55 protein-coding genes and 3 pseudogenes (1 of these 58 only partly in view) are annotated in these 55,380 nt (G+C 70.0%); 28 read left to right on the forward strand and 30 right to left on the reverse strand.

Annotated elements, in window-relative coordinates; all coding sequences use genetic code 11:
- Together IG08_RS0103475 and IG08_RS59925 are read left to right on the forward strand one after the other, a co-directional pair.
- Positions 1–1,077, forward strand: the 3' portion of a protein-coding gene (locus IG08_RS0103475) for a sensor histidine kinase (RefSeq protein ID WP_030596093.1). 378 nt of this gene lie to the left of the window's left edge; the window shows 1,077 of its 1,455 coding nt (coding positions 379–1,455); its start codon lies off the left edge, out of view; it ends in the stop codon at positions 1,075–1,077.
- A gap of 411 nt (positions 1,078–1,488) precedes the next feature.
- The gene (locus IG08_RS59925; protein WP_158812179.1) at positions 1,489–1,899 is read left to right on the forward strand and encodes a hypothetical protein; all 411 of its coding nucleotides are present in this window, start codon (positions 1,489–1,491) and stop codon (positions 1,897–1,899) included.
- A 298-nt stretch (positions 1,900–2,197) separates the two neighbouring features.
- Here IG08_RS59925 and IG08_RS0103480 read toward each other — a convergent pair whose 3' ends face one another.
- Entirely contained in the window at positions 2,198–2,404 is a 207-nt protein-coding gene (locus tag IG08_RS0103480; RefSeq protein ID WP_030596096.1) for a DUF397 domain-containing protein, read from the reverse strand.
- Positions 2,401–3,234 carry a helix-turn-helix domain-containing protein gene (locus IG08_RS0103485; RefSeq protein ID WP_030596097.1) on the reverse strand — a complete coding sequence of 278 codons (834 nt, stop codon included), beginning with the start codon at positions 3,232–3,234 and terminating at the stop codon, positions 2,401–2,403. Before IG08_RS0103485 ends, IG08_RS0103480 begins: the two co-directional genes overlap by 4 nt.
- Before the next feature lie 183 nt (positions 3,235–3,417).
- Here IG08_RS0103485 and IG08_RS61120 point away from each other — a divergent pair, with 183 nt between their 5' ends.
- From IG08_RS61120 to IG08_RS0103505, 4 genes are all read left to right on the forward strand, one after another.
- Entirely contained in the window at positions 3,418–3,723 is a 306-nt protein-coding gene (locus IG08_RS61120; RefSeq protein ID WP_106980866.1) for a hypothetical protein, read from the forward strand.
- Positions 3,720–4,031, forward strand: coding sequence for a hypothetical protein (locus tag IG08_RS0103495; protein ID WP_052424466.1), 312 nt, complete (start codon positions 3,720–3,722; stop codon positions 4,029–4,031). Before IG08_RS61120 ends, IG08_RS0103495 begins: the two co-directional genes overlap by 4 nt.
- 113 nt (positions 4,032–4,144) lie before the next feature.
- A complete protein-coding gene (locus IG08_RS0103500) occupies positions 4,145–4,471 on the forward strand; it encodes a DUF6247 family protein (RefSeq protein WP_030596101.1) in 327 nt (108 codons plus the stop codon).
- Positions 4,468–4,707: a hypothetical protein gene (locus IG08_RS0103505; protein WP_030596102.1), complete on the forward strand. Its 240-nt coding sequence runs from the start codon at positions 4,468–4,470 to the stop codon at positions 4,705–4,707. Before IG08_RS0103500 ends, IG08_RS0103505 begins: the two co-directional genes overlap by 4 nt.
- Positions 4,708–4,791: 84 nt before the next feature.
- On the opposite strand, the gene IG08_RS59930 is transcribed toward IG08_RS0103505, so the two are convergent.
- The 7 genes from IG08_RS59930 to IG08_RS0103540 all read right to left on the reverse strand — a co-directional run bounded on the left by IG08_RS59930 (position 4,792) and on the right by IG08_RS0103540 (position 11,631).
- Positions 4,792–5,796, reverse strand: a complete 1,005-nt coding sequence (locus IG08_RS59930; protein ID WP_030596103.1) for a hypothetical protein — start codon at positions 5,794–5,796, stop codon at positions 4,792–4,794.
- A gap of 56 nt (positions 5,797–5,852) precedes the next feature.
- Entirely contained in the window at positions 5,853–6,362 is a 510-nt protein-coding gene (locus tag IG08_RS0103515) for a SigE family RNA polymerase sigma factor (RefSeq protein WP_030596104.1), read from the reverse strand.
- 148 nt (positions 6,363–6,510) lie between these two features.
- The gene (locus IG08_RS0103520) at positions 6,511–7,788 is read right to left on the reverse strand and encodes an ABC transporter permease (RefSeq protein ID WP_030596107.1); all 1,278 of its coding nucleotides are present in this window, start codon (positions 7,786–7,788) and stop codon (positions 6,511–6,513) included.
- Positions 7,785–8,600, reverse strand: coding sequence for an ABC transporter ATP-binding protein (locus tag IG08_RS0103525; protein WP_078655425.1), 816 nt, complete (start codon positions 8,598–8,600; stop codon positions 7,785–7,787). The genes IG08_RS0103520 and IG08_RS0103525 overlap by 4 nt, the downstream gene beginning before the upstream one ends.
- Complete coding sequence (locus IG08_RS0103530) at positions 8,597–10,051, reverse strand: permuted SH3 domain-containing protein (RefSeq protein ID WP_234342797.1); 1,455 nt, start codon at positions 10,049–10,051, stop codon at positions 8,597–8,599. The genes IG08_RS0103525 and IG08_RS0103530 overlap by 4 nt, the downstream gene beginning before the upstream one ends.
- Before the next feature lie 56 nt (positions 10,052–10,107).
- A complete protein-coding gene (locus IG08_RS0103535; RefSeq protein WP_030596113.1) occupies positions 10,108–11,073 on the reverse strand; it encodes a hypothetical protein in 966 nt (321 codons plus the stop codon).
- A gap of 159 nt (positions 11,074–11,232) precedes the next feature.
- The gene (locus tag IG08_RS0103540) at positions 11,233–11,631 is read right to left on the reverse strand and encodes a hypothetical protein (RefSeq protein WP_030596115.1); all 399 of its coding nucleotides are present in this window, start codon (positions 11,629–11,631) and stop codon (positions 11,233–11,235) included.
- A gap of 430 nt (positions 11,632–12,061) precedes the next feature.
- Here IG08_RS0103540 and IG08_RS0103545 point away from each other — a divergent pair, with 430 nt between their 5' ends.
- Positions 12,062–14,131: a pectinesterase family protein gene (locus IG08_RS0103545; RefSeq protein ID WP_030596118.1), complete on the forward strand. Its 2,070-nt coding sequence runs from the start codon at positions 12,062–12,064 to the stop codon at positions 14,129–14,131.
- A gap of 51 nt (positions 14,132–14,182) precedes the next feature.
- On the opposite strand, the gene IG08_RS0103550 is transcribed toward IG08_RS0103545, so the two are convergent.
- Together IG08_RS0103550 and IG08_RS0103555 are read right to left on the reverse strand one after the other, a co-directional pair.
- Positions 14,183–14,581: a PIN domain-containing protein gene (locus tag IG08_RS0103550; protein ID WP_030596120.1), complete on the reverse strand. Its 399-nt coding sequence runs from the start codon at positions 14,579–14,581 to the stop codon at positions 14,183–14,185.
- Entirely contained in the window at positions 14,578–14,865 is a 288-nt protein-coding gene (locus IG08_RS0103555; protein ID WP_030596122.1) for a hypothetical protein, read from the reverse strand. The genes IG08_RS0103550 and IG08_RS0103555 overlap by 4 nt, the downstream gene beginning before the upstream one ends.
- Positions 14,866–14,995: 130 nt before the next feature.
- On the opposite strand from IG08_RS0103555, the gene IG08_RS0103560 reads away from it, so the two are divergent.
- Positions 14,996–15,691 carry a response regulator transcription factor gene (locus tag IG08_RS0103560; protein ID WP_030596125.1) on the forward strand — a complete coding sequence of 232 codons (696 nt, stop codon included), beginning with the start codon at positions 14,996–14,998 and terminating at the stop codon, positions 15,689–15,691.
- A gap of 3 nt (positions 15,692–15,694) precedes the next feature.
- Here IG08_RS0103560 and IG08_RS0103565 read toward each other — a convergent pair whose 3' ends face one another.
- Positions 15,695–17,473, reverse strand: a complete 1,779-nt coding sequence (locus IG08_RS0103565) for an ABC transporter ATP-binding protein (RefSeq protein ID WP_030596126.1) — start codon at positions 17,471–17,473, stop codon at positions 15,695–15,697.
- Positions 17,474–17,573: 100 nt separating this feature from the next.
- Positions 17,574–17,699: a hypothetical protein gene (locus IG08_RS62400; RefSeq protein WP_261723810.1), complete on the reverse strand. Its 126-nt coding sequence runs from the start codon at positions 17,697–17,699 to the stop codon at positions 17,574–17,576.
- 506 nt (positions 17,700–18,205) lie between these two features.
- Here IG08_RS62400 and IG08_RS0103580 point away from each other — a divergent pair.
- A complete protein-coding gene (locus IG08_RS0103580) occupies positions 18,206–18,634 on the forward strand; it encodes a hypothetical protein (protein ID WP_030596128.1) in 429 nt (142 codons plus the stop codon).
- Between the two features lie 54 nt (positions 18,635–18,688).
- Here IG08_RS0103580 and IG08_RS0103585 read toward each other — a convergent pair whose 3' ends face one another.
- Positions 18,689–21,502 (reverse strand): nSTAND1 domain-containing NTPase, encoded by a 2,814-nt coding sequence (locus IG08_RS0103585; RefSeq protein ID WP_052424467.1) that lies wholly within the window; start codon positions 21,500–21,502, stop codon positions 18,689–18,691.
- 143 nt (positions 21,503–21,645) lie between these two features.
- Between IG08_RS0103585 and IG08_RS59935 the strand changes: the two genes are divergently transcribed.
- Positions 21,646–22,029: a hypothetical protein gene (locus tag IG08_RS59935; protein ID WP_158812180.1), complete on the forward strand. Its 384-nt coding sequence runs from the start codon at positions 21,646–21,648 to the stop codon at positions 22,027–22,029.
- 10 nt (positions 22,030–22,039) lie between these two features.
- Here the strand turns inward: IG08_RS59935 and IG08_RS0103595 are convergent, their stop codons facing one another.
- Together IG08_RS0103595 and IG08_RS0103600 are read right to left on the reverse strand one after the other, a co-directional pair.
- Positions 22,040–23,233: an LmeA family phospholipid-binding protein gene (locus IG08_RS0103595; protein WP_030596136.1), complete on the reverse strand. Its 1,194-nt coding sequence runs from the start codon at positions 23,231–23,233 to the stop codon at positions 22,040–22,042.
- Between the two features lie 106 nt (positions 23,234–23,339).
- On the reverse strand, positions 23,340–25,151 hold the full coding sequence (locus IG08_RS0103600; RefSeq protein ID WP_030596138.1) for a bifunctional metallophosphatase/5'-nucleotidase: 1,812 nt from the start codon (positions 25,149–25,151) through the stop codon (positions 23,340–23,342).
- Between the two features lie 155 nt (positions 25,152–25,306).
- On the opposite strand from IG08_RS0103600, the gene mshD reads away from it, so the two are divergent.
- On the forward strand, positions 25,307–26,233 hold the full coding sequence (gene mshD / locus IG08_RS0103605; RefSeq protein ID WP_030596140.1) for a mycothiol synthase: 927 nt from the start codon (positions 25,307–25,309) through the stop codon (positions 26,231–26,233).
- A gap of 177 nt (positions 26,234–26,410) precedes the next feature.
- On the opposite strand, the pseudogene IG08_RS56365 reads toward mshD, so the two are convergent.
- The 3 genes and pseudogenes from IG08_RS56365 to IG08_RS0103620 form a co-directional block, all read right to left on the reverse strand.
- A pseudogene (locus IG08_RS56365) lies at positions 26,411–27,094 on the reverse strand (LLM class flavin-dependent oxidoreductase); the annotation flags it as partial.
- A gap of 186 nt (positions 27,095–27,280) precedes the next feature.
- Positions 27,281–27,472, reverse strand: a pseudogene (locus IG08_RS58780) (LLM class flavin-dependent oxidoreductase); the annotation flags it as partial.
- Positions 27,469–28,500, reverse strand: a complete 1,032-nt coding sequence (locus tag IG08_RS0103620) for an aldo/keto reductase (RefSeq protein WP_030596147.1) — start codon at positions 28,498–28,500, stop codon at positions 27,469–27,471. The pseudogene IG08_RS58780 and the gene IG08_RS0103620, both read right to left, overlap by 4 nt.
- Positions 28,501–28,645: 145 nt before the next feature.
- On the opposite strand from IG08_RS0103620, the gene IG08_RS0103625 reads away from it, so the two are divergent.
- The gene (locus IG08_RS0103625; RefSeq protein WP_030596149.1) at positions 28,646–29,230 is read left to right on the forward strand and encodes a TetR/AcrR family transcriptional regulator; all 585 of its coding nucleotides are present in this window, start codon (positions 28,646–28,648) and stop codon (positions 29,228–29,230) included.
- Between the two features lie 10 nt (positions 29,231–29,240).
- Positions 29,241–29,885 carry a class I SAM-dependent methyltransferase gene (locus IG08_RS0103630; RefSeq protein WP_030596152.1) on the forward strand — a complete coding sequence of 215 codons (645 nt, stop codon included), beginning with the start codon at positions 29,241–29,243 and terminating at the stop codon, positions 29,883–29,885.
- On the opposite strand, the gene IG08_RS0103635 is transcribed toward IG08_RS0103630, so the two are convergent.
- A complete protein-coding gene (locus IG08_RS0103635) occupies positions 29,869–30,510 on the reverse strand; it encodes an ABC transporter (protein ID WP_234342798.1) in 642 nt (213 codons plus the stop codon). The two genes, IG08_RS0103630 and IG08_RS0103635, sit on opposite strands and share 17 nt — an antisense overlap.
- A 277-nt stretch (positions 30,511–30,787) precedes the next feature.
- Positions 30,788–31,015: pseudogene (tnpA, locus tag IG08_RS0103640) on the reverse strand (IS200/IS605 family transposase); the annotation flags it as partial.
- A gap of 75 nt (positions 31,016–31,090) precedes the next feature.
- Here tnpA and IG08_RS0103645 point away from each other — a divergent pair.
- Complete coding sequence (locus IG08_RS0103645) at positions 31,091–32,398, forward strand: RNA-guided endonuclease InsQ/TnpB family protein (protein WP_030596156.1); 1,308 nt, start codon at positions 31,091–31,093, stop codon at positions 32,396–32,398.
- A 34-nt stretch (positions 32,399–32,432) separates the two neighbouring features.
- Here IG08_RS0103645 and IG08_RS0103650 read toward each other — a convergent pair whose 3' ends face one another.
- Genes IG08_RS0103650 through IG08_RS0103665 form a run of 4 tightly spaced genes read right to left on the reverse strand, consistent with a single transcriptional unit; the run spans position 32,433 to position 36,188 of the window.
- The gene (locus tag IG08_RS0103650; protein WP_078655436.1) at positions 32,433–33,950 is read right to left on the reverse strand and encodes an ABC transporter permease; all 1,518 of its coding nucleotides are present in this window, start codon (positions 33,948–33,950) and stop codon (positions 32,433–32,435) included.
- An 8-nt stretch (positions 33,951–33,958) separates the two neighbouring features.
- Positions 33,959–34,822 carry an ABC transporter ATP-binding protein gene (locus IG08_RS0103655; RefSeq protein ID WP_030596166.1) on the reverse strand — a complete coding sequence of 288 codons (864 nt, stop codon included), beginning with the start codon at positions 34,820–34,822 and terminating at the stop codon, positions 33,959–33,961.
- A complete protein-coding gene (locus IG08_RS0103660; protein WP_030596168.1) occupies positions 34,819–35,649 on the reverse strand; it encodes a cupin domain-containing protein in 831 nt (276 codons plus the stop codon). The genes IG08_RS0103655 and IG08_RS0103660 overlap by 4 nt, the downstream gene beginning before the upstream one ends.
- Positions 35,646–36,188: an RNA polymerase sigma factor gene (locus IG08_RS0103665; protein ID WP_030596169.1), complete on the reverse strand. Its 543-nt coding sequence runs from the start codon at positions 36,186–36,188 to the stop codon at positions 35,646–35,648. The genes IG08_RS0103660 and IG08_RS0103665 overlap by 4 nt, the downstream gene beginning before the upstream one ends.
- 111 nt (positions 36,189–36,299) lie before the next feature.
- Between IG08_RS0103665 and IG08_RS0103670 the strand changes: the two genes are divergently transcribed.
- The 12 genes from IG08_RS0103670 to pstB all read left to right on the forward strand — a co-directional run bounded on the left by IG08_RS0103670 (position 36,300) and on the right by pstB (position 48,686).
- Complete coding sequence (locus IG08_RS0103670; RefSeq protein ID WP_030596170.1) at positions 36,300–36,701, forward strand: GntR family transcriptional regulator; 402 nt, start codon at positions 36,300–36,302, stop codon at positions 36,699–36,701.
- A complete protein-coding gene (locus tag IG08_RS0103675) occupies positions 36,698–37,591 on the forward strand; it encodes an ABC transporter ATP-binding protein (protein ID WP_030596172.1) in 894 nt (297 codons plus the stop codon). The genes IG08_RS0103670 and IG08_RS0103675 overlap by 4 nt, the downstream gene beginning before the upstream one ends.
- Entirely contained in the window at positions 37,588–38,586 is a 999-nt protein-coding gene (locus tag IG08_RS0103680; protein WP_052424469.1) for an ABC transporter permease, read from the forward strand. Before IG08_RS0103675 ends, IG08_RS0103680 begins: the two co-directional genes overlap by 4 nt.
- Entirely contained in the window at positions 38,583–39,515 is a 933-nt protein-coding gene (locus IG08_RS60575; RefSeq protein WP_030596177.1) for an ABC transporter permease subunit, read from the forward strand. Before IG08_RS0103680 ends, IG08_RS60575 begins: the two co-directional genes overlap by 4 nt.
- On the forward strand, positions 39,512–40,348 hold the full coding sequence (locus tag IG08_RS0103690; RefSeq protein ID WP_043453050.1) for a hypothetical protein: 837 nt from the start codon (positions 39,512–39,514) through the stop codon (positions 40,346–40,348). The genes IG08_RS60575 and IG08_RS0103690 overlap by 4 nt, the downstream gene beginning before the upstream one ends.
- A 280-nt stretch (positions 40,349–40,628) precedes the next feature.
- Positions 40,629–42,857: an RNA degradosome polyphosphate kinase gene (locus IG08_RS0103695; RefSeq protein WP_030596179.1), complete on the forward strand. Its 2,229-nt coding sequence runs from the start codon at positions 40,629–40,631 to the stop codon at positions 42,855–42,857.
- The gene (locus IG08_RS0103700; protein WP_030596181.1) at positions 42,838–43,881 is read left to right on the forward strand and encodes a CHAD domain-containing protein; all 1,044 of its coding nucleotides are present in this window, start codon (positions 42,838–42,840) and stop codon (positions 43,879–43,881) included. Before IG08_RS0103695 ends, IG08_RS0103700 begins: the two co-directional genes overlap by 20 nt.
- Before the next feature lie 23 nt (positions 43,882–43,904).
- Positions 43,905–44,339, forward strand: coding sequence for an NUDIX hydrolase (locus tag IG08_RS0103705; protein WP_030596182.1), 435 nt, complete (start codon positions 43,905–43,907; stop codon positions 44,337–44,339).
- A 233-nt stretch (positions 44,340–44,572) separates the two neighbouring features.
- Positions 44,573–45,694 (forward strand): phosphate ABC transporter substrate-binding protein PstS, encoded by a 1,122-nt coding sequence (pstS, locus tag IG08_RS0103710; protein WP_030596184.1) that lies wholly within the window; start codon positions 44,573–44,575, stop codon positions 45,692–45,694.
- Between the two features lie 112 nt (positions 45,695–45,806).
- Positions 45,807–46,811, forward strand: a complete 1,005-nt coding sequence (gene pstC / locus IG08_RS0103715; RefSeq protein ID WP_030596186.1) for a phosphate ABC transporter permease subunit PstC — start codon at positions 45,807–45,809, stop codon at positions 46,809–46,811.
- Complete coding sequence (pstA, locus tag IG08_RS0103720; RefSeq protein WP_030596189.1) at positions 46,808–47,869, forward strand: phosphate ABC transporter permease PstA; 1,062 nt, start codon at positions 46,808–46,810, stop codon at positions 47,867–47,869. Before pstC ends, pstA begins: the two co-directional genes overlap by 4 nt.
- A 40-nt stretch (positions 47,870–47,909) precedes the next feature.
- Positions 47,910–48,686 (forward strand): phosphate ABC transporter ATP-binding protein PstB, encoded by a 777-nt coding sequence (gene pstB / locus IG08_RS0103725; protein WP_030596191.1) that lies wholly within the window; start codon positions 47,910–47,912, stop codon positions 48,684–48,686.
- Between the two features lie 424 nt (positions 48,687–49,110).
- Here pstB and IG08_RS0103730 read toward each other — a convergent pair whose 3' ends face one another.
- The gene (locus IG08_RS0103730; protein ID WP_030596193.1) at positions 49,111–50,109 is read right to left on the reverse strand and encodes an inorganic phosphate transporter; all 999 of its coding nucleotides are present in this window, start codon (positions 50,107–50,109) and stop codon (positions 49,111–49,113) included.
- 7 nt (positions 50,110–50,116) lie between these two features.
- Complete coding sequence (locus IG08_RS0103735) at positions 50,117–50,737, reverse strand: DUF47 domain-containing protein (protein WP_030043659.1); 621 nt, start codon at positions 50,735–50,737, stop codon at positions 50,117–50,119.
- Positions 50,738–50,943: 206 nt separating this feature from the next.
- Here IG08_RS0103735 and IG08_RS0103740 point away from each other — a divergent pair, with 206 nt between their 5' ends.
- Positions 50,944–51,288 carry a metal-sensitive transcriptional regulator gene (locus tag IG08_RS0103740; protein ID WP_030596196.1) on the forward strand — a complete coding sequence of 115 codons (345 nt, stop codon included), beginning with the start codon at positions 50,944–50,946 and terminating at the stop codon, positions 51,286–51,288.
- Between the two features lie 39 nt (positions 51,289–51,327).
- Here the strand turns inward: IG08_RS0103740 and IG08_RS0103745 are convergent, their stop codons facing one another.
- Complete coding sequence (locus IG08_RS0103745; protein WP_030596200.1) at positions 51,328–51,507, reverse strand: hypothetical protein; 180 nt, start codon at positions 51,505–51,507, stop codon at positions 51,328–51,330.
- A 95-nt stretch (positions 51,508–51,602) separates the two neighbouring features.
- On the reverse strand, positions 51,603–52,439 hold the full coding sequence (locus tag IG08_RS0103750; protein ID WP_030596202.1) for an SCO4651 family lipoprotein: 837 nt from the start codon (positions 52,437–52,439) through the stop codon (positions 51,603–51,605).
- Positions 52,440–52,905: 466 nt separating this feature from the next.
- On the opposite strand from IG08_RS0103750, the gene IG08_RS0103755 reads away from it, so the two are divergent.
- Positions 52,906–54,465 (forward strand): FAD-binding oxidoreductase, encoded by a 1,560-nt coding sequence (locus IG08_RS0103755; RefSeq protein WP_030596204.1) that lies wholly within the window; start codon positions 52,906–52,908, stop codon positions 54,463–54,465.
- A gap of 108 nt (positions 54,466–54,573) precedes the next feature.
- Here the strand turns inward: IG08_RS0103755 and IG08_RS0103760 are convergent, their stop codons facing one another.
- A complete protein-coding gene (locus IG08_RS0103760) occupies positions 54,574–55,281 on the reverse strand; it encodes a phosphatase PAP2 family protein (protein WP_030596212.1) in 708 nt (235 codons plus the stop codon).
- Positions 55,282–55,380 lie beyond the last annotated feature (99 nt).

The following is a 55,380-nucleotide window of genomic DNA, read 5'->3' on the forward strand; positions in this document are numbered from 1 at the left end:
GTCTACTTCCGCAACGGCACCGATGAGGACGGCAACGAGGTGCGGGTGATGACCCGCCCCCTGGGCGCCACCGAAACCATTGCCGGGGAGGAAGGCCCCAAGATCGGGATCGTAGTCGCCGTCCCCCTGAGCAGCACCCAGAGCACCCTCAACGACCTCGCCCTCATTCTGCTCCTGGTCTCCGGAGTCGGAGTCATCGGCGCCGGAGCCGCCGGCCTGGCGGTCGCCCGAGCCGGCCTGCGTCCCGTCGATAAGCTCACCGAGGCCGTCGAACACGTCGCCCGTACCGAGGACTTGAGCATCCGTATCCCGGTCGAAGACGCTGATGACGAGGTCGCCCGTCTCTCCCGCTCCTTCAACTCGATGACGACCTCCCTGGCCAACTCCCGCGAGCTGCAGCAGCAGCTCATCGCGGACGCGGGTCATGAACTCCGTACGCCCCTCACGTCACTGCGCACCAACATCGAGCTCCTCACCCGCAGCGAGGAGACCGGCCGCCCCATCCCCGAGGCCGACCGCAAGGCACTCCTCGCCTCGGTGAAGGCGCAGATGACCGAACTGGCCGCCCTGATCGGCGACTTGCAGGAGCTGTCCCGCTCGGAGGGCCAGCGCGGCGAACGCGTCCAGGTCGTGGCGCTGGAGGACACGGTCGAGTCGGCCCTGCGCCGGGCCCGGCTGCGGGGCCCGGAGCTGACGATCAACGCCGACCTCCAGCCCTGGTACGTACGGGCGGAACCGTCGGCGCTGGAGCGCGCAGTGGTCAACATCCTGGACAACGCGGTGAAGTTCAGCCCCGAGGGCGGCACGATCGAGGTGCAGCTGAACCAAGGCGTCCTGACGGTCCGCGACCACGGCCCTGGCATCCCCGCCGAGGAACTCCCCCACGTCTTCGACCGCTTCTGGCGCTCCCCTTCGGCGCGCGCTCTGCCAGGCTCGGGCCTCGGCCTGTCCATCGTGGCCCGCACGGTCCAGCAGGCAGGCGGCGAGGTAACCCTGGGCCACGCGGAGGGTGGTGGCACCATAGCGACCGTACGATTGCCGGGCGCGCCAACCCCGCCACCCGAGCCTCAGCCGTAAATCTCTTGTTGGGGGGCAACATTTCCGTTCCCCGCAGAGACCCGACTGCGACTCCTGCACGGTATGGAGTATCCGCATGGGCGCTCCCCGGAACAGGGGTTAAGAATCCTTTCGACCGGGTTGGCTAACCGTTTGGCCGTCTCCATATTCAGCCGTTTTTCCGAAATGCCCGGCGCCCAGCCCAGTGTTCCCAGCCATCAGCCCTCACAAACAACACTCTTTGAAGGCCAATAGACCGTCACATCCTGGTCGCGAATCCGCCCGACACTAACCGAGTAATCAAGAGTTCAATTCGGGCAAATAGCCGAAAATTACACAGGCTACCCAAACGAAGAGTGGTGACACAATAGAGCATCACGTGTACGGTGTGGAGGATTACTGATCGCCGGAACCCGACCCTGGGGGGGGGACATGAAGGCCATTGGTCGAATTCTTGCGCTGGTTGCAACGCTGGCATCCTGCGCGCTGACGTCCACGACAGCGCATGCAAGCGAATCAGCCACCCAAGCCGACTGCTACACGACCTACAACATTTACGACCCCACCAAAGTGGGCTATATGGATTGGAATGCCGATCCGAACTCTTGCTACAGCAACGGTGACGCATTCAGAGTCTGCGACACCAAAGCAGACGGTTGGGGCGTCGCAGTAACAACGATAGACGCCGGAATCCGGGAAGCCACAACTGCGGGACACAGTTCACCGTATTGTTCCCCGTGGGTAACGGGGAACATCACGGAAGGCAAAGAGATCGAATTCAACGCCTACCTGGTGAAAGGGTCATCGAGCGTACACCTTGGCAGCATTACGGTGACCGCTTAGTCCACTCTTGCCTGAGTCTCCTCCTGTGACCGTGAAAGACCTCGATGTCGGCAGGAAGTGGCATGCGGAACAGACTGGGCACCCCGCCATCGGCCGGTCACAAGAGATGCTGAGTGCCTCCACGGTGATCGTGCCAACATAGACAGACCCGTTCGTCAGAACACCTGACGCCACATCTCAGACGCTAGAGGGTGACCCTTAGATTCCCGGTCACCCTCTCTGCGTATGTAGATGCGAACTGATTACACGTGGTCGCACTACCCTCCAGTTCACTTGTGATCTTCTCGTCCCTCATGGGTCACCACAGCTTTCCCTTGACCTCCGACAAGAATGACGCCCACGAAGTCGCGCCGAAGACGAGCACCTTGCCTTCTGGGACCTTGCTGTCGCGGACGGGGATAAGGTCGGCGTAGTCGTCAGAGACCTCGACACAGTTCGTACCACCCCCGTCGCTGTAGCTCGACTTGCGCCACACAGCGGTGGTGAGGTCGGGGGTTCGGTTCATGATCTGCACTCCTCCAGAAGGCGCTTGATGAACGCCGTCGACTCCACCGGAGTCAGAGCCGCGTCCCTAACGAGATCGTAGGACAAGCGGAAGGACAGAACCTTGTCCGGATCCTCGATCAGTTCCCCGAAACCGTTGCCCTCCACGTAGGCAACGGGGTCGCCGACTCGCTGCCAGAGGAGCCAGAGGTGGCTGTCCATGAGGTCGTGCACGCCAGCCGCGTAAGGCAGAACCTGGAGCGCGACATTCGGAAGCTCAGCCGCTTCCACCAGGTGTGACAGCTGGTCCTTCCACACCTTCGCGTCGGGAACCGGGCGCCGCAGCGCCCCCTCGTCCAGGATCACGCGGACGCTCGGCGCCGGTTCGCGGTACAGCAGCTCTTGCCGTCCCATGCGCAAGGCAACCTGCTCCTCGACTTCCTCGCCGTTGCCAGCCGTTGTCTGAGCTCCAGACAACCCTGACAACACCGCGCGGGCATAGTCCTCGGTCTGCAACAGGCCCGGCACTCGCAGCTGGAACATCCACATGACCCTCGCCGTCGCCTCCAGCTCCATGAAGGCTTTGTACTTGTCCTTGATGACCTCCTTGCGCGCGTCGCGCCACAGGCGAACCAGCAGGTCACCCGATCCGTGATATCTGTCCAGGTCCTCCATGACCGCCCGTTTGGAGAGCCGTTCCCCCGTCTCTAGGCGGTACAGGTAGCTCTTGTCGTACGACGTCTCCTCGGCCAGCTGCCCCAGCGACTTCTCGGCCTTCTCCCGCAGGAACCGCAGCGTCCGTCCGAGTGCCGCACGCTTCGACTCGCCTTCTGCAACCGGGTGTTCGGTCATGTCACCCCTCCCCGTTGTCTGGCGCCCAGACAACGCCAGCCCTCTTCCGCAGCGTACGTCCAGGCGGTGACGATCGAGACACGAACGGTAATCGCCGCTCGTCAGACTCACGCCCACGACAAACCCCCGCAGCCGATGGAGCTCGGCCCGGGGGCGTGGCCGACGCTTCGAAGGAGCGCCGACATGAGGGAACGTATCGCGGGATTCTGCGAGTTACTACTGCTCGCACTCGTACGGGCACTGCTGCCCGCCCGGGGCCGACACCGAGCCACCCTGCCCCAACCCCTTGCCCAGAAACACCTGTTGCCCCCTGCTCCCGACGCACAGCCCTTCGAGCGCGACACCGTGCTCGTGCGGCCTTACCTCCTCACCCTGGAAGAGCGCCATGAGCGGAAACTCCAACGGCAGCGGCGCCGAGCCCTGTGGCTCGCCGTGCACGGCATCGACGTAGGACCGCGCCGCATCCACGGGATGGAGGTCTCCGCGTGAGCTCCACCGACGAACGACCCACCACCGGCGGCCTCCGCCTGCTGCCCTGGACCACCCCCGAGGGCAAAACCTGTTACCTCAGCTCCGACAGCGGGGACGGCATGCTGTCTCTGCTGGCCGACGACGTGGAGGCTGCTCAACTGGACTCCGGGAGTCAGGTGTTGACGGGAGCCAGGGCCGTACTCGCCGACCCCAAGGCGGGCGAGCGAGCGGTGCGTTTCGCGCTCACCAGGGCGACGGAGTGCTTGGAGGACGTCCTCCGTGTCGCAGTGAGCCGGGGCGAACGCATCCCCGGAGGCGAACTGTGAACATCGGGCTCATCCCACCATTGGCCTCGTCCTCCAGCACTCGACCCCCACGACGCTCTACCGTGGACCTCCGGTCACCCCGCATCACCGCTGCCGGAGAAAAGGAGCCGATCATGGCTCATGAGGTGGATCCCCAGTCCTGCGAGAGAACTCCCGAGGCGATCCGAGCGGCCCTGCAGCGGCGCCCCGACTGGCTGCAGGCCTTCGAGCAGGACTGGCTCAGCGCGGCGGCGGACTTCGACCAGGCGGCGCTCGACGCCGTGACCGACAAGTGGTTCCCCTTCGCGTGCGCGTGCGCAACCCCCGGCTATCTGGACGAAGTGGAGCAGACAGTCAAGCGCGTGACCGAGGGCGACACCGACGGCATGGTGTTCCGCGACGCGGACGGGAAGGCGTACGACGCCGACAACCGGCCCATCGACGCGGGCAGGTACGGGTGAGCGCCTATGCGATCAGGTATGCCGACCGCGCCGCTCAGCGCAAAGCCGCACTGAGCGCGCCTCAACGGGCATCCCTGGAGGGCCTGGAGAAGCGGATCAGCCTCAATCCCTTCGGCGCACCCGCGATCAGCAACCGGGACAACAGCTGGTCGGCGGCCTTCAGCGGCGGCTTCATCACCTACGTCGTGTCCAACCGGCACGTCGTGATCAACGTCGTCGACCTGGTCGCGATCTGACCGCTCGACGCCCCCACCGGCATTCCCTGCCGTACCGGCACCAGAACCGGCCGGGAGCACGATCCTGGTCCCGGCCCACTCTCCCTAAGCGATGCTCTTCGCCCCGTCGTTCACCGCGGGGTCCACCCAGGGCTGCCAGTCCGCGTTCTCGGCGATCGCGGCGAGCTGGGCCAGGGTCAGCGGCGGGGCGGCGATGTCCGCCGGGCCGCGCTTGCCGTCCGTGCTGTTGGCGGTGACGAGCACGATGCGCGTGCCGTCCTTGCGGAGCAGGTCGGCGGTGCGGCGGGTCAGGGTGCCGGTCCTCTCCTCGTAGCTGATCAGCACGGAGCCGTCGGCGAGGTTGCGGGCCGAGCAGGAGGACAGGTTGGCCCCGGCCGCCGCCCGGTCGGCGCAGGAGTAGAAGGTCTTGAGCTCCGCCTCGGTCGCGGGCCGCACCTTCTTCTCCGTCCCGGTCTTGTCCGACGCCGACCCGGTGGCCTCCTTCGCCGCCGCGGACTTGTCCGGTGCCGTCTGGCCGCTCTTGTCCTGCTCCGCGGAGCCCTCGGCCGCCGCCCGGGCCGCGTCCTTGCTCAGCGCGTCGAACGCGGTGAGCTGGAAGTTGCCCTGGAGGCTGACCGTCGTCTCCGCCTTCCCGCCGCTCGTGAGCAGCCGGCCGCCGGCGCTGACCGTGTCGGCGCCTTCCTTGCTCTCCCACCACTGGTAACCGCTGGTCGCCGGCTTGCCCGGCAGCAGGTCCCGCAGGGTGCCCACGGTCGCCTTGCCGGTGACGGCGACCTTGCCGTCCGGTGCCGACGTCCCGCCCGCCGTGAGCGAGAAGTCCGGGATGGTGACGGTGGCCTGGTTCTTCGTGCCCCCGGTCGAGTTGCCCGGGAGCATCCCCGTGAGGACCACCGCGCCGGTCACCCCGGTCGCGACGGTGAACACGGCCGCGCTCCACAGCGTCTGCCTGCGCCGCTTCAGCCGTCGGCCCCGGGCGAGCCCGCCGCTGACCAGGTCCGGTGCCGGCACGTCGGCGTACGCGTCCAGCATGCGTCCCAGCCGGGGGCCGAACTCCTGCTCGTCCCGCTCCATCTGTCCTGTGTGCTCCATGAGTTCTCCAGCCCTTCCCCACCGAAGGTGGTGCCGCGGCGATGATGTGGTGCCGGTCAGCGACCGGCGAGTACGTCGTGCTCGCCGCCCAGCGACGTCCGCAGACTCGTCAGCGCCCGCATGCTCCTGATGCGGACGTTCCCGGCGCTCATGCCGAGTTCCTTCGCGGTCTGCGCGACGCTTCGGTCCTCCCAGTAGCGCAGCACCACCACGGCCCGGTCCTGCGCCGACAACCGCGCCAGCGCCTGGGTCAGCGCCAGCCGCAGGGCCGGGTCGTGGTGGGCGGCCGGCTGCTCCGGCAGCTCGCCCACGGGCTTCTCGTACGTCCGATGCAGCCGGACATGCGAGAGGTACGTGCGCATCAGGATGGTGCGCACGTAGGCGTGCGGGCTGTCGGCCTTGCGGACCCGTCTCCAGGAGACGAACACCTTGCCCAGAGTCGTCTGGACCAGGTCCTCCGCGAGGTGCCAGTCGCCGCAGACCAGCAGGGCGGCACGGAAGAGACGGGGACTCACGGCCTGCATGAACTCCTCGATCTCTTCCGACCGTTGTGCTGATCTGGCCATGTGGGTTCCCCTCCCAGTAACGCGTCTGCGCTCACATGCCTTTGACGCCTCGGGCCGTGGGTTCTGTTACGCCTGTGCCGAAGAAAGTGGGGACAAAAAAGCAGACTCCCCGAAAACGGGGAGTCTGCTCGGTCGTTCACGGATTCCGTTATCTGCGCAACGCCTCCGCCGGCTGGATCCGGGACGCCCGCCAGGCCGGGTAGAGGCCGGCGACCAGCCCGGTGAGCAGCCCGATGGCCGGGGCCGCGGCGACCGTCGTGGGATGCACGACCGGCGTCCAGTCCCGTGCGACGGCGACCCCCACGACGGTGAGGGTGCCGAGACTGGTGCCGATCAGTCCGCCGAGGGCGCCCAGCGAGCCGGACTCGGCGAGGAACTGGATGGTGATGTGCCCGCCCCGGGCACCGAGCGCCCGTCTGAGCCCGATCTCCCCGGTGCGCTCCAGCACGGCGACCAGCGTGGTGTTGGCGATGCCGACCGCGCCGATGACCAGGCAGATCGCGGCCAGCAGCAGGAAGAGCTGCTGGAGGTCGGAGGTCACGTTGCCGCGCAGGGTCTTCGGATCCGGCGGGGGGACCGCCTTGAAGTACTCGGGGTGGTCCGGCCGTAGCGCGGTGGGGGCCAGCTTCGCCACCTGCTGTGCCGCGCCGAGCCGGGTGGCGACCAGCATCTTGGCGCCGCCCGTGGCCGGTTCGCCCCAGATCTTCTCCGCCGTCGACCGGGGGACGACGACCGACAGGAGCAGGTCGGCCTTGCGCTTCACGTCGTCGATGATCGCCACGACGGTGAACGGCCGGCCGCCGATGAACAGCGCCGGGCGCGTCTGCAGGGTGGTGATGCCCAGCCGGGCCGCCATGCCGGAGCCGATCATGACGACGGGCTGCGCGGTCCGCTCGGCGTAGGCGTCGTAGACCCGGCCCTGGACGACATGCGGTACGGCCGCCTCGATGACGCCCGGTGAGGCGGCGACGATGTTGGCGCGTTCCCCGGTGGACTCGTCGCCGATCGGCGAGGACCTGATGGTGGCGTCGGTGTTCCGGGTGTCCACCGTCCAGTAGACGCCGGCGTGTTCGACCCCGGCGAGCTTCGCCATGCGCGCGTCGGCGTCCTTGGGGAAGGCCAGCGGCACGAACTCGTTCTGCTCGATGCCGATGTCCTCGATGTTGACCTCGGTGGCGGTCAGCACGCTGAAGCGGGAGTCGATCTGGGACGACGTGGTGGCGGTCAGACCGAGGATCGCCACGAAGGTGCCGACGCCGAGGACCGTGCCCAGGGCGGTCAGCGCGGACCGGGCCGGGCGCTGGAGCATGCCGGCGAGGGACTCGCCGAGCAGGTCCCGGGGGGCGAGGACGGAGGGTTCGACGACCGGACCCGTCCGGTGACGGCGGCCTCGGAGGGTGAACCGCCTGCGCCTGCGGTGGTTCATACGGCCACCTGCTCGCGCAGGACGCCGTCGCGGATGGCGACCGTGCGCACCCCCCGGGAGGCGACGGCGGGGTCATGGGTGATGACCAGCACCGTCATCCCCGTGGCGTGCAGCTGCTCCAGCAGGCCGAGGACGGAGTCGGCGTTGCGGCTGTCGAGGTTGCCGGTCGGCTCGTCGCACAGCAGCAGCGAGGGTCTCGACACCAGGGCGCGGGCGATCGCCACGCGCTGGCGCTCGCCGCCGGACAGCCGGGTCGGCAGGGAGTCCAGGCGGTGGCCGAGACCGACCTGCTCCAGGGCCTCCTGGGCGCGCCGGCCGCGTTCGGCCCGGGGGGCGCCGTTGTAGACCATGGCCAGCTGGACGTTCTCCCGGGCGCTGCGGTGCGGCAGCAGATGGAAGGACTGGAACACGAACCCGATCCGACGGCCGCGCAGCGCCGTGCGGTCACCGTCCTTGAGCGTCCCGGTGTCGATGCCGTCCAGGAGATACGTCCCCTCGGTCGGTGCGTCGAGCAGACCGGCGATGTTCAGGAACGTCGACTTGCCCGACCCGGAGGGCCCGATCACCGTCACGAACTCCCCCTGCTCGATGGTCAGATCACAGGGCCGGAACGCCGGCACGGGGGGTGGGCCGGGGTAGGTGAGACCGACCTGGCGGAACTCGATGACGGGGGGCGGGGTGGGCGAGCCGTCGACCCGCGGCGGAGTGGGCGGGCCGCCGGCCCGCGGCGGGGTGGGCGAGCCGTCGGGTATCCGCAGGGCGACGGTCTCGTCGTCGCCCCGCGACGACCTGCGTCCGCCGTTCGCCCTCATCGGTCGCCCGCCGCACCGGAGTTGACCCCGGTGACGACCTGGTCGCCCTCGGAGAGTTCGGCGCCGGCGGCCGGTTTGACCTCCACGTAGCCGTCGCCGGTGGTGCCGGTGGTGACCTCGACCCGCCGCTGCCGGTCGCCGGCGTCCAGCACCGTGACGACGGTCTTACCGTCGGACCCGGCGGTGATCGCCGTCACCGGGACCACCAGTGCCTTGCCCTGGGTGGAGGCGGCCTCGACGGTGAGCCGGACGTCCTGGCCGACGGTGGCCGCGGGCAGCGACTTGTCGGGTTCTACGACCATGAGGTAGCCCTGTGCCCCGGCGGCGCCCGTGCTGCCGGTGTCGTCGGTTCCGGTCCCCTGGGCCGTATCGCCGGTGCTCTGCTGGCCGGCGGCCATGGTGTCGGCCACCGAGCGGACCGAGGCGGTGGCCTTGACGCCCGTCGTCTCGGACAGGATCTCGACCTTCTGCCCGGCCCTGACGAGCCCCTTCTGGGACTCCTGGAGATAGCCGTTGACCGCGAGCCGGCCGGCCGAGACGGTCATCACCTTCCCGGTGGGCGCGGATCCGAGGACGGCGTTCACGCTGTCGACCCGGGCCGGGAAGCCGGAGAGGTAGACGACCTCGGAGGCGGGCAGCATGGGACCGGCCGCCACCTGCGCCTCGGTGAGCCGGGTGCGGGCCCGCTCGAGGTCCTGCGCGGCCCGGTCCACGGCCTTCTGCGTCTCGTCGTTCGAGGTCTGCTGCCGCGCGTCCTCGGCGTCCTGCCAGGCACGTTCGGCGGCGGTCACGGTGTCCTGCGCGTCCTGCACGGTGGCGGTGCCCTCGGCCTGCGCGGAGACCGGGTTGTAGCCGATCGACGCGTAGAACGCGGTGAGCGCCGACTTGGTGCCGGCGCCGAACGTGCCGCGCGTGTCACTGCCGGTGCCGTGCCCCAACGCGCCGAGTGCAGACTGGAGTTGGGCCACGTCGTCGCCGGTGGAGCCGGGCTTGAGGTCCCGGTAGACGGGCACCCGGCCCTTCAGCGCGAACACCGGGCGGCCGGAGACCTCCACCAGGACCTGCCCGGCCTTGACCTCCGTCCCCACGGCCTTGGGCGCCTTGGTGACGACCGCGCTGGTCGTCCCCTCACCGCTCGCACCGGACGGGGCGACGTCCACGGACTGCCCCGCGACGACGGTGCCGCGGATGATGACGGAGTCCTTGAGCACCCGGTTCTCCACCGGTGCGGTCAGGACGCCCTGCTGCGGCGGCTCCGCCTCGGCCGCCGCCTGCGCCGGTGACTTCACGACGAACGAGGCGGCGATGCCGGCACCGGTCAGCAGGACCGCGGCCACCGCCACCGCGGCCACCCACTTGCGCTTCTGCGACAGACCGTTGTCCGCGGCGCGGCGGGATCTGCCGGACGTCTCGGACGACATGGTCGGGTCGAGCTGCTCTGCTTCGGACACTGCGCCTCTCCGGGCCGACTGGTTTTCTGTGTGGACGCGTTGAGGGGTGCCGGGCGTTACAGAACTTCGGCCATCAGCTTCAGCTGCTTGTCCTTCGTCTTCTTGACCTCGGCGAGCGCTTCCGCGTTCTGCTCGATCAGCTGCTCCTGGTAGGCGACGTCCACGGCGTACCAGGTGCCGACGACGTTGTACTTCACCTTGCAGGCCACGTCGGCCGAGGCGACCTGCTTCTCCTTGGCGGTGGCCAGGGCGTTCTGCTCCCACTGCGGGTCGTTGTTGGCCTTCATCGGGTCCGCGTACGTGTAGCCCTTCTCCTTCATGCAGGACGCCCACTTCGCGAAGACGGCCTTCACCCGTGTGTCCTCGTACGACTTCGCCCAGCTGTCGGTGTTGACCTTGTCGGCGATCGGCGGGGCGCCGTCCTCGGACGGCTCCTGGGCGGCCGAGTAGCCCAGCTTGGCCTTCGCCTCACCGATGCAGCCGCCGGCCGGAACCTTCTGGCCGTTGTAGTCCTGGCCACCCTTCGCGGCGGCGGAGCCCGGCTTCACGTTCGGGTCGGTGGTGCCGTTGAGCACCATGGTGGCCGCCGGGGCGAGTTCCTCCGGCTTGGGCTTGACCACGGCGTTCTCGGAGCCCGCCGGCTTGTACCCGTGGCCGGCCACGTCGTCGGCGTCCGTGGGGCCGTAGCGAAGCTGGGTGATGCTCGTCGGCGCGAACACCGACGGCGCCTCCGGCACCTTGTAGGCGATGCCGAACCTGGTCATGCACCGTTCCCTGAGGATCTTCTCGGCATCCGCCATCTGATCCTCCTGCTCGGTGGTCAGCAGATACGCCTCGACCGGGAGCGACTTGTCCGTCGCCGAGGTCAGCTTCGGGAACGAGGACACGGAAGGAGCGCCCGTACCTCCCGCCGCCTTGCCCTCTTCGCCGGAGCCGGACGAGGAACTGCATCCCGCGACGGCCGAGAGCGCCACGGTGGCGCAGAGGACGGACAGAGAGGCAGCGAAGCGACGGGTATGCATCGTGATGCTCTTCCTTGAATAGCCGAATGGTCGGTCCTGCGCTGGTGGGGGCCACTCGCTAAACTCCGAGCGCGGGGGTGCGCTGCCCAGCTGCATTGGGCAGCGCACCCCTTGCCTGTCAGCGGTGGCTGAGGGCCGGGCCCTCGCCGTGCTGTCGGCCTAGTAGAACTTGCCCGATGCGTTGTCGTTCTTCAGCGTGCTGTTGAGGTTCGCCGCCCCGCCGGCCGGGATCGACTGGTAGGCACCGCCGTAGTTCTGGTTGTAGAACTCACGGATGCCGAAGTTGAAGTCCCAGTTGTCCACCGAGGCGGTGTTGTTCTTCACCGCGGTGCCCGCACCGGCGCTGCCGGCCGCGCTCGCGCTGAAGTAGTAGTTGGCGTAGTTGGGGATGTCGAAGTACTGGCGGTAGAACGCCCCCTTGTAGTCGCTGTTGTAGTACAGGCAGGCGTAGCCCGAGGTGCAGTACTCGGCGGCACTGGCGGTGCCGGCGGTACCGAGGGCGACTCCGAAGCCCGCGAGGGCGAGGCCACCGGCGGTGACCAGGGTTCTGACGCGCATGAAATTCCCTTCGTCGGTCCATGCGGAAGCACCGGACAACGGGGCCTGGTTCGGCCCGTCGCCCGCTGCGGATCAGGAACGTACATAGCTCGAACGCATGACTGAAAGGCAATTGATCGCGCTGACCAAAAGCGAACCTTTGTCAACTCCGGCCGAGAATCGGAAGCGCCGCGCGATCACCGAACCGCTGGTCGATGACCTTGGAACGAAGGTAAGGGGAAGACAAAGCGAGGCGGAGACCAAATACCCCAACAGCGCTAGAAGTTGGCACTTGTCAGGACACTGGAAGATTTAATTCCACCACTCAAGTCCCAGCAAGCTTGGCTGATTTCACCCCTGCTCAGGGATCCCGGCTCACGGATCGCGGCAACCTTCCGCGCCGGGGTGACGACTGCTCAGCGGTCCATCCCCCGTACCGAACGGAACCCGCATGAGTGAGATCCGCAGCAAGGCCCGCCACCGCAGAAGGAAGACGGCCCTGGCGGTCGGCGTCCCGCTGACGCTGACCGCCGCGGCCGCCCTCGCCTACGGCACGGACTTCGGCGTCTTCGGCGCGGACGCGCAGCGCACCGCCTCCGCCGCCACCGCCGCCCCCGCCTGGGCCACCGCCACCGCCGACGGCTTCGCCTCCGTCAACGCCCTTGGGCAGAACGGGACTTACGGTGGCCGGGACGGTCAGGTCGTGACCGTGAAGACGCTCGCCGATCTGGAGAAGTACGCGACCGCGGCCGAGCCGTACGTCATCGTCGTGGCCGCGACGATCACCATGGATCCGGTCGGAAAGGAGATCAAGGTCCAGTCGAACAAGACCATCGTCGGCTCCGGGACCTCCGGGCACATCGTCGGCGGCGGGTTCTTCCTCGGCTCAGGCGTGCACAACGTGATCATCCGGAATCTGACGATCCGGGACGCGTACCAGGGCGTCTGGAACGACAAGGAACACGACTTCGACGCCATCCAGATGGACGGCGCCCACCACGTCTGGATCGATCACAACGACCTGCGGAACATGGCCGACGGTCTGATCGACGTCCGCAAGGACAGCACGTACGTGACCGTCTCCTGGAACAAGCTGAGCAACGACAACAAGGCCTTCGGCATCGGCTGGACCACGAACGTCGTCACCGACATCACGATCCACCACAACTGGATCCGCGAGACCGAGCAGCGCAACCCCTCCACGGACAACGCCGCCCACGCGCACCTCTACAACAACTTCCTGGAGGACGTGGCCGACACCACGATCAAGTCCTCCTACGGCAACTACTCGCGCGGCGCGACCAAGATGCTCCTGGAGAACTCCTACTTCCAGGGCATGAACAACCCGGTCATCAAGGACAGCACGGCGAGCATCGTCCAGAAGGGCAACACGTTCGTCTCCACGACCGGGCGCAACGAGAGCGGCGGTACGGCCTTCGACCCGAAGACGTACTACGCGTACACGGCGGACAAGACGGCGGACGTGCCGTCGCTGCTCAAGTCCGGTGTGGGCCCTCGCAGTTCGATCGGTACGACGACGGCCTCGACGACCGCCGCGGCCGCCACGACCCTCACCGTCGCCAAGGACGGCAGCGGGCAGTACTCGACCGTGCAGGCCGCGGTGAACGCCGTACCGGCGAACAACCCCTCGCGGGTCGTGATCGCCGTGAAGCCGGGGACGTACCGCGAGGTCGTCAAGGTCCCCTCCAACAAGCCGCACGTCACGATCCAGGGCACGGGCGGCAGCCGTAAGGACACCGTGATCGTCTACGGCAACGCGGCCGGCATGCAGAAGCCGGACGGGTCGGGGACGTACGGCACGCCGGGCAGCGCCACGATGTCCGTCCAGTCCGACGACTCCCAGGTCCGCAACCTCACTGTCACCAACGACTTCGACGAGGCCGCCAACCAGTCCCTGGCCGGGCACCAGGCGGTCGCCCTGCTGACGACGGCGGACAAGGTCGTCCTCGACTCGCTGATCGTCAACGGCGACCAGGACACCCTGGAGTTGGAGACCGCGGCGTCGGACAAGCTCGGCCGTGTGTACGTGACCAACTCCTACATCACGGGCAACGTCGACTTCATCTTCGGCCGGGCGACGGCCGTGATCGACCGCTCGGTCATCACGCTCAAGAAGCGCTGGAACGGCACGTCCGCCGGTTACGTCACCGCCCCGAGCACCCCCGGCGGCCGCAAGGGCCTCCTGATCAACCGCTCCACGGTCAACGGCGACGTCTCCGCCGCCAGCTTCTTCCTCGGCCGCAACTGGCACCCCGGCGGCTCCACCACGGTCGACCCGCAGACCACGGTCCGCGACTCCTCCCTCAGCGCCGCCATCAAGTCGACCCCCTGGTCCGACATGGGCGGCTTCTCCTGGAAGGACGACCGCTTCGCCGAGTACAAGAACACCGGCGCGGGCGCGGGTGCGGCGAGCAGCGACCGGCCGCAACTGACCGACGCCCAGGCGACGGGCCAGGAGATCGCGGACTGGCTGGGCGACTGGACGCCGTCGGCTACCTGACCCGGCACGGGGGTGGGACGGACGGGTGCGAGGGCCGTCCCACCCCGCGGCTCAGTGGAAGCCGAGCATTCCGGGGGAGTCGATGTCGACGGTGAGGAAGCCCGGCGGATAGTCGCCCTCGCGTCCCGTGAGGATGATGGACATTCCCCCGGTCTCCAGATGCGGCGTGGCCACATAGACGACATGGCAGGTGTCGGCCCCGCCCCACCCGTCGCGCACCATCCCGCCCACCGTCACGGCCGCGGTCTGCCCGAGCGGGTCGATATGGATTCCCTGCAAGGCGAGCAGAGCAGCTCCGACGCCTGCGTCCTTCTCCTCGGCCTTCATGAGGCAGAGCGCCGGGACGTGCAGCCAGTCACCGGGGGTGTGCGCGACATTGTCCGCCAGCCGGTGCAGAGCCTGATGGCCCTGGGCGAGCGCGAGAGCCGCGCTCGTGTCGAGGATGATCACGCAGCGCGCTCCCGGAGGCCACGGGCCTTCTCCGCGGCCATCGCATAGATGTTGGCCCGGACATCGGGGCCGTTGTCGAACTCCTCGTCGGTGAGCGTGCAGCCCATGCGCTCACGCAGTATCTTGCGGGTCGCCGCCACCCGCTCCGCGATCTGCTCCGCCGTCGGCTGTTCCGACGCCAGCTGTTCGACGAGCTGGCCCAGTGTCATCCCCCGCTCCTTGGCGACCTGGGCGAGATGGTCGCGGGTCTGCCGGGACACCTGGATGGTCGTGTTCTCTGCCATGGCTTCACCATAATCCCGTTACGGCACCCTGGTGCCACCTCGGCATCCACATCACCCGAACGTGCAGTCTCCTTGCTCAACCACATCCGTCTGCCAGCCCCGCCACAGCCCGCCGCTCCACGTTGGAGGGATGGCACAGAAGATTCTGCTGGCCGACGACGACGAGGACGTGCGGGAGGGGATCGGGCGGCTGCTCAGGTTCGAGGGCTACGAGACCGTGCTCGCGGAGGACGGACGCGTGGCCCTCGACGTCGTGGGAGCCCAGGGCGCCGACCTCGTGCTGATGGACGTCAGCATGCCCGGCCTCGACGGGCTGGCCGCGACCCGGCGGATCCGCGCCTCCGGCTCCACCGTGCCGATCCTGATGATCACCGGCCGGGACGCGATCGGCGACCGGATCGTAGCCCTCGACAACGGCGCCGACGACTATCTGATGAAGCCCTTCGCCGCCGAGGAACTCCTCGCCCGGGTACGGGCCCTGCTGCGTCGCAGCGCGCGGAAGGTGCCGGCGCCCGCCCCCGCCGAGGGCCTGTCCTTCCAGGACGTCGCCGTCGACCTGCGCACCCGCACCGTGACCCGCCGCGGCCGGGTGGTCGACCTCACCCGGACCGAGTACTCCCTGCTGGTGTACCTGATGCGGAACCCGGCGAGGGTGCTCGACCGGGCGCAGATCCTCAAGGAGGTCTGGGGCTTCGACTTCGAGCCGTCGTCCAACACGCTCGACGTGTACGTGATGTACCTGCGCCGGAAACTGGAGAGCCGCGGCGAACCGCGGCTCATCCAGACCGTGCGCGGGCTAGGGTACACCCTGCGCGTCAACGCCTGAGGGTCAGATCCGGAGGATCATCGTGTCGTCCGGCCTGCCCGTCAGGGCCGCCTGCGGCATCGGTCCCGCCAGCCGCGCGTACGCCCCGCCCCGCGCCACCAGTTCCGTGTGCGTGCCCGTCTCCACCAGGCGGCCGTGGTCGAGGACCAGGATGCGGTCGGCGTCCGGGGCCAGGCTCAGATCGTGGGTGATCATGATCGTCGTACGGCCGGACATCAGGCGCCGCAGCGGCTGTACGACCTGACGGGCGGCCACCGAGTCGAGGCCGGCGGTGGGTTCGTCCAGGACCAGGACGGGGGCGGCGCGCAGCATCGCGCGGGCGATGGCGATGCGCTGGAGCTGGCCGCCGGAGAGGGCGGCCGTGCCGGGGGCGATCTCGGTGTCGTAGCCCTCGGGGAGGGCCTGGATGAAGTCGTGCGCCGCGGCCGACCTTGCCGCCCGCTCGATCTCCTCGGCGCTCGCTCCCGGGCGGCCGCACTCGATGTTCTCGCGGATCGTGCCGTTGAGGATCAGCGTCTGCTGCGGGAGCAGGGCGACGTTCTCGCGGAGGAATGTGAGGGGGACTTCGGTCAGCGGGACGCCGTCCAGGCTGATCAGGCCGTCTGCGGGGTCGTAGAAGCGGGTCAGGAGCTTGGACAGGGTCGACTTGCCGGCGCCGCTCGCGCCGGTGATGATCACCAGCTCGCCGGGGGCGGCGGTGAAGGTGACGTTCTCGACCGAGGCGCGGGCCGCGCCCGGGTAGCGGAAGGAGACGTCGTGGAAGGCGACCCAGCCGCGGACGGGCCAGGGGGCGACCGGTTCGGCGGGGTCGGTGACGGCGGGCTTCGCGTCCAGGATCTCGCCGAGGCGTTCCGCGCCGGCGGTGGCGGCGGTGAGGGTGAGGCCGAGCTGGCCGAGACTGCGGACCGGCGGGTAGAGGTAGCCGATGAAGGCGGCGAAGGCCAGGAGCTGCCCGAGGGTCATGCGGTCGGCGGAGATCTCCCAGACGCCCATGCCGATCACGGCGAGGACGCAGACGGTCTCCACGACCTCGACGAACTGCTCGTACATCTCGCTGAGGCGGGCCCCGCGGACGGATGCCTTCATCCACGCGCGGGCCTCGCGGTCGAGCCGCTTCTCCTCGTCCCCGCGGCGGTTGTACGCCTGCGTCAGCACGACGTTGCCCAGTGACTCCTCCACCACCGAGGTGATCGCGCCGTCGGCGACCCGCTCGTCCTGGGACGCCTCCCTGATACGGCCGGAGAAGCGGCGGGCGGCGAGGAGGAAGAGGGGCGCGAGGACGAAGGTGACCAGGGCCAGGTCCCAGCGCAGCCACAGCGCGGCGGCCGCGTAGAAGACGGCGGAGAAGGCGGCCGCGACCGTGCCGACGACGCCGGACACCACCATCTGTTCGATGGCCTCGACGTCACCGGTGAGGCGCTCGACGAGGTCGCCCCGGCGGTGCTTCTGGAAGAAGTGGGGCGGCATGTCCTGGACGTGCCGGAAGACGTTCGCCCTCAGGCGCAGGACGAATCTCTCGGCGGTCCAGGTGGCGAGCGAGTTGCCGAGGTAGCCGACGAGCGCGCCGAGCGCGGCCACGCCCAGCCAGGCGCCGGCCGGGCCCCAGAAGGCGGAGAGCGAACCGGCCTCGAGGGCGTTGTCGGTGAGCTCCGCGAACAGCAGGATCGAGGCGGTCTCGGCGAGCGCGGACACCACCACGCACGCGACGACCACCGCCAGCCACTTGCGGTCGCCGCGGGTCAGCGGCCAGAAGCGGCGGAAGGCCTCCCGGACTTCCCTCATCATCGGCACCTCCTTCGGTGTGCTGCGGACATGGCCGAGGCGGGGCCCCCGGCGCGAGTCGAACTCGCTAACCGACGGCCCCGCCTCGCGGCGATCTGCCTCAGCCCTTGTTGCCGACCGGGCGGCGCTTCTGCGCGGCCTTCTTCGGCGCGGCGGCCTTCTTCTTGGCGACCGGGGCGGCGGGCTTGCGGGTCTTCTTCACCGGGGTGACCTTGTGGAAGCTCATGTCTGTGTCCCTTTCTGCTGCGGTTCTGCAACAGTCCCTCTACCGATCTGCTGCAATTGCCTTTGAATTACTTGGATTTACGTAAGTGAATTCTGTGTCAGCCCTTGTGGGCGACGGGGCGACGCTTCGGGGTGACCTTCTTCGGCGTCTGCTTCTTCGGGGCCGGGGCGGCCTTGCGGGTGGCCTTCTTGACAGGGGTGATCTTGTGGAAGCTCATGCGACTCTCTCTTTCTTTGCTTTCGTGTCGTTCGCTGTCGACATGGAAAACACTACGGGACGCGAGCACCGGAAAAAGCCAATTCCGCTGAGACCTCGATTAATTGGGGCTGAGACGAGTTTTCAGACGGTGCCGGGAACCAAACCCGGACTCACACAGGGCTTATTACGGGCAGCGCCGTTCTTCGCCGCTTGTTTGTTCACTCGCCGCCATCGACACCGAACAACCGAATCCCGCTAGACAGGGGATCGACACACCAACTCTCCGAACCCACGGGGGAAGGAGCACCATGCTCAGGAAGAAGACGACAGTCACGGCGATGGCACTGGCCGCCGTACTCGGCGGCCTCGGCAGCACGGCGTTCGCCGGGCAGGCATCCGCGGCGGAGTCGGGCGTCCAGGCCACCCAGGTCGAGTTCGTGCGGATCCAGGCCCAGGTCACCGAGGACGCCGGCTCCGACGAGCCGCGTCTGGAGTGGGACGACCAGCAGTTCTGGTCGGCGACGGACGTGCTCGAGGGCCAGACCCGGGACATCAACGTCACGCAGCCCTTCCACTCGGCCAGCGGTCTGGTGGAGTTGTGGGAGGACGACGCTCCGGACGACGACGACGCGCTCGGCTCGGCGACACTCGCGGCGAGCGACCCGGTCGGCACCGAGAAGGTCCTGGACTTCACGCAGGACGACGCCAACTACAAGCTCACCGTGGTCCTGCGGTAGGCGGTAGGGCGGCCCGCCCGTGGGTCGTGGTCCGCGAAGGCTGCGGGCTACGGCCTACGGGCACGGCGGCTGATAGGCCAGTCCAGGGAAGTACTGGCCCCACTCCGCGCGGCCGATGACCGGCGTGGCCGTGCGGCAGACCCGGTCCGCGACGCGCTCCGGATCCGGGTCCCACAGCAGGGTGACCCAGTCGTTGGCCCCGCTGAGGAGGGTGCGGCCGTCGGGGGTGAACGCCACCGCGTTGACGTCGGCGGTGTGGCCGGTCAGCGTGGCCCGTTCCTCCGGGTGGCCCGGCTCGGCCACGTCCCACAGCCGCGCGGTGTGGTCGAGGCTTCCGGTGGCCAGGGTGCGGCCGTCGGGGCTGAAGGCCACCGCGGCGACGGCGCCCGTGTGGCCGGTGAGCCGCGGGAGCCGCTCGGGGCGGCGGGGGACGGTGACGTCCCACAGCCAGGCCGTGTGGTCGGTGTTGCCGGCGGCCAGGGTGCGGCCGTCGGGGCTGAAGGCCACGGAGTCGAAGTCGCCGGTGTGCGTCGTGAGTTGGGCGGTCCGTCGCAGGTCGCCGACCGTCCACAGGCGGATGGTGCCGTCGCCGGCGGTCGCCAGGGTGCGGCCGTCCGGGCTGAAGGCCAGTGACTCGGCGGGACCCGCACGGAGGGCGGGCAGGCGGGCGGGGCGCCGCGGGTCCGTCACGTCCCACAGCCGTACGGTTCCGTCGCCGTACGCGACGGAGAAGAGGCGGCCGTTCGGGCTGAACGCCGCCGCGTACATCTCGCCCGAGCCCGCACCCTCGTCCTTGCCCGCGTCCCCGCTGAGCACGGCCAGCGTCCGCGGCCGGTGCGGGTCGGCGAGCGAGCGCAGCCGTACGGTGCGATCCTCGCCGCCGGTGGCCAGCACGCGCCCGTCCGGGCGGAACACCACGGGCAACTCACCGCTCTGGCCGGGCAGTTCGGTCGCGTACGGGGTGGCGAAAGTGCTCAGCAGGCTGCCGCGGGCCTCGACGGTGGGGGCCAGCCGGTAGGCAGCGAGGCTGAGTTGGGCGGACAGCGCGGGATCGGTCGGGCGCAGGGCGGAGGCCTGCTCCGCGACCCGCTGCGACGTGGCGATGTCGCGCTGCTCGGCGGCCTGGCGCTGGGCCCGTAAGGCGGTGACCCCGGCGGTGGTCGCGAGGACCAGCAGCGCCGTCAGCAGGGCGACGAGCCGGTGCAGCCGACGCGCCCGGCGGCGGGCTGCGGCCTGCTCGGCGGCCTCGGCGGCCAGGCTGGCGTCGAGGAACTCCCGTTCCCCCGAGGTGAGTTGTGGGTCCCGGGCAGCCGCCCAGCCGCGGGCCAGGTCCAGGCGGGACCCGCGGTAGAGGACTCCGGGGTCGCGCCCGAGCGAGTCCCAGGCGTCGGCGTCCTCGGTGAGCCGGCGGTGGATGCGCAGGCCCTCGCGGTCCTGGGACAGCCAGTCGTGCAGGCGCGGCCAGCGGCGGATCAGCGCCTCATGGGCGATCTCGATGCCGTCGCGGTCCAGCGTCAGCAGGCGTGCGGCCGCGAGCCGCTCCACGACGGCGGCGGTGTCGGGATCGGCGGTGTCCAGCTCACCGTGCCTGATGAGCCGCTTGGTGTCCTCGGTCCCGTCTCCGAGGGCGGTCAGCCGCAGGAACAGGGCCTTGGCCAGGCTCTGCCTCAGGGGAGTCAGGCCGGTGTAGACGGTCTCGGCGGTGCGGGCGAGCGCGCCGTCGATGCCGCCGGCCGCCTGGTAGCCGGCCAGGGTCAGGGTGTTGCCGCGTCGGCGCCGCCAGGTCTCCAGCAGGGCGTGGGACAGCAGCGGCAGGATGCCGACCTGCCCGTACGCCTGTGCCATCAGGTCGGCGAGCAGGGCGTTCTCCAGCGTGCACCGGGCCCGGACGGCGGGCTGGGTGACGGCCTTCCGTAACTCGTCGGTGGTCATGGGGCCGACCGCGATCTGGGCGTCGTTCATCGCCTCGATCAGCTCCGGGTGGCTCGTGCAGTGGGCGTAGAAGTCGGCGCGCACACCGAGCACGACCCGGCAGCGGCTGTTCTCGGCCCGTGCGGCCGTGACGAGCGCGTCGATGAACCGGGTGCGCTCGGCCGGGTCGCGGCACAAGGTGAAGGTTTCCTCGAACTGGTCGACCACCAGCAGCAGTTCGGCCCCTTCGGGCCGCTCGGCCAGCGCCTGCCGCAGCGTCCGGTGCAGGGCCCGCCGGTCGGCGGTCAGCTCGGCGAGCAGCGGCCCGGATGCGCGGCCGGTGATGCGGGCGAGCTGGATCGCGCACTCCTCCAGCGGATGCGGTCCGGGCACGAACAGCACCGCCTCCCGCTCCCCGCCCGCGGAGCCCGCAGAGCCCACAGAGCCCTCGGCCCCGGATCGCCAGCGCGGCAGCAGACCCGCGCGCAGCAGCGAGGACTTCCCCACGCCCGAGGCGCCGAAGACGGCCGTGAACCGCTCCCGGGACAGCCGGGCGGTCAACTCCTCGACCAGCCGCTCGCGGCCGAAGAAGCGGTCGGCGTCCTCGGCCTGGAACGCCGCGAGTCCCGCGTACGGCGGCGGATCGTCACCGTCCTCGCGGACCTCCCCCGCCGCCTCGTCCCGGTCGTCTGCCAGCTCGGCGGCCACCGCGTGCCAGCGCCGTTCCCACTCCTCGACGTCGCCGTCGCACCCGCGTGCATACGCGAGGGCCACCGCGAGGCTCGGCAGCTTACGGCCGCCCGCGGCCTCCGAGAGCGTCGCCGCCGAGTAGTGCACGCGCCCGGCGAGCTCGCGATACGTCGGGCTGCCGGCCTTCTTCCGTAACCGCCGCAGGTCGGCGGCGAACTCCAGGAGCACGCCGTCGCCCTCGTCCAGCGGGCGCTCCGAACGTGGCATCTGCCTGTCCTCCCCCGATCGGACAGATCCGATTGTTCAGGACTCGTTTGTTCACTCACCGACGCCCGAAACCAATCAACACAACTGCGCTACACACGACTTCGGAACCACCAATCCGTCACCGCCAGCACCCGAGGAGCACCGTGAAATCCAGGTCAGCAACGCTGAGGACACTCGCCGGCGCCGCGGCCGTCGCCGGAGGCATCGTCCTTTCCGCACCGGCCGCACCGGCGAGCGCGACGCCCGCAGGCCCCGCTTCGGAGATCGTCGAGGTGGGCACCTGGGCCGTACCCGCCCTGGCCGTCCGGGACAGTCCCGGGTGGCCGGGAGGACAGCCCGGGAACGCGATCGGGCAGCTCGAGTCCGGGGACCGCGCCGTCGCCGACTGCTTCGTCCCGGACGGTGCGACGGTCACGCAGTGGGGGCGCACCCAGTCGGACTGGGTCAAGATCCGGTGGGGCGGGACGAACACCGGCTGGCTGTGGGGCGGCGGGCTCAAGCCGTACCCGATCCTTCCCCAGTGCTAGTGCCCCAGTGCTAGTCGGAGCGCCCGACCGCCAGCCCGGCCCCCTCGATCCGCACCCTGATCCCGTCCTTCTCCACCCGCACGTCCCGCAGCCGCAGTTCACCGCTCGGCGGCTCGGGGAGCTGGAAGGCCAGGGAGAGGCGGTCGGCGAGGACGGGGCGGGTCAGGCGGGTCAGGGCGTCCAGTAGAGCCGGGTCGAAGCCGAGACGCTGGAGCAGGTCGGGGTTCTCCACGGCCACGTCGACGAGGTTGAGGCCCATGGCCTGCCGTACGAAGTCGGGTCGGCCGGTGAGACGGGACAGCGCGGCGTCGGAGCGCAGCGCGTCACGCACGGTGGAGTCGGGCACGCCCAGCGCCCGCACCACCGACGGAACCGCCAGCAGTGCCTTCGCCTTGCGGGTCTCGTGGGTCAGGGCCGCCGCGGCGTCTCGGGTCAGGTGCAGCCCTTGGGAGGCACGGGTGCCGGGGCGGTACGTGGCCAAGTCCCCGATGTCCAGGCGCATTCCGCCGATCTGCGTGTCGATGCCCCGGCCGCCGTCGCGCCGGATGCGCGCGTCGGCCCGCAGCCGCAGGTCGTGTCCGGCCACCGGCAGCGTGCCGCGGGCCAGGATCCGGTCCCGGCCCTGTCCCGTGAACGTGACCTGGGACGCGCCGAGTTCACGGTTCAGGTCGTCGAAGGCGAGCAGGACGTCGCCGTCGAGCCGGGGAATCCCCGCGCCCCGTACGGCGGTCGGCCCGTCCGCGTGCAGCCGTATGTCGTGCGCGGTCGCCGTCACCCGGGCCAGCGAGACCCGGTCCGCGGCGACGTCCGGCACGGTCACCCGCACCGAGTCCAGCCGCTCGTCGGCGACCTGGGTGAGGAAGGGGAACCCGCCGATCTCCACCTCGGGAGCGGCGCTCAGCTTCAACTGGTCCTCGAGCGTGTCCGCCGCGCGGTGTTCGGCGTAGAGCAGGGCCCAGCGGTCGGCGAGGACGAGGAAGGCGGCCAGGGTGAGGAGACCGCAGACCGCCTTCAGGGCGAGCGGGAGACCGGCGAACCGCCCTCGCCGCCGACGGCGGCTGCGGCCGTGATGGGGCGGGGTCCAGGGTTCGTCGTCCGGCAGGTCCTCGTGGAGGACCTCCTCCAGTGGGCCGTCGTCGAGGGCGCCGAGCTCCTCGTACGGGTTTGAGTAGGTGTGCGGCGATATGTGGTGGGGGGCACGCATCGATCCATACGACCATGCACGTGCCCCCCACCCGCAACCTCAACCGGAGGTATGCGACTCAGCTCACGATCTACCGAGCGATCTGCTGAGGGATCTGCTGAGCGATCTACTGAACGACCGTGATCCGGTTCGCCACCGGCGGCGCGATCGGGCTCGTCGCCGTGGAGTTGGCCGTCAGGTACTGCTGCAGCGCCGCCAGGTCGTCCCCGCCGACCAGGTCGTTGGTGCCCTGGCCCAGCGTGGTGATGCCGTCGCCGCCGCCCGCGAGGAAGCTGTTCGTCGCGACGCGGTAGGTGGCCGCCGGGTCGATGGCCGCACCGTTCAGCTGGATGGAGTCGACGACGATCCGCTCCGCGCCGGCCTTCGTCAGGTCCAGCGTGTACGTCAGACCGGAGGACGGCTGCAGGATCTTCGGCGAGGCCGCGTTCGTGCCGCTCACCTGCTCCTGGAGGACCTGGATCAGCTGGGCGCCGGTGAAGTCCTGCAGGTTCACGGTGTTGGAGAACGGCTGCACGGTGAAGCCCTCGGCGTAGGTCACCACGCCGTCGCCTTCCGTCCCCTTGGCCGCGTAGGTGAGGCCCGCCCGGACGCCGCCCGGGTTCATCAGCGCGAGGTCGGTCTCGGGGTCGAGCTCCTTGCCGTACGCGAGTTGCGCGTCGGCGATGAGGTCACCCATCGGCGACTCGGTGCCGGTGCTCGGGATGTCGGCAGAGATGTAGCCGATCGCGCGGTTGCCGATGGGCGCCGCGAGGGTGTTCCACTTGCTGATCAGCGCGGTCATGTCCGCCGCCTTGTCGACGGTCCGGGTGACCACGTGGTTCGCCGATGCGACGGACGTACGGGCGATGTCGCCGGTCCAACGGTCGTACGTCAGCGTCGTGTCCGTGTAGAGACGGCCGAAGGACGCGGCCGAGGTGACCGTGCGCGGGTTGCCCGCCGGGTCGTTGATCGTGCACGCGTACGCCGCATGGGTGTGGCCGGTGACCAGCGCGTCCACCTGCGGGGTGATGTTCTCGGCGATGTCGACGATCGGACCGGAGATGCCGTCGCCGGCGCCGGGCGCGTCACAGTCGTAGTTGTACGCGGAGGACGCCGGGGCGCCCCCCTCGTGGATGAGGGCCACGATCGACTTCACGCCCTGGCGTTGCAGCTCCTTGGCGTACTTGTTGATCGTCTCGACCTCGTCCTTGAACTTGAGGCCCTTGACGCCCTCGGCGGAGACGACACCCGGGGTGTCCTCCAGGGTCACGCCGATGAAGCCGACCTTGACGCCGTTCTTCTTCCAGACCCAGTAGGGCTTGAGGATCGGCTTGCCGGTCTTCTCGTTCAGGACGTTGGCCGCGAGGTACGGGAAGTTCGCCCCTTCGAACTCCTCGTCCGTGTAGCAGCCGGCGGTCGGGTGACAGCCGCCCTTCTGCAGACGGGCCAGTTCGACCGCGCCCTCGTCGAACTCGTGGTTGCCGACGCTGGTCACGTCCAGGTCGAGCCCGTTCAGCGCCTCGATGGTGGGCTCGTCGTGGAAGAGACCCGAGATCAGCGGCGAGGCGCCGACCATGTCGCCACCGGCGGCGGTGATGGAGTAGGCGTTGCCCTTGCGGGCCTCGCGCAGGTGGGTGGCGAGGTACTCGACACCACCGGCGTCGATGGTCTTCGTCGTCCCGTCGGCCTGGAGCTCGGTGACACGGCCGGACGAACCGGACGGCGCCTCCAGGTTGCCGTGCAGGTCGTTGAAGGACAGCAGTTGTACGTCCTGGTAGCGACTCGTGTGGCCACCGGGCTTGCCCTTGCTCTCGCCCGCGCTCGCGCTGCCCGGCAGCGCGGCGGCGAGGGCGCCGGCGGTGGCGAGACCGGCGGCTGCGGCCACCAGACGGTACGTACGACGTCTGCGGCGCTGGTGCGGCTGGGATATGGCTGGCATACGCCCCCCTGTGCTTCTTCTGATTCGGGTGAGGAAGTGGCCCCGTCCCGGCGCAGCCTAGGGTCAACGCGCGTAGCGCGACAGAGGTTTCCTGGTTACATCCTGGTTGCTTCTTTGCCGCCACTTTGCCCGGACCTCCCCTTACCCTCGTACGCATGACCAGCGACGACACCGCACACCCCGGCATCCCCCGCTCGATCGAGACCCACTCCGAGCTCACCCCGGAACGAACCGAGTCGGTCCTCGCGCTGCTGGCGGAGGCGGCGGGGAACGACGGTCAGCAGGCGGTGTCGGAACAGGGCCGGCTACAACTGCGGGGCGGCCCGCGCGAGGGCGTGTCCCATTTGCTCCTTTCTGTGGGCCCCGAACTGGTCGGCTACGCACAGCTGGAGGACACGGACCCGGTGGAGGCGCCGGCGGCGGAACTGGTCGTGCACCCCGCGCACCGGGGCCACGGGCACGGCCGGGCGCTGGGCTCGGCCCTGCTGGCCGCCTCCGGCAAGCGGCTGCGGGTGTGGGCCCACGGCGGCCACTCCGCCGCCCGCCATCTGGCCCAGGTCCTGGGCCTGACCCTCTTCCGTGAACTACGGCAGATGCGGCGCCCGTTGACGGACCTGAACCTGCCCGAGCCGGTGCTGCCGGAGGGCGTGACGGTACGGACCTTCGTCCCCGGCTCGGACGACGCGTCCTGGCTCGCGGTGAACGCGGCCGCCTTCGCCCACCACCCCGAGCAGGGCTCCCTGGTCCAACGGGACCTGGACGACCGTGTCGCCCAACCGTGGTTCGACCCGGCCGGCTTCTTCCTGGCCTTCCGGGGCGACGAACTGATCGGCTTCCACTGGACCAAGGTCCACGCGGAGGAGCGGATCGGCGAGGTGTACGTCCTGGGCGTCCGCCCGGGCGCCCAGGGCGGCGGCCTCGGCAAGTCCCTCACGACGATCGGCCTGCGCCACCTCGCCGCGCAGGGCCTGCCCACGGCGATGCTGTACGTCGACGCCGACAACAAGGCGGCGGTGTCGGTGTACGAACGCCTGGGCTTCACGACGTACGAGACGGACCTGATGTACCGCACGGAGACGTGACGGGCGCTCCGCTGGAAGCGCGGCGCATCGGCTGCGGGTGCGTCGTGGCTGGTCGCTCCCCCACTCTCGGCTGCGCTCGAGCGGGGGGACCCCCATCGCGGCGGAGCCGCACATCGATACAGCCCCGCGCCCCTCAACAGGGCGCTGTACCACCGCATCCGACTTCACCGGCCCTGCTCAGGCCGACGTGCTGATGAGCTCGTCGGCGACCCACCGTGCGACGTCGACGGGGTAGGGCGCCGACAGCCCGAGGACGATGTGCCCGAAGCCGGCGTCGATCGCCTCGCCGATCGCGTCCTTGGTGAGGGCGGGCCGGTCGTAGGAGACGGACAGGTGGATCGAGCGGGTGAGGGAGGCGGGGTCGCGGCCGATCTCGGCGCAGCAGCGGTCGAGGAGTGCGCTGCGGGCGACGACGTCGTCGATGTCGCCGCCCGGGATGTTCCACAGGTCGGCGTGCTCGGCGACCACGCGCAGCGTCGCGGACGAGCGTCCGCCGATGAGGATCGGCGGGTGGGGGCGCTGGACGGGTTTGGGGTTGCCGAACGCTCCGGTGAGCTTCACATGGGTGCCGTGGAAGTCGAACGGCTTCTCCTCGGTCCACAACCGCCGGATCACCGTGCACGCTTCGGCGAGGCTCTGCACGGCGTGGGTGGTGTCGTGGAAGGGCAGGCCGTGAGCGGCGTACTCGCGTCGGGCCAGGGGATGGCCGGGCCGTGAGCCGACGCCGATACCGAAGTCGAGCCGTCCGCCGGAGACGATGTCGACGGTCGTGGCGATCTTGGCCAGCAGTGCGGGCGGCCGGAAGCGGTTGCTGGTCACCATGACGCCGAGCCGCAGGCGGCGGGTCCGGGCTGCCAGGGCCTGTCCGGCGGATCAGGCCGGCTGTAAGAAACGGCACGTCTTAGCTGACCCGAGCGGGGTCTGGTGCGTGCAGCTGCAAGGCGGAGGAGGGCGGCGACGCGGAGCGTCGGCAACCGACGACAACGCCGCAGATGTGCGTGCCAGACCCCGCGACGCCGGCATGATCCGCCGGACAGGCCCTAGGGCCGAGAGCAGGGTCCAGCCTTCGTAGGCCGGGCCGTCCGGGTCGCCGCCGATCGGCATGAGGTGGTCGAACAGCCAGGCGTGCTCGATCTCCGGGATCGCGTCGGCCTCGCGCCAGACGCGTAAGACCTCGTGGTAGTCGACCTGCATGGGGGCGGTCATGATCCCGAAACGGGGCCGGGGGGTGTCGGTCATCGGGTCGTCGGCCTCCTGCGCAGTGACGGGTCGAGCAGCGCGGGCGGGGTGTCGAACTTCTCGTGCGCGGCCAGATCGGTGCCGGGGGCGACGACGGTGTCGATCGCGTCGAGGACGTCGGCCGGCAACACGGTGTCGGCGGCGGCGAGTTGTGCGTGCAGGTGATCAGGCGTGCGGGGGCCGATGAGGGCGCTGGTCGCGGCGGGGTGGGCGGTCACGAAGCCGAGCGCGAGCTGGATCATGGTCAGGCCGGCCTCGTCGGCGATCCCGGCCAGCCGCTCGACGGCGTCGTACCGGGCCTGGTTGGCGGGGAGGGCGGTGTCGAAGCGTTCCGGCATGAACGCCGAGCGGTTGGTGGTGACCTCCCGTCCCTTGCGGACCGCGCCCGACAGCCACCCCGAGGCCAGCGGGCTCCACACCAGCACGCCGAGCCCGTACTCCTCGGCGACCGGCAGCACATGGGCCTCGATGCCACGCTGCAGGATCGAGTAGCTGGGCTGCTCGGTGACATAACGGCTCAGACGATGCTCGCGAGCGGCCCACTGGGCCTGCACGACGCGGTACGCCGGGAAGGTCGAGGAGCCGAAGTAGCGGATCTTTCCCGCGCGTTGGAGGTCGGTGAGGGCCGAGAGGGTCTCCTCGTCACCGGTGCGCGGATCCCACCGGTGGACCTGATACAGATCGACGTGGTCGACACCGAGCCGGCGCAGACTGTCGTCCAGCGCGGTGACCAGCCAACGGCGCGAACTGCCCTGGTGGTTGCGCTCGTCGCCCATCGGCATGGTCGCCTTCGTGGCCAGCACGATGTCGTCGCGACGGCCGGCGATGGCCTTGCCGACCATCTCCTCCGACTCGCCGGCGCCGTACATGTCGGCGGTGTCGATGAGGTTGACGCCGGCGTCGAGAGCGGCGTCGACGATGGCGGTGGCCTCGTCCTGGGTGGTGCGCCCGATCGCGCCGAAGTTCATCGCGCCGAGCGCGAGGGAGCTGACCTGCACGCCGGTGCGGCCCAAGGTGCGGTACTGCATGACGGTGTTCCTCCGTGACATGATGAGTAAACGGAACCTCGTTCCGGAACGACGATACGGAACACCGTTCCGTTTAACAAGGCTCGGTAGTGGGGCTCGGCAGTGAGGCTCGGTAGTGAGGCTCGCCAGGGGAAGGAACGGCACGGTGAACGACAGCGACGAGGGTGCGTCCAGGCGCAAGGACGCCCGGCGCAACAAGGAGACGCTGCTCGACGCGGCCGCCGCGGTCTTCGTCACGTCGGGCGTGGAAGCGCCGGTACGCGACATCGCGGCCGAGGCCGGCGTCGGGCTCGGCACGATCTACCGCCACTTCCCGACGCGGGCGGATCTCATCATCGCCGTCTACCGGCACCAGGTGGAGGCCTGCGCGGAGGCAGGGCCGGCTCTGCTTCGGTCCAGCGCGACCCCGCACGCCGCACTGGCCCAGTGGATCGACCACTTCGTCGACTTCCTGGTCACCAAGCACGGCCTCGCCGCCGTACTGCAGTCCGGCAACGCCGACTTCGACGCGCTGCACGCCTACTTCCTCGACCGCCTCGTGCCCGTGTGCACCCAACTGCTCGAAGCCGCGGCCGCCGCCGGCGAGATCCGCTCCGCCCTGCAGGCCTACGAACTCATGCGCGGCGTCGGAAACCTCTGCATCGGCGCGGACAGCGACCCCCGCTACGACGCACGCCGACTGGTCGAACTCCTCATCGCGGGACTGCGTCTGCCGGCCCCTCGGGGCTAGTGTCGGGTTCATGGCAATCGACGAGGATGCCCTGCTGGCGGAACAGGTTGCTTACTACCGGGCCCGCGCTCCCGAGTACGACCGGGTGTACGCCGAGCGCGAGGACCTGCGCGAGCTGCGGCGCGCGGCCGACGACCTCCCGATCACCGGGGACGTCCTGGAGCTGGCCTGCGGAACCGGACAGTGCACCGGCGCCCTGGCAGCGCGGGCGCGCTCGGTGACCGCCGTCGACGCGTCACCGGAGGTGCTGGGCATCGCCCGAGCCCGGACCGCCGCGCCCGACGTCCGCTTCGAGCAGGCCGACCTGTTCCGGTGGCGGCCGTCGCGCCGCTACGACACCGTGTTCTTCGCCTTCTGGCTCTCCCACGTCCCGCCGTCCCGGCTGGGCGACTTCTGGAACACCGTCGCCGCCGCACTCGCGCCCGGCGGCAAAGTCGTCTTCATCGACGAAGGCCCCGCCTCGGCCGCCCGCGAGGAAGTCGCCTCGGACATACGCCGGCTCGACGACGGCAGCGAGTACCGGATCGTGAAGGTCCTCCACGATCCGGATCAACTCAACGGGGAACTCGCCGAGTTGGGGTGGTCGGCCGACATCCGCACGCAGGGCGAGTTCATCGTCGGTATCGCGGAACCACGCCCTACGACCGTCCGCTGACAAGGGCCCTGCGCCGCAGCGGCTCCGGCCCGCACGCCGCCCACACCAGCACCGCTCCCACCAGCAGCACCGCCCACCGCTGGTGTGCCGCCTCCCAGCGCGGGTCGCCCACCGCGACGAACAGGTCCCAGCGGCCGGGCAGGAGCAGCGGGGCCAGGGTCGCCGTGGTCAGGAGGGCGGCCGCGACCGACGGGCCCGGTTCGGGTTCGTCCGAGAGGCGGACGGCCGTGGCCGCGGCGGCCAGGGCGAGGGCGATCGTCGCCGCCGCCTCCAGGGTGATCGCGCCCACCGGGGGGCGGGCCCCCGCCGGGACGAGAGCCAGCGCCGCCGTCCACCACAGCGCGGCCACCGGGGCGACCAGCGCCACCCGCAGCCCCGTCCGCACCCAACGCCGGGTCGTCACAGGGGTGGTGACGTGCCGGGCGGGGTCGTCCAGGAGGAAGGTCAGGCCCAGGGCGAAGGCGAGGGCCGCGGCGCGGAGGAGATTGAGGCCCAGCCACGCGTCCGGCGGACCGGACGTCAGCCGGGGCAACCCCACGACCAGCAGTCCTACGGCCGCCCCCGCGCCCAACGCCCACCACGGCACCGTACGTGCCACGGGCCGGACCAGCGCCGTCCCCCTCATTTTGTCGGCTCCTCTCATTTTGTCGGCTCCTCTCAATTTGTCGGCTCCCCTCAACTGTTCGCTCCCACCAGGGAGCTCCGCCCCCCTGGCCCCGGCCAATGCCCGCACTTCCCCACGCTTGGCTGCGCTCGCGCGGGGGACCCCCATCCCGACTCGGTCGGCCAAGAAGTGAACCTCCACAGTCCCGTCCACTCCCCCTACCAGGTTCATCGGCTTCACCTCCGCCGTTCACGGCGGAGCGTCGGGGTGGCGTTCCGGCGGAGCCGGGCGGTGCAGGTCAGGTCGGGCGTTGCTGCTGTCGGATGTACTGCTTGACGATGGTGAGGGGTGCTCCGCCGCAGGAGGCTGCGAAGTAGGAGCCGGACCAGAAGCGTCCGCCCCACAAGTGGCGGCGTACGTGGGGTTCGAACTCCTGGCGCAGGCGGCGTGAGGAAACGCCCTTGAGAGAGTTCACCAGCTTCGACAGGGCGACCTTGGGCGGATAGTGCACCAGGAGATGGACGTGAAGGTTGTAGATCACTTGTCGACCGGTTCTGACGTCTTTGTTTGGCTTCCACCTCGGTGACATAAACCAATGTCAATGTCCCGTTCCGTGAAGCAACAGGACGGTCAACAGGGGCTGGTGAAGCGGCAGTTCGGGCATCGCGCCCGACTGGCACTCACCCCTGCCCAGGTGGCGGTCCTGGACGGGCAGGCACATGCGGCCCGTACCACCTGGAACCTGCTGCACGACTGGTGGACGATGCTGCCCAGGGCCAAGCGGACCCTGGCGGCGGCCGACAGGGTGATCCGGCAGGGCCGGGCCGAGCTCGACTGGCTCGGGGTGCTGCCCGCGCAGTCCGCCCAGGCGGTGCTCAAGACCTACTTCCGGGCGTGGCGGAACTGCTGGGAAGGACGGGCGGGGGCCCCGGAGTTCAAGTCCCGCATCCGCACGAAGCTGAGCGTCGACATCCCGCAGGGCCGTGACCTCCACGTAGTGCGGGTGCACCGCCGGTGGGGCATGGTCACTATCCCCAAGCTCGGCCGGGTCCGCTTCCGCTGGACCAAGGACCTCCCGGTCGGTAGGGGTGCGGACAAGAACAACAGGATCACCGGGGCCAGGCTGGTCAAGGACGCTCTGGGCTGGCACATCGCCTTCCGCGTCCAGGCCCTGACCAAAGCCCCCGCCGAACATCCGGGGCCCGAGGTCGGCATCGACGCCGGGGTCACCATCCCACTGGCCCTGTCCGACGGCGAAAGAGCCGAGCACGACCCCTGGCTGTCCAAGAAGGAGGAGGCCCGCTTGCTGTCCTTCGAGCAGCGCGCCGCCCGCCGTAAGGAGCACCGGAAGAAGGGCGAGCGAACCAGCCGCCGCCTGCACAGGACGTACGACCAGATCGCCCGCATCCGCGCGACAGCCAAGCGCCGACGCGAGGACTGGCAGCACAAAACCACCACCGCCATCGCGCACACATACGGCACGGTGGCGGTCGAAGCACTCCCCATCACGAACATGACCAAGTCCGCCAAAGGCACCATCGAGCAGCCAGGCAAGAACGTCGCGCAGAAGGCAGGCCTCAACCGCTCGATCCTCGGCGAGGCCTGGGGGCACACCGTGCAGCTGCTGGCGTACAAACTCGCCCAGCGGGGCGGACTTCTGGCCGAAGTTCCCGCCCCGGGGACGTCCCAGGAGTGTTCCAAGTGCCACACGGTGACACCGGGCAGCCGGAGGAACCAGGCCGAGTTCGTGTGCAACAACCCCGCGTGCGGCTGGGAAGGCAACGCCGATCACAACGCCGCCCGCACCGTGCTTCACCGATACCGGACGGGCCACGCGCTCGTCCCGGCTGCCGGGAGGGCAGTCGTCAGGCGCGCTGGTCACGGCGTCAAACCAGCCACCGCAAGGTAGGTAGGAATCTCCCCCACTCACGGGGGAGAGAGCTTCAATCACACTCATCCGCCCCCTTCGGCACCTCGACCCCCAGCACCCGAGCCACCTCGGCCGTCGTGACTCCCGAGGCCGTCAGCTCGGCCCAGTTCTTCTTCACCGCGGCCGTCACCTCGGCCCGCGGCCGGGACAGCAACTCCCGTACGACATCCGTCTGTCCGGCGGACATCGACAGCGAGTCGGTCGGCGCCAGGACGATCGAGGAGCCGGCCGTGCTGTCGTCGAGGCGGACGTTACGGAGGGAGGTCATCGGGTCGGAGGCACCCCCCAGTGCCAGCCACATGACCGTGACCATGCGGCCGTCGCACAGCTCGCTGCCCTTGGACTCGGTGCCCGCCACCAGGACGGAGGCGACCGCCACCGAGAACTCCGGGACCCGGTTGCCGCCCCAGCGGGTGCCGACGGTGACCTGCCCGGAGTCCTTGAGCGGGTCCAGAGCGCCGTCGCCGGTGAGGCCGTAGCGCGCCTCGACCCGCTGCCGTACGAGCAACTGTTCCGAAGCCGCCGAGCCGCCCGCGAGGGACTGGACCCGGTCCACGGCCCCCGCCCAGGTACCCACCCGGCCCGTCCACTCGGGAAAGAAACAGTACTTCGAGCCGTCACGCCCCACGCACGTCTCGTCCTCCGCCGGTGCCACCGACGCCTGCTTCCGCGCCGCCGTCAGTTCCGGCGAGACGCCTCCGGACTGGCCGACCGCACCCGCCAGCGTCAGCGCCACCGCACCGGCCGCCCCCGCCTTCAGCACCCGGGAGCGGCCGCCGCCCACCAGCACCGCACCCACCGCCGCCAGCAGCGCCAGCCCCGTCAGATACAGCGCGTGCCACGCGGCCGGCCGACCGATCAGCTCCGACGGCAGCGTGTTCGTGCTGGCCTCGCTCACAACCGGCATCAGCCAGCGGCTCCACTCCGCGTCGCCCGTGCCCGCGGCGACGAAGATGAAGAAGGCGAAGATGCCGATCACGATGACCGGCGCGGCGAACACCGACGGGATGAGCCGGGCCGCCAGGACGCCCGCGGCACCGCAGAGCAGCACGTACAGAGGGCCGACGGCCAGTTCGGCGGGCGAGCCGTGGCCCACCGCGCCCGGCCTGAGCGCCTGCACCATGAACTCGGCCAGCACGATCAGCGCCGTCATCACCGCGAACGGCACGACGGACAGCACGTGCGCGACCGTACGCCGCCACGACTCCATGACCAGCACCTCGAACTGCCGGTCCGTACCGCGTCGGCGGGAGCGCAGCGCGGCCCGGTTGACGCAGACGAACAGCGCGATCCCGAAGAGCGCCGAACCGGACTGCGTAGCGCGGTCGGCGTCCTGGAGGGCCGGGAAGGCGTCCATGCCCTCACGGCCGTTGAACAGCGACCAGCCGGTGAGGCCGAGATACAGGGCGAGCGTGGCCAGCACCGGGATGTACCAGAGCAGGTCGCGTGTCTCGAAGCGGGCCAGCGCGAACACGGCGGCCCACGAGCGGCGCGCCTGGTCATCCCCCACGGAGGGAGCCGTTCTCTCCATGACCGTGCTCACGCCGCCACCTCCGCGCCCGCACCGTCGAGAGTGAGCAGGTAGCCGTCCTCCAGGGTCGGTTCGAGGAGGTCGGCACCGGCCGGCGGATCGCCTACGTTGCGGAAGGAGCCGGTGCCCGTGCGCCAGCCCGCCTTCGCACCCGGGTCGCGCTCCGTGCTGCTCCACACCCGCCCCGCCGCCCGTGCGGTCAGCTCGGCGGGGGTGCCCTCGAAGCGCACCTGGCCGCCCGCCATCACCACGACCCGGTGGCAGAGCATCGCCACGTCCTCCGTCTGGTGGGTGGAGAGCAGAACCGTCCGGCCCTCGCCCGCCTGCGCGATCAACTCCCGAAAGCGCATGCGCTGTTCGGGGTCGAGGCCGACCGTCGGCTCGTCGAGCACCAGGAAGCCCGGGTCGCCCACGAGCGCCGCCGCCAGCGCGACCCGCTGCCGCATCCCGCCGGACAGCTTCTTGATCCGCCGGCCGCGTACGTCGCCGAGGTCGACTCCCTCCAGCACCCGCCGCACCTCGCGATGGCGTGCGGTGCGGTCGGTCAGCTCCTTCAGGATCGCGACGTAGTCGACGAACTCGAAGGCCGTGAAGTCCGGGTGGAAGCCGGGGGTCTGGGGGAGGTAGCCGAGCGAGCGGCGTACCTCCTGGCGGCCGCGGGACGTGCTCGGGTCGTGGCCGAGGACGGTGAAGGCACCCCGGTCGGGCGGGACGGCCGTGGCCAGGACCCTCAACAGGGTCGTCTTTCCGGCCCCGTTGGGACCCAGCAGGCCGGTCACGCCCGGGGTCAGCCGCAGCGACACGTCGTCCAGGGCGCGGGTGCCGCCGTAGCGGAGACTCAGCCCGGAGGCGGAGACGGTCGGGGTGGTCATTCGGCGCTCCCGTTGAAGAGGTCGAAGCGGTCACGGAGGAGGAAGAGCAGCCCGGCGGCGAGCGCGGCGACCGCCGCGGCCACGCCCTGTCCGGCCGCGGTGAACGGCGCGAGCGGATCGCCCGCCGAGGTCTGCTGGGCGTGCGTGATCAGCAGCAGCGCGACCCACGAGCCGCCGACCAGGGACGGCGCGAGCACCGGACCGAGGCGGGCCGTGAGCGCCAGCCCGGTCATGGTGAGGGCGAGCGCGGGCAGCAGCCAGGCCAGCGCGCGCAGGCCGTAGCCGGGCAGGGCGAGGGTCGCGAGCCCGTTGAGACCGAGTCCGGCGACCAGCACGGCGACCGTACGGATCATCAGCAGCCGGAAGCCGTGCATCGGCGCCACGACGGCCATCTCGTACGTCGGGTCGAGCGCGGGGCCGTAGGAGAGGGCCACCCCGGCGAGGGGAAGGAGGGGCGCGAGGGCGAGGAACAGGGTCGGCGAGTCGGTCGAACGGACCGCCAGCACCGTCGTCAGCAGCAGGAACACGACCGACGCCAGCCAGGACCGGCGCAGTACCGGGGTGGCCGCGAGCAGCCGCGCGATGTGGTCGGCGATGCCGAGGCGCATGAGCAGCGACTCCAGCAACCCCGGCCGCGGGGCGTCCAGTTCGGCGTCGAGGCGCTCCCAGCCCTCGTCGAGCGCGACCGGGTCGCTCACTTCGGCGAGCCCCGCCCGGCACTCGGCGCAGGCGATCAGGTGGGTGTCGGCGGACCAGAGGAGGGGAGCGGTCAACTCGCCCTGCGCGTAGGCCCGTAGATCTTCTTCGGCCACATGCCAGGTACTCATGCCAGCGCCTCCCGCAGTTGCTGACGGGCCCGCATCGCCCGCGTCTTGACCGTGCCCGGCGGAATGCCGAGGAGGACGGCCGCCTCCCGGGTGGTGAGCCCGTCGATGACCGTGGCCTGCAGCACCGCCCGCAGTTCCGGTGACAGCCGGACGAGGGCGCCCGCGAGGTCCCCGTGCTCAACCCCCGCGAGCACGCGTTCCTCAGCGGACGCCTCGTCCCGGTGCCGCAGTCGCGTCAGCGCCTGCCGCAGCCGTCCCCGTGCCCCGTCGCCGCGCAGCGCGTCGATCAGCCTTCGCGAGCCGATCCGCCACAACCACCCGGCCACGTCACCCTCCTCGCGGTACTTGGCGGTCCCCCGCCACACCGCGAGGAACGTCTCCTGTACGACGTCGTCGACCACCCCGGCGTCGGCGCACCGGCCGCGCAGTCGCGCGAGCAGCCAGGGCGCGTACCGCCGGTACAGCTCCTCGAAGGCACGCCGGTCCCCGTCCGCCGCGATGGCCCGCAGCAGGTCTCCGTCGCTTCTCGTTTCCCTCACGTCACCTCATCGGACGAGCTCCGCCGATCGGTTCACACGACGGCGCTTGACTTTCGGATCATCTTTGCACCACCCTTTCACTACTCAATTAGTGAAAGGGTGGTGGAACGCATGGTCGAGTACCGCATCGACCGGCACAGCGGCGTGGCCACCTACGTGCAGATCGTCCAGCAGACCAAGCAGGCCCTCCGGCTCGGCCACCTGGAGCCGGGGGACAAGCTGCCCACGGCCCGCGAGGTCGTCGAAGCCACCGCCATCAACCCGAACACCGTCCTGAAGGCGTACCGCGAACTGGAACGCGAGGGACTGGTGGAGGCACGGCGGGGCCTCGGCACCTTCGTCAAGCGGGGGCTGGGCACCGCCACCGCCGACTCCCCGCTGCCCGGGGAGCTGGACACGTGGGTGGCGAAGGCGCGCGAGGCCGGGCTGGACCGGGACGACGTGGCCGCACTCTTCACTGCCGTACTCGAGAAGCATTTCCTGAACCAGCACAGCCAGGGAGAACCGTCATGACCGACACGGCAATAGAAGCGGACGCGCTGGCCAAGCGCTTCGGCCGGCTCGGCCGCGCCACCTGGGCGCTGCGCGACTGCTCCTTCCGGCTCCCCGCCGGCCGCGTCTGCGCCGTCGTCGGACCCAACGGGGCGGGCAAGTCCACGCTCCTCGCCCTCGCCGCCGGGCTGACCGCTCCCACCGGGGGGACCGTCACCGTCCTCGGCACCACCCCGGGCGCGGCACGCGCACGCGTCGGCTTCGTGGCCCAGGACAAGCCGCTGTACCCGCAGCTCAGCATCGCCGAGACGCTCCGCATGGGCGCCGACCTCAACCCCGGCCACTGGGACGCGGCCGCCGCCCAGCGGGTCGTGGCCGGCGGCGATCTCGATCCGAAGAAGAGGATCCGCTCGCTCTCCGGCGGCCAGCGCACCCGCGTCGCGCTCGCCCTCGCCCTGGGCAAGCGGCCCGAACTGCTGCTCATGGACGAGCCGATGGCCGACCTCGACCCGCTGGCCCGGCACGAGCTGATGGGCGTCCTGATGGCCCAGGCCGCCGAGCACGGCACCACCATCGTGATGTCCTCGCACGTCGTCGCCGAGCTGGAGGACTCCTGCGACCACCTGCTGCTGATCGGCGAGGGCCGGGTGCGGCTGGCCGGCGAGATCGACGAGCTGCTGGAGGGGCACGCGCGCGTGTCCGCCCCGGCGCAGAGCGACCTCTCCCCGCACACCGTCATCGAGTCCCGCACGACCGGACGCCAAGTCAGCGCACTGGTCCGCCCGGTGGGCACGCTCCGCGCCGACTGGCAGGGCGGCACGCCCTCCCTGGAGGAGCTGGTCCTCTCCTACCTGCGCAATCCCGAGGCACCGGCCCTGACCCCGGCCAAGAGCGAGGAGTTCTCCGCGTGAGCGCCGCCCTGACCGCTCCCACCCGGGTGCACCTGACCCGGTGGGTCGTGCGCCTGCACCGCCCGGCCCTGTACCTGTGGACCGCTCTCATCCTCGCCCTGGCCGCCGCACTGCTGTGGCTGGCCGGTCCGCTCGCCGACGCCGCGGCCGAGGCCTGGCAGCGGTACAACGCCTGCGCGGACATGGGTCCCTGCGCCTACGACCAGGACGCGATCCTGCGCTACAAGGACTACTACGAGTACGCGACCTACGCCGTCCTCGCCGTCCCGTTCCTGGTCGCCGCCTGGTCCGGCGCCTCGCTCATCGGCCGCGAGGTCGAGAACGGCACCGCGCGCCTCGCCTGGACGCAGGGCCTCTCCCCGGTCCGCTGGCTGGCCACCAAGCTGGCGCTTCCGGCGCTGCTGGTCACCGTCGGCACCGGTGCGCTGGTCGCGCTGCACCGCCACGCGTGGGTCGCGGGCGACGGCCGTATCGACACCGCCAAGAGCTGGTCCGACTTCGCGACCTTCTATGCGAGCGGCCCGGTCGTCGTCGCCCTCGCCCTGACGGGGCTGGTCGCCGGCGCGCTCATCGGCCTGCGCCGGGCGAGCTCCTTCGGCGCCCTCGGCGGCGGCCTGTGCGTGACGGCGTTCCTGTGGTTCGGGATCCACCTGCTCATCCCCCACCTCTGGTCGACCGTCACCAAGGTGACCCCCATGGCGCACAACGTCGGCCCGTCCGGCAACGGCATCAGCGTCACCCAGGGCGTCATCACCGCCACCGGTGCGCGCATCGCCGACGCACACTGCACCGCCGACACCACCGCACAGTGCCAGGCCTACTACGCCGATCTGGACGCCGTCAGCTGGTTCAACGACTACCACCCGGCCGCCCACTACTGGCCCCTGCAGTGGATCGCCACCGGCATCCTCCTCGCCGTCACCGCCCTGCTGACCGTGGTGACCTTCCGCGGCCTGCGCCGCCGCACCACCACCCCCGAGGGAGCCGCCGTATGAGTGCCGTCACCGGCCTGCCCCGCACGGTGCTGCGGCTGCACCGCACCGCGCTGATCGTGTGGGCCGCCTTCGTCCTGGCCGCCGTCGCCGGCCTGGTGTGGCTGAACGAGATCACCGCGGACTCCGCCCGCGCGTCGGGGTCCGACTGGGCCTGGCTCGACTACAGCGAGCCCATGGGCTGGGTCAGCACGGCCATGTACTACAGCTTCTGGGCCGTGGCCGCCTGGGCGGGCAGTGCGCTGATCGGCCGCGAACTGGAGTCCGGCACGGCCCGCCTCGCCTGGACGCAGGGCCTCTCGCCGACCCGCTGGCTGGCCGCCAAGCTCGCCCTGCCCGCGCTGGTGCTGGTCCTCGCCGGTGCCGTGTTCGTCCCCGTCTACCGCTGGGCGTGGTCGGCGAACCGGGACCTCATGGGCGACAACTGGGACTTCGGCGACGTGTTCGCCGCCCGCGGCCCGGCGGTGGTGGCGTACGGCCTGTGCGCCCTCGCGGTCGGCGCGCTCGCCGCGATCGTGCTGCGCCGCTCGCTGCCCGCCCTCGGGGTGGCCGTCGCCGTGATGATCTCCCTCAACGTGTACCTGGAGCAGCACCGCGAGGAGTTCTGGCCGACCGTGACCCGCACCTCCGCCACGGAGATCGAGCTGCCGAACAGCGCGTCGCAGATCGAGAACGGCGTCCTCGTCCACGGGCAGCGGAACACGAGCGTCGACTACTGGAGCTGCGACGGCACCGCCGCCGAGATGAAGCGCTGCACCGACGACCTGGGCATCACGGGCTACTGGTCCACCTTCCACCCCCAGTCCCACTTCTGGCCCATGAACCTCGTCGAGACCGGCATCCTCCTCACGATCACCGCCCTCGCGACGGCCGCCGCCTTCTGGACACTGCGCCACCGCACAGGCGCCGCCCGCAAGGAGTCCGCCGTATGACCGCCACGCTCCCCGCCCCCACGGTGCTGCGCCTGCACCGCACCGCGCTGACCGGCTGGCTGGTCGCCTTCACGGCGGTCGCAGCGCTCCTGCTGTGGGCGTACGGCCCGGGGGCGGACGCGGCCGTCGCCGAGTGGAACCGGCTCTGCGCCCGGCAGCGCCCGTGCACGTGGGGCGGCGGCTCGATCATGAACTACTACCGTGCCTTCACGCTCGCCGAGTTCCTGATCCTCTGGATCCCGGGCCTCGTGGCCGCCTGGGCGGGCGCCGCCCTCATCGGCCGTGAACTGGAGAACGGCACCGCGCGGCTCGCCTGGACCCAGGGCGTGACGCCCACCCGCTGGCTGGCCGCCAAGCTCACTGTCCCCGCCGTACTCCTCACCGCCGGTACGACCGTGCTGGTCCTGCTGCACCGGCTGGCGTACGACACGAACACGCTCCCCATGGGCTGGACCTGGGACCGCGACAACACCTTCGGCACCAACGGCACCACCGCCATCGCCTGGCCCCTCCTCGCCCTCGCCGTGGGCGCTTTCGCGGGCCTGCTGCTGCGCCGCGCCCTGCCCGCGCTCGCGGTCGGGTTCCTGGTCGCGGGGACCGTGCGCATCCTCGTCCACGAGACGACGCCCCACCTGTGGCCGCACGAGACCGCCGCCGGCGACGCGAAGAACGGCTACCGGACACCCGTGAACGTCATGAACCTCGGCGAGGGCACATACCACCCCGCGTCCCACTTCTGGCCCCTCCAGCTGGTCGAGACCGGATTCGCCCTCGCCATCACCGCCGCGGCCGTCACCACCGCCTTCTGGCTCCTGCGCCGCCGCACCGCCTGACCACCGGGGCCCTGGTCCGTACGTCCCTCCTACGGGGGGAGGGACGTACGGACCGGGCATGTAGACGCCCGGGAGCCGTCCCTCGGTGTCCCACACGCCATGTCTCCGTAACCATTGGTTCAGACGGGCTTGCGACCCTCACCGAATGAAGCCCGCCGTGCCAGAGCCTTCGCCGCCCCCCGAGGGTCCTGCGGGGAACGGAGACCTCCGGGTCGCCGTCACGCTCCCGCCCGCGCTTTCCGACGCGCCCGTTTCGCCCGTGGCGCGGAAGAATGGGTCCATGAGCCAGCCCAACGCCCAGAAGGTCCAGCACGCGCAGCCCTCCGTGGGCTCCATAGCCGCGCACCGCCCGCACACCGTGTCGGCGGTGGTGTCCGACCTGGAACCCGACATCGACGCCGACCTCGACGCGTACGAGGAGTCGCCGTTCGACGGACCCCAGCTCCCGCAGGGCCGCTTCCTCGACCGGGAACGCAGCTGGCTCGCGTTCAACGAGCGCGTCCTGGAACTCGCCGAGGACCCGAACACGCCCCTGCTGGAGCGCGCGAACTTCCTCGCGATCTTCGCCAGCAACCTGGACGAGTTCTTCATGGTCCGGGTGGCCGGCCTGAAGCGCCGTATCGCCACCGGCGTCGCCACCCGCTCCGCCTCCGGCCTCCAGCCGCGCGAGGTGCTGGAGATGATCTGGGCCCGCTCCCGCGAGCTGATGGCCCGGCACGCCGCCTGCTACCACGAGGACATCTCCCCCGCGCTCGCGGAGGAAGGCATCCACCTGGTCCGCTGGAGCGAGCTGACCGAGAAGGAGCAGGCCCGCCTCTTCACGCTCTTCCGGCACCAGATCTTCCCGGTCCTGACCCCGCTGGCGGTCGACCCGGCGCACCCCTTCCCCTACATCTCGGGCCTCTCGCTGAACCTCGCGGTCGTCGTACGGAACCCCGTCACCGGCCACCGCCACTTCGCCCGCGTCAAGGTGCCGCCGCTGCTGTCCCGCTTCCTGGAGAGCTCCCCGGGCCGCTACGTCCCCATCGAGGACGTCATCGCCGCCCACCTGGAGGAGCTGTTCCCGGGCATGGAGGTCCTGGAGCACCACGCCTTCCGGCTCACCCGCAACGAGGACCTCGAGGTCGAGGAGGACGACGCCGAGAACCTCCTCCAGGCCCTGGAGAAGGAGCTCATGCGGCGCCGCTTCGGCCCGCCGGTGCGCCTGGAGGTCGAGGAGTCCATCGACCGCGAGGTGCTGGACCTCCTCGTCCGCGAGCTGAAGATCAGCGAGGCCGAGGTGTACCCGCTGCCGGGCCCCCTGGACCTCACGGGCCTCTTCCGCATCGCCTCCATAGACCGGCCCGAGCTCAAGTACAAGAAGTTCATCGCCGGCGTCCACCGCGACCTGGCCGAGGTCGAGTCGGCGTCCGCGGCCGACATCTTCGCCGCCCTGCGCAACCGGGACGTGCTGCTGCACCACCCGTACGACTCCTTCTCGACGTCGGTGCAGGCCTTCCTCCAGCAGGCCGCCGAGGACGACGACGTCCTCGCCATCAAGCAGACCCTGTACCGGACTTCGGGCGACTCCCCGATCGTCGACGCGCTCATCGACGCCGCCGAGGCCGGCAAGCAGGTCCTCGTCCTGGTCGAGATCAAGGCCCGCTTCGACGAGCACGCCAACATCAAGTGGGCGCGCAAGCTGGAGGAGGCCGGCTGCCATGTGGTCTACGGCCTGGTCGGCCTGAAGACCCACTGCAAGCTGTCCCTGGTGGTCCGCCAGGAAGGCGACACGCTACGGCGCTACAGCCACGTCGGCACGGGCAACTACCACCCGAAGACCGCGAGGCTGTACGAGGACCTGGGTCTGCTGACGGCCGACCCGCAGGTCGGCGCGGACCTCTCCGACCTCTTCAACCGCCTCTCCGGCTACTCCCGCCGCGAGACGTACCGCCGTCTCCTCGTCGCCCCCAAGTCCCTTCGCGACGGCCTGATCGCGCGGATCAACAAGGAGGTCCAGCACCACCGTGCCGGACGTCCCGCCTTCGTCCGCATCAAGGTCAACTCGATGGTGGACGAGGCGATCATCGACGCCATGTACCGCGCCTCCCAGGCGGGCGTGGAGTGCGACGTGTGGGTGCGCGGCATCTGCGCGGTCCGCCCGGGCGTGGCAGGCCTGTCGGAGAACATCCGCGTACGGTCCATCCTCGGCCGCTTCCTCGAACACTCCCGGGTCTTCGCCTTCGGCAACGGCGGCGAGCCCGAGGTGTGGATCGGCAGCGCCGACATGATGCACCGCAACCTCGACCGCCGCATCGAGGCCCTGGTCAGGGTCACCGACCCGGCCCACCGCGCAGCCCTGAACCGCCTGTTGGAGACCGGCATGTCCAGCGCCACCGCCTCCTGGCACCTCGGCGCGGACGGCGAGTGGATCCGGCACGCGACCGACGCGGACGGCCAACCCCTGCGCAACGTCCAGGAGATGCTCATAGACGCCCGGAGGCGCCGGCGTGGCACAGCAACACCTTGACCCGACGGACCCTGTGGCCAGGCCCGTCACCGGGGACGCCCTCGCGGGCTACCTGCGGGCCCAGGCCACGGAGTTCCTCCGCGCCCTACGGCTGCACCGCGAGGCCGGCGGTACGGCGGCCGGTGCGAACGGCGCGGGGGAACCCGTCGACGCGGCGCGTGCCCTGCGCCGCTCGGTCCGCCGTATCAGCGGCAGCCTGCACACCTTCCGCCCGCTGCTGGACGCCGACTGGTCGGAGCGCATGCGCCCCGAACTGGCGTGGCTGTCGGGCACGTTGGCGCTGGAGTACGCCTGCCAGGCCCGCCTGGAGCGGCTGTTGCTCGCGCTGCACCGGCTGTCGGGCTCGGCGGCGGACTTCCCGGCCCAGGCGGGTACGCGCACCGAGGCGGCCACGGACCGCGGGAACCTCACGGTCGGCGCGGCCAAGGCGGGCGCGCTGCTCGACCGGCAGCTGACCCTCGCCAGGACCCGGGCGCACAGCACCGCCCTCCAGGCGCTCGGCTCCTCCCGCTTCCACGCGGTCGCCGACAACATCGCCGTCCTCGCCAGCGAGGTCCCGCTGGTGAAGACCGCCACCGTCACGGACCTGCGCCCCCTCGCCACGGCCGCCGAGGAACGCCTCACGGACGCCGTCACCGCCCTCCCCCTCGTCACCGCGGGCCACCCCTACAACGCGGAGGCCCTGATCCACGGCCTCTCCCCGGACCCGGCCCCGCACCCCCAGGACACCCCCTGGCACCAGGTCCGCCTCCTGCTGCGCCTGCACCGCTACGCGCGCGAGGTCCTCTACGGCGAGACCGCACCGGTGGACGTACGTCTGCTCGCGGCCGGCCAGGCCCTCGACCGCCACCGGGACGCCTCGGAGGCGGCGGCCGCGGCCGCCCAGGCGGCCCGCACCCCCCGTATCGCTCCGGCGACCGCGTACGCGCTCGGCGTGCTCCACGCCGACCAGCGGCACGAGGTGGAAGGCGCGAGATTCGCCTTCCAGCGCGCCTGGCAGAAGGAAGCGGTCAGCACGTCGTAGAACCCGAGGAGGCACGAGACCCCGTGAGCTCTCCCGACAACAGCACGGACAACAGCACCGTCCACGCAGCCGGCTGCGTCCTGTGGCGCCGCTCCCCCGTCGACGGTGAACTGGAGGTCTGCCTTGTCCATCGGCCCAAGTACGACGACTGGTCCCACCCCAAGGGCAAGCTGAAGCGTGGCGAGGAAGCCCTCCCCGGCGCGCTGCGCGAGGTCGAGGAGGAAACCGGCTACCGGGCCGCGCCCGGCGCCACGCTGCCCACCGCGCGCTATCTCGCGAACGGCCGCCCCAAGGAGGTGCGCTACTGGACGGCCGAGGCCACCGGGGGCGCTTTCACCCCGAACACCGAGGTCGACCGCATCCTCTGGCTCCCCCCGACGGCCGCCAGAAACCGCCTGACCCAACCGAGGGACCGCACCCTGGTGGACGCCCTGCTGGCCTCTCTGCACCTGACATAGTCCGGAATCGCTCTGTGTCCTCGACGTAAGCGTTCCGTGACCTCACCGCACCGTCTACAGGGGTTCACCCCCCGTTCATTTACGGCCATCGGCGCCTTCACCTGATCTGCCTAATTTCAGCCTTACGCGGTGCGGACCGCTTCTCGGGAGCACACCTCGATGACGTATCCGCATCACCCAGTCTTCGCACGCCGCCGGATTCAGGACGGCGGCTCCTGGAAGGAATTCCCTCAGTGAAGCTTCAGCGCATGAACCGGCGGGCCCTCGCTCTCGGTGCTCTCGCCGTCTCCGGCGCCCTGGCCCTCACGGCGTGCGGCTCCGACGACACCGGCACCACCGACGGTGCCAGCAACTCGACCGCCGCCGCCAGCGACATCAAGTGCGACGACGCCAAGGGTCAGCTCCTCGCCGACGGCTCCTCCGCGCAGAAGAACGCGATCGACGCCTGGGTCAAGGCGTTCTCCGCCGCCTGTGGCGTGCAGATCAACTACAAGGGCGGCGGCTCGGGCGCCGGCGTCACCGCGTTCACGCAGGGCCAGGTCGCCTTCGCCGGCTCCGACTCCGCGCTGAAGCCCGAAGAGGTCACCGCCTCCAAGGAGGTCTGCTCCAGCGGCCAGGGCATCGACCTCCCGATGGTCGGCGGCCCGATCGCGGTCGGCTTCAACGTCTCGGGCGTCGACAAGCTCGTCCTGGACGCCGAGACGCTCGCCAAGATCTTCGACAGCAAGATCACCAACTGGAACGACAAGGCGATCAAGGCGCTCAACCCCGACGTCGAGCTCCCGAACCTGAAGATCCAGGCGTTCCACCGCTCGGACGAGTCCGGCACCACGGACAACTTCACCAAGTACCTGATCGCCGCCTCCCCGGCCAACTGGAAGTACTCCGGTGGCAAGGCCTGGCAGGCCAAGGGCGGCCAGTCCGCCTCCGGCTCCTCCGGTGTCGCCCAGCAGGTCAAGCAGACCCCCGGCGCCATCAGCTACATGGAGCTGTCGTACGCCAAGGACGGCATCACGCCGGTCACCATCGACACGGGCGCCTCCGCCCCGGTCGAGGCCACCGTCGAGAACGCCACCAAGGCGATCGCGGCCGCCAAGGTCGTCGGCACCGGCAAGGACCTCTCGCTGGAGCTGGACTACGCGACCAAGGCCGACGGCGCCTACCCGATCACCCTGGTCACGTACGAGATCGTCTGCGACAAGGGCAACAAGGCCGACACCCTGCCCGCCACGAAGGCGTTCCTGCGCTACATCGCCTCCACGGACGGCCAGAAGACCCTCGCGGACATCGGCTACGCCCCGATCCCCGACGACATCATCGCCAAGGTCCGCACCACCATCGAAGGCCTGAGCTAATCCGAGTGCGGTCCGGTCCCGGGCACTGAAACCCCGGGACCGGATCGCACCGTCCGGTGCACCGCCGCCAGGAACCGCACAGCACGTACGGCTCCGCAGACCGGAGAACCCGATGGAATCCACACAGATAACCGACACTCCGCCCCCCACTCCCCAGCCCGTCTCGGCCGAGCAGAAGCGCGCGGCCCGTGGCGCCACCCGACCCGGTGACCGGATCTTCCTCGGCCTCTCCCGCGGGTCGGGCATCTTCCTGCTGGTGATCATGGCCGCGATCGCGGTCTTCCTCACCTACCGCGCGTCCCTCGCGATCAGCAAGGACGACGCCAACTTCCTCACCACCTTCGAGTGGAACACCGGCCTCGTCCCGCCGAAGTTCGGCATCGCCGTTCTGGCCTTCGGCACGGTCGTCTCCTCGATCGTCGCCATGGTCATCGCGGTCCCGATCGCGGTGGCCATCGCGCTGTTCCTCACGCACTACGCCCCGCGGAAGCTCAGCGGCCCCATCTCGTACGTGATCGACCTGCTCGCCGCCGTGCCGTCCATCGTGTACGGCCTGTGGGGCGCCCTGATCCTCGTACCGCACATGAACGGCCTCTTCGGCTGGCTGGACACCTACCTCGGCTGGACCGGCATCTTCTCCTGGCAGGGCGGAGCGCCCCGCTCGATGCTCACGGTCGGCATCCTGCTCGCGATCATGATCCTGCCGATCGTGACCAACGTGAGCCGCGAGGTCTTCCGCCAGGCCCCGCAGATGATCGAAGAGGCGGCCCTGGCCCTCGGCGCCACGCGCTGGGAGGTCATCCGCATGGCGGTGCTGCCCTTCGGCCGCTCCGGCGTGATCTCCGCCTCGATGCTCGGCCTCGGCCGTGCGCTCGGCGAGACGATGGCCGTGGCCACCGTGCTCTCCCCCACCTTCGACATCCAGTCCAGCCTGCTCGACCCGGGCGGCGGCACCTTCGCCCAGAACATCGCCAGCAAGTTCGGCGAGGCGACGGAGTTCGGCCGTGACGCGCTGATCGCCTCCGGTCTGGTCCTGTTCGTCATCACCCTGCTGGTCAACGGCGCGGCTCGCATGATCATCGCCCGCCGCAAGGAGTACTCGGGGGCCAACGCATGAGCCACGCAGCCATCGCCGACAAGCCCGCCAGCACGCTGCGCGGCGCCAGCCTCCCCAAGTGGTCGCCGTACGCCATCGCCGCCGGCTCCCTCGCCGTCGCCGTCGGCATCGGCCTGGCCGCCGGTCTCGACAGCAAGGTCCAGTGGGGCCTGATCGCCGCGATCCTCTTCCTCCTCGGTACGTTCGGCATCGCCGCCCGCGTCGAGGGCCGCCGTCAGGCCAAGGACCGCATCGCGACCTCGCTCGTCTGGGTCTCCTTCCTGCTCGCCGTGGTGCCGCTGGTCTCCCTGGTCTGGGTGACCGTGGCCCGGGGCGTAAAAGTCCTGGACGTCTACTTCCTGACCCACTCCATGGGTGTCGTCGCCGACACCGAGCCGGGCGGCGGCATCTACGCCGCCATCCTCGGCAGCCTGGAGCAGGTCGGCCTCGCCACGGTGATCGCCGCGCCCATCGGCGTGCTCACCGCGGTCTACCTGGTGGAGTACGGGCGCGGAAACCTCTCCCGGGCCATCACCTTCTTCGTCGACGTGATGACCGGTATCCCGTCGATCGTCGCGGGCCTGTTCATCCTCAGCCTGATGTTGATGCTCGACATGGAGCCCTTCGGCTTCGCCGGCTCGATGGCCCTGGCCATCCTGATGATGCCGGTCGTGGTCCGCTCCACCGAGGAGATGCTCAAGCTCGTCCCGAACGAGCTGCGCGAGGCGAGTCTGGCCCTCGGCATCCCGAAGTGGCGCACCATCCTGAAGGTGGTCCTGCCGACCTCGATCGGCGGCATCACGACGGGCATCATGCTGGCGATCGCCCGTATCGCGGGCGAGACGGCTCCCGTCCTGCTCCTGGTCTGGGGCAACCCGTTCATCAACGCCAACCCCTTCGAGGGTGCGCAGGCGTCGCTGCCGCTGTACATCTACCAGCAGTACGCGAACAGCGCGGGCTCGGGTGCGGCCTACGACCGGGCATGGGCGGCATCGCTCACGCTGATCGCCTTCGTGATGATCCTGAACCTGGTGGCCCGCGGCATCGCCCGCTGGAAGGCCCCGAAGACCGGTCGCTGACGCGGCCATCGGCGACTGAATCCGGAAGTGAAGTAGAGACATGGCCAAGCGAATCGACGTAAGCGGTCTGACCGCCTACTACAGCGCCCACAAGGCGATCGAAGACATCTCGATGACGGTCGAGCCCCGCTCGGTGACGGCCTTCATCGGCCCGTCCGGCTGCGGCAAGTCGACGTTCCTGCGCACGCTGAACCGTATGCACGAGGTCACCCCCGGCGGCCGCGTCGAGGGCAAGGTCCTCCTGGACGACGAGGACCTCTACGGCCAGGGCATCGACCCGGTGTCGGTCCGCCGCGAGGTCGGCATGGTCTTCCAGCGCCCGAACCCCTTCCCCACGATGTCGATCTTCGACAACGTGGCGGCCGGCCTCCGCCTGAACGGCAGCTACAAGAAGGCCGAGCTGGCGGACGTGGTCGAGAAGTCCCTCAAGGGCGCGAACCTCTGGAACGAGGTGAAGGACCGCCTGAACAAGCCGGGTTCCGGCCTCTCGGGCGGCCAGCAGCAGCGCCTGTGCATCGCGAGGGCGATCGCGGTGCAGCCCAAGGTCCTCCTCATGGACGAACCGTGCTCAGCGCTCGACCCCATCTCCACCCTCGCCATCGAGGACCTGATCGGCGAGCTGAAGGAACGCTTCACGATCGTCATCGTGACGCACAACATGCAGCAGGCGGCGCGTGTCTCGGACCGCACGGCCTTCTTCAACCTCGCCGCCGTCGGCCAGCCCGGCAAGCTGATCGAGATCGACGACACGGAGCGCATCTTCTCCAACCCGTCGGTCCAGGCCACGGAGGACTACATCTCGGGCCGCTTCGGCTGAGCCCCCAGACCCCTCGCGGTGCTGCATGGCGGTGCCACCGCGAGGCCGAGAAGGGCCCGCCCCTGCACAAGGGGCGGGCCCGTTGGCGTATGGGGGGGCGCACCTGTCCAACGCCGACCGACCTCTCAGCCCGCCCGGCGTCAGAGGACGAGCACGGCCATCCCGATCCCTCACAGCGCCGCACCTTTTCAACGACAGCCGGCATCTCTCAGCCTGTCCGGCGTTCGCTTCCCAGCGCCGTTCACGGCAACTTCCAGCCCGTCCGGCGTTTGAGGACGAGGCCGTCCAGGCCGAAGGAGGGTCTGGGGGCACAGCCCCCAGCGGGGTCGAAGGGGCGGAGCCCCTGGTGATGGGACGGGTAGGGGCGGCGGGGGCGAGCTGCGTCCGTCAGCGGCTCCGCCGCGAGGCAACCCCCAGCCCAGCCCTACAGAAACGCCAGATTCACGATCCAGAACGAGCACGCGGCTACGATCGCCGCCGCCGGCATCGTGATGAACCAGCCCAGGATGATGTTCTTGGCGACACCCCACCGCACGGCGTTCACGCGCTTGGTCGCACCGACACCCATGATCGCGGAGGTGATGACATGGGTGGTGGAGATCGGCGCCTTGAACAGAAACGCCGTAGTGAACATGATCGACGCACCGGTCGTCTCCGCAGCGAACCCCTGAGGCGGATCCAACTCAATGATCTTCCGCCCCAGCGTCCGCATGATGCGCCACCCACCCGCATACGTCCCCAGCGACAACATCACGGCACAGACGATCTTCACCCACACCGGAATCGGATCGCCGTAGTCCTCGACATCGGCGATGACCAGCGCCATCACCACAATGCCCATGGTCTTCTGCGCATCCTGCAGACCATGCCCGAGCGCCATCCCCGCCGCAGAAACGGTCTGCGCGATCCGAAACCCGCGCTTCGCCTTGTGCGGATTGGCCCGCCGGAAGATCCACATGATCGCCGTCATCACCAGATAACCGGCGAGCAGACCCACCACCGGCGAGATGAACATGGGGATGACGACCTTCTCGAGCACCCCGGACCAGTACACGGTCGTACCACCCGCGAGCGCGGCCCCCACCATGCCGCCGAAAAGCGCATGGGACGAAGAAGACGGCAGCCCGAAGTACCACGTCACGAGATTCCAGGTGATCGCCCCGACCAGAGCGGCAAAGAGGATCCCCATCCCCTTGGACCCCTCGGGCGTCTCGATCAGCCCCTCGCTCACGGTCTTGGCAACCCCGGACCCCAGAAAAGCACCGGCGAGATTCATGACCGCGGCCATCGCCAACGCCGCCCGAGGCGTCAGAGCGCGCGTGGAAACCGACGTGGCGATCGCGTTCGCCGAATCGTGAAAGCCGTTGGTGTACGTGAATCCGAGCGCGACCCCGATGGTCACGATCAACGCAAAGGTGTCCATGAAGAGTTCAGGACTCCTTGACGGCGATGGTCTCCACCGTGTTCGCCACGTGCTCGAACGCGTCGGCCGCTTCCTCCAGCACGTCCACGATCTGCTTGAGCTTCAGCACCTCGATGGCCTCGTACTTGCCGTTGAACAGCATGGCCAGCAGCTTCCGGTGGATCTGGTCGGCCTGGTTCTCCAGCCGGTTGACCTCGATCCAGTACTCCGTCAGATTGTCCATCGTCCGAAGGTTCGGCATGGCCTCCGCGGTCAGCTCGGCAGCCCGCGCCAGCACCTCGATCTGCTGCTCGACGCCCTTCGGCAGTTCCTCCACGTTGTAGAGGACGACCAGATCGACGGCCTCCTCCATGAAGTCCATGATGTCGTCGAGGGAGGACGCGAGGTTGTAGATGTCCTCGCGGTCGAAGGGCGTGATGAACGAGGAGTTCAGCTGATGGAAGATCGCGTGGGTGGCGTCGTCACCGGCGTGTTCAGCAGCCCGCATACGCTCTGCGATCTCGGCCCGGCCGGCGGTGTCCGCCCCGAGCAGTTCCATCAGGAGCTTCGAGCCCGTGACGATGTTGTCCGCGGAGGCGGCGAACATGTCGTAGAAGCTCGTCTCCCTGGGGGTCAGACGAAAGCGCACAAGGGGTCCTCGGGGTGCATCGGTTTCGGTCAGGCTGATGCTAAGTGCATCATCCGGCCACGGCTAATGGGCCGTCCCCCAGTGTCGCCCATCAGGCAGAGTGGTCGGCACGGGGGCCTTCCGCAGGCCCTATACCCGGCAAAGTTCGGTACGATATACCCAGTAGGGGTATATGTCTGCAGTCCTTGGAAGGCGCGGTGGATGCGATGACGACCACAGAGGCCGGCACGACGGCGTCCTCCGAGAACACCACGAACACGGCGACCGCCACGCACGGTTACCACAAGCAGAAGGACGAGCACCTCAAGCGCCTGCGCCGTATCGAGGGCCAGGTCCGCGGCCTCCAGCGCATGGTCGACGAGGACGTCTACTGCATCGACATACTCACGCAGGTGTCCGCCTCCACCAAGGCCCTGCAGTCCTTCGCCCTGCAGCTCCTGGAGGAACACCTGCGCCACTGCGTCGCCGACGCGGCCCTCGAGGGCGGTGCCGAGGTCGACGCGAAGGTGGAGGAAGCGACGAAGGCGATCGGCCGCCTGCTGCGGACGTGAGTCACCCGGCCTTTCGACGGAACGGGACGCCCCGGCTCATCAGCCGGAGGCGTCCGCGCGTTCCTTGGCCACTTTCAGCACCTCGTCGATGCTCTCCAGGCTGAGCCGGTCCTCGTCGGCGGCCGACGCCGCGATGATCAGCTCTCCGCACAGTTCGATCTCGGCGAGGGCCACGTGGTCCTGAACTGCCGTACCGCCGACCGGAGCCACGTGCGTCACCTCTTCTCTGCCGTTACCGACTTCCTAGAGTAGGGAGCGGCCTACACACCGCGCATGGCACGGACGGGCTAGTTCTTGACGCCCGTCACGGCCCCTCACCCCTCGGCGATCTTGCCGGCGTAGATGTCCTGATCCTTCGGCAGGCGTACGTCCGTGGCCACCCCGAAGTCGTACAGCAGCGTCGTCGAGGCGACCGCGACGGTCCCTTTCTGCTGCCCGTTGACGAAGCTGAACCGGTGCCTGACCTTGCGGATCCGGCCGTCGTCGTCGAGGTACACGTCGAACGGCACCCGGGCGGTGGCGAACCCTTTCGCCGCGGCGGCCAGGGGCCCCTTGTTCGCGGCGGAGGCGCCCTGAGCCGCCACCCGCAGATCCGCGACCCCCCGGTAGTGCCGCACCGCGGCCCCCGCGACCTCGGTCCTCCCCACATACGTCGCCGTCCGCGCCCCCCGCAGCACCTCGGCGGCGAGGAACGGATCGGTGACCCCGCCGGTGACGAGATTCCCGTCCGTCAGAGTCCCCGTATCGACCCGCACCCACTTGTCGGCGGGCACCCCGGCCCCCCGGTTCTTCATGAACAGGGCGCCGGGCGCGAGCAGTTCGGTAATCGGCCGATGCTCGCTCTGCCCCGCCGGATCCTGCGGCAGCAGCACCTTCAACTGCCCCATCCGCACGCGGTAGTCGTACACACCCTCGCCCCGGATGGTGACCCGGGTCCCGCCGGTGGCCATCTCCATGGAGGTACGGGCCTTGGAACTCCCCGCGCTCACCAGCGCGTCGGCGGCCTGGTGGAGGACCTCGACGGCATCTCCACCGGCCCGGGCATCGGCGGAACCGCCCTCGCCCTGGGCGCACCCGCTCACCCCCACCAGACCCACACAGGCTGCGACCACCGCCCCACCCGCACGCCTCAGCCGCCGCCGCTCCGCCATCGCCTGCCTACCCCCAGCCGGTACGTCCGTCACGGGCCCCCTGTCGTTCCGGTTAACGACGGGTAGGTGGGGCCGTCACGCATACCGGCCCTTTACGAAGCCTGGGTAACGTTGTCGGCGTGGCACAGCAGGACAGGACTCCCCCACCCCTGAACCATCCGGAACACCGAACGACAACGGTCGAACAAGGCCGCTTCTGCTCGGCCCGCTGCACCTGCGGCTGGCGCGGGCCGGCAAGAAGAGCGAGAAGTATGGCGAGGGCGGACGCGGAAGGACATACGTCCTAGCCCGGTAGCTGCCGTAGCTGCCGTAGCTGCGGGGCTATCGCTCCCGACCCAAAGAAGCGGCACCCCGCAACGCCGGGCTGCGCACCCACCCCCAACCCCGTGCACCATGGAACCCACGGCCCCAACACCCCGTCTCGTTGCACAGAAGCCAACGACGGGCTGACGGAAGGCACGGAGACATGGAACGGCGCACATTCATCGGCGGCGGCGCAGCCGCGCTCGCGGCAGTCGCCACCGCCTGCAAGGGCGGCGACTCCGCCGACGCGGCGCAGAGCAACACCGCCACGAAGACGTCCGCCTCCTCCCGCGCCCCCGGCACCACCATCGCCGCCCCCGCGAACTGGTCCGCCCTCGCCCGCGACCTGGACGGCACCCTGATCCGCCCCGGCGACGCCGACTGGCAGGCGGCCCACCAGCTCTACAACACCCGCTTCGACGCACTGAAGCCGGCAGCGGTCGCCTACGTCTCGAGCACGGACGACATCCGTACGGCCCTCTCCTACGCCCGCGCCCACGACATCCACGTGGCGATCCGCAACGGCGGCCACTCCTACGGCGGCTGGTCGTCCGGCGACAACCGCCTGATCGTCGACGTCTCGAAGCTCAACCGCGTCCGCACCGGCAACGGCACGGCAGTGGTGGGCGCCGGCGCCAAACTGATCGACGTCTACCGCGCACTCACGGCGAAGGGTGTGACGATCCCCGCGGGCTCCTGCCCGACCGTCGGCGTCTCGGGCCTCACCCTCGGCGGCGGCCACGGAGTCGTGTCGAGGGCCTACGGCCTGACCTGCGACAGCCTCACCCAGGCCACCCTGATCACGGCGGACGGCAAGCAGCTCACCGCGAACGCCACGGAGAACACGGACCTCTTCTGGGCCCTGCGCGGCGCCGGCAACGGCAACTTCGGCGTCGTGACGGAACTGCACTTCAAGACCCACCCCGCTCCCCAGGCCGTATCGGCGTACATGAGCTGGCCATGGGCGAAGGCGGCCGCGGTCGTGAGGGCCTGGCAGGAGTGGGGCCCGACCCAGCCCGACGAGATCTGGTCGTCCCTGCACCTGTCGAACCACGCGAACGGCACCCCGACGGTCTCGGTCGCCGCCTTCTCCCTCGGCACGTACGGCGAACTCCAGAACGCGATCGACCGCCTCGCCGACCGGGTCGGCTCCCCGGCGAGCAGTGTCTCCCTCAAGCGCCGCTCGTACGAGGAGTCGATGGAGGTCTACGCGGGCTGCTCCTCCTACTCCACCGACGCCCAGTGCCACCTGCCGGGCTCGACCCCCGGCCGCTCCCCGCAGGGCGCGCTGAACCGCGAGACGTACGCCGCGAAGTCGGACTTCTTCGACCGCTCGATCTCGGCGGCCGGAATCCAGACGATGCTGAAGCAGGTGCAGGGCGTCCGCGGCGGCTCCGGCGACATCGCGCTGACCGCCCTCGGCGGAGCGGTCAACCGCGTCTCCCCCACGGCGACGGCCTTCGTCCACCGCCGCTCCCGCATGCTGGCCCAGTACATCGCGGCCTGGCGGTCGGGCACGTCGGGCGCCGCGTCCCAGTCCTGGCTGACGGGAGCCCACGACGCGATGAAGCCGTACGCTTCGGGCGCGGCCTACCAGAACTACGCGGACCCGACGCTGAAGGACTGGCGGAAGGCGTACTACGGCGATGCGGCGACCCGCCTGACAAAGCTGAAGAACCAGTACGACCCGAACCGCTTCTTCACGTACCCCCAGGCGCTGTAGCGGGTCATTCCAAGCGGACTTGGGGGCCGCGCCCGAAGGGGCGCGGGGAACTGCGCGACCAGCCCCCACCGGCCCGCGGACAAACAAGCCGCACAACCAGCGGAGCGCCTACGCAGCGAGATCCCGCTCCTCGGCGGCGCTCTCCGTCCGCGCCTCCGGAATCAGCGCGTCCTGTCCGTCCCCCGTGCCCCGCCCTCGCGCGCGGATCAGCCACGCCCCCTTCGGAGACCGCTCGACGGCCTTCATGACGGGGGTGAGGAGGGCCATGGCAAGGGGAGACAGCAGCAGCGCGACAGCCGTCCCCAGCGCGAACCCACCGACGACATCCGTCGGATAGTGCACCCCCATGTAGACCCGGCAGAACCCTTCGAGCAGGGCGAGCACGATCCCGAAGAGCCCGAACTTCCGGCTGGCGACGAAGAGTCCGACGGCCATGGCCATGGTGATGGTGGCGTGGTCGCTCACGAACGAGTAGTCGGTCTTGCCGTCGACGAGCACGTCGAGCCCCTCATGCGTGAGGAAGGGCCGGGGCCGCTCGACGAAGCCCCTTATGGGCACGTTGACGAGCACGGCGATGCCGGCGGCGAGCGGCGCCCAGACCAGCGCGGCCACGGACGGGGCGGCATCCTGCCCACCACGCCGCCGCACGGACCACCAGCACGCGAGGACGAGCAGCACCATGGCGAGCAGGATCCCGTACTCACCGACGTACTCCATGACCCGGTCGAACCACTGCGGTGCGTCCTTGGCCAGGCCGTTGATGTCGTAGAGCAGGTCGACGTCAGGGTTCGACCCGGATGCGGCGAGTCCAGCCATGGTGCTGTGGCCCCTTCGTCGTCATTTTCCCGGCGTACTTGTGCGCACGCCGCTGCTGCCACCCCCGTGGTGTGTAGATCCGCTTCCGCTCGGCTACGT

Origin of the sequence: Streptomyces fulvoviolaceus (genome assembly GCF_000718165.1) — a bacterium.
GTDB lineage: Bacteria > Actinomycetota > Actinomycetes > Streptomycetales > Streptomycetaceae > Streptomyces > Streptomyces fulvoviolaceus.

Coding starts and splice junctions, on each gene's coding strand:
- IG08_RS0103650 (WP_078655436.1), bottom strand. CDS start 33,950: ATGGAGAGAACGGCTCCCTCCGTGGGGGATGACCAGGCGCGCCGCTCG.
- IG08_RS0103535 (WP_030596113.1), bottom strand. CDS start 11,073: ATGCATACCCGTCGCTTCGCTGCCTCTCTGTCCGTCCTCTGCGCCACC.
- IG08_RS0103690 (WP_043453050.1), top strand. CDS start 39,512: ATGACCGCCACGCTCCCCGCCCCCACGGTGCTGCGCCTGCACCGCACC.
- pstA (WP_030596189.1), top strand. CDS start 46,808: ATGAGCCACGCAGCCATCGCCGACAAGCCCGCCAGCACGCTGCGCGGC.
- IG08_RS0103565 (WP_030596126.1), bottom strand. CDS start 17,473: ATGAGGGAAGTCCGGGAGGCCTTCCGCCGCTTCTGGCCGCTGACCCGC.
- mshD (WP_030596140.1), top strand. CDS start 25,307: ATGACCAGCGACGACACCGCACACCCCGGCATCCCCCGCTCGATCGAG.
- IG08_RS0103500 (WP_030596101.1), top strand. CDS start 4,145: ATGGCTCATGAGGTGGATCCCCAGTCCTGCGAGAGAACTCCCGAGGCG.
- IG08_RS0103600 (WP_030596138.1), bottom strand. CDS start 25,151: ATGCCAGCCATATCCCAGCCGCACCAGCGCCGCAGACGTCGTACGTAC.
- IG08_RS0103520 (WP_030596107.1), bottom strand. CDS start 7,788: ATGAACCACCGCAGGCGCAGGCGGTTCACCCTCCGAGGCCGCCGTCAC.
- IG08_RS0103670 (WP_030596170.1), top strand. CDS start 36,300: ATGGTCGAGTACCGCATCGACCGGCACAGCGGCGTGGCCACCTACGTG.
- IG08_RS0103730 (WP_030596193.1), bottom strand. CDS start 50,109: ATGGACACCTTTGCGTTGATCGTGACCATCGGGGTCGCGCTCGGATTC.
- IG08_RS0103555 (WP_030596122.1), bottom strand. CDS start 14,865: ATGGCAGAGAACACGACCATCCAGGTGTCCCGGCAGACCCGCGACCAT.
- IG08_RS0103750 (WP_030596202.1), bottom strand. CDS start 52,439: ATGGCGGAGCGGCGGCGGCTGAGGCGTGCGGGTGGGGCGGTGGTCGCA.
- pstC (WP_030596186.1), top strand. CDS start 45,807: ATGGAATCCACACAGATAACCGACACTCCGCCCCCCACTCCCCAGCCC.
- IG08_RS0103645 (WP_030596156.1), top strand. CDS start 31,091: ATGTCCCGTTCCGTGAAGCAACAGGACGGTCAACAGGGGCTGGTGAAG.
- IG08_RS60575 (WP_030596177.1), top strand. CDS start 38,583: ATGAGTGCCGTCACCGGCCTGCCCCGCACGGTGCTGCGGCTGCACCGC.
- IG08_RS62400 (WP_261723810.1), bottom strand. CDS start 17,699: ATGAGCTTCCACAAGGTCACCCCGGTGAAGAAGACCCGCAAGCCCGCC.
- IG08_RS0103560 (WP_030596125.1), top strand. CDS start 14,996: ATGGCACAGAAGATTCTGCTGGCCGACGACGACGAGGACGTGCGGGAG.
- IG08_RS0103580 (WP_030596128.1), top strand. CDS start 18,206: ATGCTCAGGAAGAAGACGACAGTCACGGCGATGGCACTGGCCGCCGTA.
- IG08_RS0103540 (WP_030596115.1), bottom strand. CDS start 11,631: ATGCGCGTCAGAACCCTGGTCACCGCCGGTGGCCTCGCCCTCGCGGGC.
- IG08_RS0103585 (WP_052424467.1), bottom strand. CDS start 21,502: ATGCCACGTTCGGAGCGCCCGCTGGACGAGGGCGACGGCGTGCTCCTG.
- IG08_RS0103660 (WP_030596168.1), bottom strand. CDS start 35,649: ATGAGTACCTGGCATGTGGCCGAAGAAGATCTACGGGCCTACGCGCAG.
- IG08_RS0103740 (WP_030596196.1), top strand. CDS start 50,944: ATGACGACCACAGAGGCCGGCACGACGGCGTCCTCCGAGAACACCACG.
- IG08_RS59925 (WP_158812179.1), top strand. CDS start 1,489: ATGAAGGCCATTGGTCGAATTCTTGCGCTGGTTGCAACGCTGGCATCC.
- IG08_RS0103485 (WP_030596097.1), bottom strand. CDS start 3,234: ATGACCGAACACCCGGTTGCAGAAGGCGAGTCGAAGCGTGCGGCACTC.
- IG08_RS61120 (WP_106980866.1), top strand. CDS start 3,418: ATGAGGGAACGTATCGCGGGATTCTGCGAGTTACTACTGCTCGCACTC.
- IG08_RS0103635 (WP_234342798.1), bottom strand. CDS start 30,510: ATGAGGGGGACGGCGCTGGTCCGGCCCGTGGCACGTACGGTGCCGTGG.
- IG08_RS0103675 (WP_030596172.1), top strand. CDS start 36,698: ATGACCGACACGGCAATAGAAGCGGACGCGCTGGCCAAGCGCTTCGGC.
- IG08_RS0103655 (WP_030596166.1), bottom strand. CDS start 34,822: ATGACCACCCCGACCGTCTCCGCCTCCGGGCTGAGTCTCCGCTACGGC.
- IG08_RS0103755 (WP_030596204.1), top strand. CDS start 52,906: ATGGAACGGCGCACATTCATCGGCGGCGGCGCAGCCGCGCTCGCGGCA.
- IG08_RS0103525 (WP_078655425.1), bottom strand. CDS start 8,600: ATGAGGGCGAACGGCGGACGCAGGTCGTCGCGGGGCGACGACGAGACC.
- IG08_RS0103595 (WP_030596136.1), bottom strand. CDS start 23,233: ATGCGTGCCCCCCACCACATATCGCCGCACACCTACTCAAACCCGTAC.
- IG08_RS0103515 (WP_030596104.1), bottom strand. CDS start 6,362: ATGGCCAGATCAGCACAACGGTCGGAAGAGATCGAGGAGTTCATGCAG.
- IG08_RS0103620 (WP_030596147.1), bottom strand. CDS start 28,500: ATGCAGTACCGCACCTTGGGCCGCACCGGCGTGCAGGTCAGCTCCCTC.
- IG08_RS0103545 (WP_030596118.1), top strand. CDS start 12,062: ATGAGTGAGATCCGCAGCAAGGCCCGCCACCGCAGAAGGAAGACGGCC.
- IG08_RS59930 (WP_030596103.1), bottom strand. CDS start 5,796: ATGGAGCACACAGGACAGATGGAGCGGGACGAGCAGGAGTTCGGCCCC.
- IG08_RS0103695 (WP_030596179.1), top strand. CDS start 40,629: ATGAGCCAGCCCAACGCCCAGAAGGTCCAGCACGCGCAGCCCTCCGTG.
- IG08_RS0103760 (WP_030596212.1), bottom strand. CDS start 55,281: ATGGCTGGACTCGCCGCATCCGGGTCGAACCCTGACGTCGACCTGCTC.
- IG08_RS0103630 (WP_030596152.1), top strand. CDS start 29,241: ATGGCAATCGACGAGGATGCCCTGCTGGCGGAACAGGTTGCTTACTAC.
- pstB (WP_030596191.1), top strand. CDS start 47,910: ATGGCCAAGCGAATCGACGTAAGCGGTCTGACCGCCTACTACAGCGCC.
- IG08_RS0103480 (WP_030596096.1), bottom strand. CDS start 2,404: ATGAACCGAACCCCCGACCTCACCACCGCTGTGTGGCGCAAGTCGAGC.